This window comes from Nocardia caishijiensis NBRC 108228, assembly GCF_001612825.1.
In the GTDB taxonomy this organism is placed as follows: domain Bacteria; phylum Actinomycetota; class Actinomycetes; order Mycobacteriales; family Mycobacteriaceae; genus Nocardia; species Nocardia caishijiensis.
The window spans coordinates 1-56,396 of the sequence record NZ_BDBE01000034.1; the positions used below are offsets into that span (position 1 = coordinate 1).

Annotated in this window: 54 protein-coding genes (1 of these 54 running past the window's edge); 23 read left to right on the forward strand and 31 right to left on the reverse strand. The window is 68.7% G+C overall.

Annotated features, from left to right (window positions below; genetic code table 11):
* Positions 1 to 55: 55 nt before the first annotated feature.
* From NC7_RS30225 to NC7_RS18270, 9 genes are all read right to left on the reverse strand, one after another.
* Complete coding sequence (locus NC7_RS30225) at positions 56 to 1,081, reverse strand: putative RNA methyltransferase (RefSeq protein ID WP_067984739.1); 1,026 nt, start codon at positions 1,079 to 1,081, stop codon at positions 56 to 58.
* On the reverse strand, positions 1,078 to 1,245 hold the full coding sequence (locus tag NC7_RS28600) for a DUF3117 domain-containing protein (protein ID WP_011211259.1): 168 nt from the start codon (positions 1,243 to 1,245) through the stop codon (positions 1,078 to 1,080). Before NC7_RS28600 ends, NC7_RS30225 begins: the two co-directional genes overlap by 4 nt.
* 82 nt (positions 1,246 to 1,327) lie before the next feature.
* The gene (locus tag NC7_RS18240; protein WP_067984740.1) at positions 1,328 to 1,960 is read right to left on the reverse strand and encodes a DNA-3-methyladenine glycosylase I; all 633 of its coding nucleotides are present in this window, start codon (positions 1,958 to 1,960) and stop codon (positions 1,328 to 1,330) included.
* On the reverse strand, positions 1,957 to 2,277 hold the full coding sequence (locus NC7_RS18245) for a DivIVA domain-containing protein (protein ID WP_067984742.1): 321 nt from the start codon (positions 2,275 to 2,277) through the stop codon (positions 1,957 to 1,959). Before NC7_RS18245 ends, NC7_RS18240 begins: the two co-directional genes overlap by 4 nt.
* 67 nt (positions 2,278 to 2,344) lie before the next feature.
* Positions 2,345 to 3,481, reverse strand: coding sequence for an Mrp/NBP35 family ATP-binding protein (locus tag NC7_RS18250; protein ID WP_067984744.1), 1,137 nt, complete (start codon positions 3,479 to 3,481; stop codon positions 2,345 to 2,347).
* A gap of 51 nt (positions 3,482 to 3,532) precedes the next feature.
* A complete protein-coding gene (locus NC7_RS18255) occupies positions 3,533 to 4,393 on the reverse strand; it encodes a lytic transglycosylase domain-containing protein (RefSeq protein ID WP_067984746.1) in 861 nt (286 codons plus the stop codon).
* A gap of 66 nt (positions 4,394 to 4,459) precedes the next feature.
* Positions 4,460 to 5,842: a lytic murein transglycosylase gene (locus tag NC7_RS18260; RefSeq protein ID WP_067984747.1), complete on the reverse strand. Its 1,383-nt coding sequence runs from the start codon at positions 5,840 to 5,842 to the stop codon at positions 4,460 to 4,462.
* Positions 5,843 to 5,960: 118 nt separating this feature from the next.
* Entirely contained in the window at positions 5,961 to 6,524 is a 564-nt protein-coding gene (locus NC7_RS18265) for a DUF1003 domain-containing protein (RefSeq protein WP_067984748.1), read from the reverse strand.
* Positions 6,525 to 6,594: 70 nt separating this feature from the next.
* A complete protein-coding gene (locus NC7_RS18270) occupies positions 6,595 to 7,923 on the reverse strand; it encodes a magnesium transporter MgtE N-terminal domain-containing protein (protein WP_084458585.1) in 1,329 nt (442 codons plus the stop codon).
* 33 nt (positions 7,924 to 7,956) lie between these two features.
* Here NC7_RS18270 and NC7_RS18275 point away from each other — a divergent pair, with 33 nt between their 5' ends.
* The 3 genes from NC7_RS18275 to NC7_RS18285 are packed head-to-tail and all read left to right on the forward strand — an operon-like array spanning position 7,957 to position 10,006.
* Positions 7,957 to 8,913 (forward strand): HpcH/HpaI aldolase/citrate lyase family protein, encoded by a 957-nt coding sequence (locus tag NC7_RS18275; protein ID WP_067984749.1) that lies wholly within the window; start codon positions 7,957 to 7,959, stop codon positions 8,911 to 8,913.
* Positions 8,914 to 8,925: 12 nt separating this feature from the next.
* Positions 8,926 to 9,420: a YflT domain-containing protein gene (locus tag NC7_RS18280; RefSeq protein ID WP_067984750.1), complete on the forward strand. Its 495-nt coding sequence runs from the start codon at positions 8,926 to 8,928 to the stop codon at positions 9,418 to 9,420.
* Positions 9,421 to 9,424: 4 nt separating this feature from the next.
* A complete protein-coding gene (locus tag NC7_RS18285) occupies positions 9,425 to 10,006 on the forward strand; it encodes a suppressor of fused domain protein (RefSeq protein ID WP_174550242.1) in 582 nt (193 codons plus the stop codon).
* Here the strand turns inward: NC7_RS18285 and NC7_RS18290 are convergent.
* The gene (locus NC7_RS18290; protein WP_067984751.1) at positions 10,003 to 11,082 is read right to left on the reverse strand and encodes a magnesium and cobalt transport protein CorA; all 1,080 of its coding nucleotides are present in this window, start codon (positions 11,080 to 11,082) and stop codon (positions 10,003 to 10,005) included. The genes NC7_RS18285 and NC7_RS18290 overlap by 4 nt on opposite strands.
* 65 nt (positions 11,083 to 11,147) lie before the next feature.
* On the opposite strand from NC7_RS18290, the gene NC7_RS18295 reads away from it, so the two are divergent.
* The 4 genes from NC7_RS18295 (at position 11,148) to NC7_RS18310 (ending at position 15,501) form a co-directional block, all read left to right on the forward strand.
* Positions 11,148 to 12,002, forward strand: coding sequence for a PHP domain-containing protein (locus NC7_RS18295; RefSeq protein WP_067984752.1), 855 nt, complete (start codon positions 11,148 to 11,150; stop codon positions 12,000 to 12,002).
* A complete protein-coding gene (locus NC7_RS18300) occupies positions 11,999 to 12,265 on the forward strand; it encodes a hypothetical protein (RefSeq protein WP_067984754.1) in 267 nt (88 codons plus the stop codon). The genes NC7_RS18295 and NC7_RS18300 overlap by 4 nt, the downstream gene beginning before the upstream one ends.
* A gap of 51 nt (positions 12,266 to 12,316) precedes the next feature.
* Positions 12,317 to 13,852, forward strand: coding sequence for an FAD-dependent oxidoreductase (locus NC7_RS18305; RefSeq protein WP_067984756.1), 1,536 nt, complete (start codon positions 12,317 to 12,319; stop codon positions 13,850 to 13,852).
* Positions 13,853 to 14,280: 428 nt separating this feature from the next.
* Positions 14,281 to 15,501, forward strand: a complete 1,221-nt coding sequence (locus tag NC7_RS18310) for an NAD(P)-dependent malic enzyme (protein WP_067984758.1) — start codon at positions 14,281 to 14,283, stop codon at positions 15,499 to 15,501.
* Positions 15,502 to 15,561: 60 nt separating this feature from the next.
* Here the strand turns inward: NC7_RS18310 and NC7_RS18315 are convergent, their stop codons facing one another.
* Together NC7_RS18315 and NC7_RS18320 are read right to left on the reverse strand one after the other, a co-directional pair.
* A complete protein-coding gene (locus tag NC7_RS18315; RefSeq protein WP_067984760.1) occupies positions 15,562 to 17,811 on the reverse strand; it encodes an N-6 DNA methylase in 2,250 nt (749 codons plus the stop codon).
* On the reverse strand, positions 17,808 to 18,020 hold the full coding sequence (locus NC7_RS18320; protein ID WP_067984762.1) for a hypothetical protein: 213 nt from the start codon (positions 18,018 to 18,020) through the stop codon (positions 17,808 to 17,810). Before NC7_RS18320 ends, NC7_RS18315 begins: the two co-directional genes overlap by 4 nt.
* Positions 18,021 to 18,303: 283 nt before the next feature.
* Between NC7_RS18320 and NC7_RS18325 the strand changes: the two genes are divergently transcribed.
* On the forward strand, positions 18,304 to 18,513 hold the full coding sequence (locus NC7_RS18325; RefSeq protein ID WP_067984763.1) for a hypothetical protein: 210 nt from the start codon (positions 18,304 to 18,306) through the stop codon (positions 18,511 to 18,513).
* Between the two features lie 17 nt (positions 18,514 to 18,530).
* Here the strand turns inward: NC7_RS18325 and NC7_RS18330 are convergent, their stop codons facing one another.
* Positions 18,531 to 19,451, reverse strand: a complete 921-nt coding sequence (locus tag NC7_RS18330) for an ABC transporter substrate-binding protein (RefSeq protein ID WP_236573476.1) — start codon at positions 19,449 to 19,451, stop codon at positions 18,531 to 18,533.
* Between the two features lie 193 nt (positions 19,452 to 19,644).
* Between NC7_RS18330 and NC7_RS18335 the strand changes: the two genes are divergently transcribed.
* Both NC7_RS18335 and NC7_RS18340 read left to right on the forward strand, forming a co-directional pair.
* Positions 19,645 to 20,478 (forward strand): type 2 periplasmic-binding domain-containing protein, encoded by an 834-nt coding sequence (locus tag NC7_RS18335; protein WP_067984765.1) that lies wholly within the window; start codon positions 19,645 to 19,647, stop codon positions 20,476 to 20,478.
* A gap of 39 nt (positions 20,479 to 20,517) precedes the next feature.
* Positions 20,518 to 21,060 (forward strand): hypothetical protein, encoded by a 543-nt coding sequence (locus NC7_RS18340; protein WP_067984767.1) that lies wholly within the window; start codon positions 20,518 to 20,520, stop codon positions 21,058 to 21,060.
* A 38-nt stretch (positions 21,061 to 21,098) separates the two neighbouring features.
* Here NC7_RS18340 and NC7_RS18345 read toward each other — a convergent pair whose 3' ends face one another.
* Positions 21,099 to 21,785, reverse strand: coding sequence for a DUF4328 domain-containing protein (locus tag NC7_RS18345; protein WP_159372878.1), 687 nt, complete (start codon positions 21,783 to 21,785; stop codon positions 21,099 to 21,101).
* Between the two features lie 178 nt (positions 21,786 to 21,963).
* Here NC7_RS18345 and NC7_RS18350 point away from each other — a divergent pair, with 178 nt between their 5' ends.
* Positions 21,964 to 23,475, forward strand: a complete 1,512-nt coding sequence (locus NC7_RS18350; protein ID WP_067985096.1) for a DHA2 family efflux MFS transporter permease subunit — start codon at positions 21,964 to 21,966, stop codon at positions 23,473 to 23,475.
* Here the strand turns inward: NC7_RS18350 and NC7_RS18355 are convergent.
* Entirely contained in the window at positions 23,414 to 24,037 is a 624-nt protein-coding gene (locus NC7_RS18355; protein WP_067984771.1) for a Uma2 family endonuclease, read from the reverse strand. The two genes, NC7_RS18350 and NC7_RS18355, sit on opposite strands and share 62 nt — an antisense overlap.
* 171 nt (positions 24,038 to 24,208) lie before the next feature.
* Between NC7_RS18355 and NC7_RS18360 the strand changes: the two genes are divergently transcribed.
* Complete coding sequence (locus tag NC7_RS18360) at positions 24,209 to 24,919, forward strand: cutinase family protein (protein ID WP_067984773.1); 711 nt, start codon at positions 24,209 to 24,211, stop codon at positions 24,917 to 24,919.
* Between the two features lie 55 nt (positions 24,920 to 24,974).
* On the opposite strand, the gene NC7_RS18365 is transcribed toward NC7_RS18360, so the two are convergent.
* The 4 genes from NC7_RS18365 to NC7_RS18380 form a co-directional block, all read right to left on the reverse strand.
* Positions 24,975 to 26,768: an AMP-dependent synthetase/ligase gene (locus tag NC7_RS18365; protein ID WP_067984775.1), complete on the reverse strand. Its 1,794-nt coding sequence runs from the start codon at positions 26,766 to 26,768 to the stop codon at positions 24,975 to 24,977.
* A gap of 92 nt (positions 26,769 to 26,860) precedes the next feature.
* Complete coding sequence (locus NC7_RS18370) at positions 26,861 to 27,814, reverse strand: alpha/beta hydrolase (protein ID WP_067984777.1); 954 nt, start codon at positions 27,812 to 27,814, stop codon at positions 26,861 to 26,863.
* A gap of 26 nt (positions 27,815 to 27,840) precedes the next feature.
* On the reverse strand, positions 27,841 to 28,674 hold the full coding sequence (locus NC7_RS18375; protein ID WP_067984779.1) for an SDR family NAD(P)-dependent oxidoreductase: 834 nt from the start codon (positions 28,672 to 28,674) through the stop codon (positions 27,841 to 27,843).
* Positions 28,671 to 30,224, reverse strand: a complete 1,554-nt coding sequence (locus NC7_RS18380) for a flavin-containing monooxygenase (protein WP_067984780.1) — start codon at positions 30,222 to 30,224, stop codon at positions 28,671 to 28,673. The genes NC7_RS18375 and NC7_RS18380 overlap by 4 nt, the downstream gene beginning before the upstream one ends.
* A gap of 69 nt (positions 30,225 to 30,293) precedes the next feature.
* On the opposite strand from NC7_RS18380, the gene NC7_RS18385 reads away from it, so the two are divergent.
* Entirely contained in the window at positions 30,294 to 30,929 is a 636-nt protein-coding gene (locus NC7_RS18385; protein WP_067984781.1) for a TetR/AcrR family transcriptional regulator, read from the forward strand.
* A gap of 3 nt (positions 30,930 to 30,932) precedes the next feature.
* On the opposite strand, the gene NC7_RS18390 is transcribed toward NC7_RS18385, so the two are convergent.
* A complete protein-coding gene (locus NC7_RS18390) occupies positions 30,933 to 31,517 on the reverse strand; it encodes a helix-turn-helix domain-containing protein (RefSeq protein WP_067984782.1) in 585 nt (194 codons plus the stop codon).
* An 82-nt stretch (positions 31,518 to 31,599) separates the two neighbouring features.
* Here NC7_RS18390 and NC7_RS18395 point away from each other — a divergent pair, with 82 nt between their 5' ends.
* Entirely contained in the window at positions 31,600 to 32,625 is a 1,026-nt protein-coding gene (locus tag NC7_RS18395; RefSeq protein WP_067985097.1) for an NAD(P)/FAD-dependent oxidoreductase, read from the forward strand.
* Positions 32,626 to 32,931: 306 nt separating this feature from the next.
* Here the strand turns inward: NC7_RS18395 and NC7_RS18400 are convergent, their stop codons facing one another.
* Positions 32,932 to 33,501, reverse strand: coding sequence for a TetR/AcrR family transcriptional regulator (locus NC7_RS18400; protein ID WP_067984783.1), 570 nt, complete (start codon positions 33,499 to 33,501; stop codon positions 32,932 to 32,934).
* 79 nt (positions 33,502 to 33,580) lie between these two features.
* Here NC7_RS18400 and NC7_RS18405 point away from each other — a divergent pair, with 79 nt between their 5' ends.
* Entirely contained in the window at positions 33,581 to 34,192 is a 612-nt protein-coding gene (locus NC7_RS18405) for a hypothetical protein (RefSeq protein WP_067984784.1), read from the forward strand.
* On the opposite strand, the gene NC7_RS18410 is transcribed toward NC7_RS18405, so the two are convergent.
* Positions 34,193 to 34,564 carry an ADP-ribosylation/crystallin J1 gene (locus NC7_RS18410; RefSeq protein ID WP_067984786.1) on the reverse strand — a complete coding sequence of 124 codons (372 nt, stop codon included), beginning with the start codon at positions 34,562 to 34,564 and terminating at the stop codon, positions 34,193 to 34,195. It lies immediately after the preceding gene.
* A 60-nt stretch (positions 34,565 to 34,624) separates the two neighbouring features.
* Here NC7_RS18410 and NC7_RS18415 point away from each other — a divergent pair, with 60 nt between their 5' ends.
* Positions 34,625 to 34,972, forward strand: a complete 348-nt coding sequence (locus tag NC7_RS18415; protein WP_067984787.1) for a hypothetical protein — start codon at positions 34,625 to 34,627, stop codon at positions 34,970 to 34,972.
* A 14-nt stretch (positions 34,973 to 34,986) separates the two neighbouring features.
* Here NC7_RS18415 and NC7_RS18420 read toward each other — a convergent pair whose 3' ends face one another.
* Complete coding sequence (locus NC7_RS18420) at positions 34,987 to 36,123, reverse strand: hypothetical protein (RefSeq protein WP_067984788.1); 1,137 nt, start codon at positions 36,121 to 36,123, stop codon at positions 34,987 to 34,989.
* A gap of 302 nt (positions 36,124 to 36,425) precedes the next feature.
* Here NC7_RS18420 and NC7_RS18425 point away from each other — a divergent pair, with 302 nt between their 5' ends.
* Entirely contained in the window at positions 36,426 to 37,931 is a 1,506-nt protein-coding gene (locus NC7_RS18425; RefSeq protein WP_067984789.1) for a serine/threonine-protein kinase, read from the forward strand.
* Between the two features lie 62 nt (positions 37,932 to 37,993).
* Positions 37,994 to 38,563 (forward strand): hypothetical protein, encoded by a 570-nt coding sequence (locus NC7_RS18430; protein ID WP_157102067.1) that lies wholly within the window; start codon positions 37,994 to 37,996, stop codon positions 38,561 to 38,563.
* 63 nt (positions 38,564 to 38,626) lie between these two features.
* Here the strand turns inward: NC7_RS18430 and NC7_RS18435 are convergent, their stop codons facing one another.
* The 5 genes from NC7_RS18435 to NC7_RS18455 all read right to left on the reverse strand — a co-directional run bounded on the left by NC7_RS18435 (position 38,627) and on the right by NC7_RS18455 (position 48,780).
* Positions 38,627 to 42,409, reverse strand: coding sequence for a multifunctional oxoglutarate decarboxylase/oxoglutarate dehydrogenase thiamine pyrophosphate-binding subunit/dihydrolipoyllysine-residue succinyltransferase subunit (locus NC7_RS18435; protein ID WP_084458588.1), 3,783 nt, complete (start codon positions 42,407 to 42,409; stop codon positions 38,627 to 38,629).
* Positions 42,410 to 42,514: 105 nt separating this feature from the next.
* Positions 42,515 to 46,129: an ABC transporter ATP-binding protein gene (locus tag NC7_RS18440; protein WP_067985099.1), complete on the reverse strand. Its 3,615-nt coding sequence runs from the start codon at positions 46,127 to 46,129 to the stop codon at positions 42,515 to 42,517.
* A 17-nt stretch (positions 46,130 to 46,146) separates the two neighbouring features.
* Entirely contained in the window at positions 46,147 to 46,929 is a 783-nt protein-coding gene (locus NC7_RS18445) for an ABC-2 transporter permease (RefSeq protein WP_067984793.1), read from the reverse strand.
* Positions 46,930 to 47,101: 172 nt separating this feature from the next.
* A complete protein-coding gene (locus NC7_RS18450) occupies positions 47,102 to 48,064 on the reverse strand; it encodes an ATP-binding cassette domain-containing protein (protein WP_067984795.1) in 963 nt (320 codons plus the stop codon).
* Positions 48,061 to 48,780, reverse strand: a complete 720-nt coding sequence (locus NC7_RS18455) for a hypothetical protein (protein WP_236573477.1) — start codon at positions 48,778 to 48,780, stop codon at positions 48,061 to 48,063. The genes NC7_RS18450 and NC7_RS18455 overlap by 4 nt, the downstream gene beginning before the upstream one ends.
* A gap of 154 nt (positions 48,781 to 48,934) precedes the next feature.
* Between NC7_RS18455 and NC7_RS18460 the strand changes: the two genes are divergently transcribed.
* Positions 48,935 to 49,729: an enoyl-CoA hydratase/isomerase family protein gene (locus NC7_RS18460; protein ID WP_067984797.1), complete on the forward strand. Its 795-nt coding sequence runs from the start codon at positions 48,935 to 48,937 to the stop codon at positions 49,727 to 49,729.
* 78 nt (positions 49,730 to 49,807) lie between these two features.
* The gene (locus NC7_RS18465; protein WP_084458609.1) at positions 49,808 to 51,115 is read left to right on the forward strand and encodes a class I adenylate-forming enzyme family protein; all 1,308 of its coding nucleotides are present in this window, start codon (positions 49,808 to 49,810) and stop codon (positions 51,113 to 51,115) included.
* A 1-nt stretch (position 51,116) separates the two neighbouring features.
* Here NC7_RS18465 and NC7_RS18470 read toward each other — a convergent pair whose 3' ends face one another.
* A complete protein-coding gene (locus NC7_RS18470; protein ID WP_067984799.1) occupies positions 51,117 to 51,860 on the reverse strand; it encodes a tyrosine-protein phosphatase in 744 nt (247 codons plus the stop codon).
* A 396-nt stretch (positions 51,861 to 52,256) separates the two neighbouring features.
* Here NC7_RS18470 and NC7_RS18475 point away from each other — a divergent pair, with 396 nt between their 5' ends.
* Both NC7_RS18475 and NC7_RS18480 read left to right on the forward strand, forming a co-directional pair.
* The gene (locus NC7_RS18475; protein ID WP_236573478.1) at positions 52,257 to 52,736 is read left to right on the forward strand and encodes a TetR family transcriptional regulator; all 480 of its coding nucleotides are present in this window, start codon (positions 52,257 to 52,259) and stop codon (positions 52,734 to 52,736) included.
* Between the two features lie 41 nt (positions 52,737 to 52,777).
* Positions 52,778 to 53,956, forward strand: a complete 1,179-nt coding sequence (locus NC7_RS18480; protein WP_084458589.1) for an amino acid deaminase/aldolase — start codon at positions 52,778 to 52,780, stop codon at positions 53,954 to 53,956.
* Between the two features lie 63 nt (positions 53,957 to 54,019).
* On the opposite strand, the gene NC7_RS18485 is transcribed toward NC7_RS18480, so the two are convergent.
* The gene (locus tag NC7_RS18485; RefSeq protein ID WP_067984803.1) at positions 54,020 to 54,670 is read right to left on the reverse strand and encodes a phosphoribosyltransferase; all 651 of its coding nucleotides are present in this window, start codon (positions 54,668 to 54,670) and stop codon (positions 54,020 to 54,022) included.
* Positions 54,671 to 54,681: 11 nt separating this feature from the next.
* Positions 54,682 to 55,539 (reverse strand): carbon-nitrogen hydrolase family protein, encoded by an 858-nt coding sequence (locus NC7_RS18490; protein WP_067984806.1) that lies wholly within the window; start codon positions 55,537 to 55,539, stop codon positions 54,682 to 54,684.
* Between the two features lie 62 nt (positions 55,540 to 55,601).
* Between NC7_RS18490 and NC7_RS18495 the strand changes: the two genes are divergently transcribed.
* Positions 55,602 to 56,396: the beginning of a DEAD/DEAH box helicase gene (locus tag NC7_RS18495; RefSeq protein WP_067984808.1), read on the forward strand. 1,008 nt of this gene lie beyond the right edge of the window; the window shows 795 of its 1,803 coding nt (coding positions 1-795); the start codon lies at positions 55,602 to 55,604; the stop codon falls past the right edge of the window.

Here is a 56,396-nt window from a genome sequence, read left to right on the forward strand (position 1 = left end):
AAAAATACAGTCCAATACCTTTGTGGTGCACAAAACACCGAGGCGTTAGCCGCCCTCAGCCAACGGGTGCGTACGTCGCGACGGTGACCGAAGCGGTCACCTGGGTGAAGTCAGCGAGCGCGGCGATCCGCGGGTCGTCGGCCGGAGTGCCGTGGAATGCCGACGGACCCATCGCAACCACATTGGTCACGTCCGCGCGCGACAATTTCATGGGAAATTCGACCAGGGTGTGATCGGTGCGAGTGAAGGTCCCGGACAGGGCGTCCTCGAGCCGTCGGTCCTTGTCGGGGTCGACGCGGACCATACCCAGCGGCTCGATCAGCTCGCCCAGGTGGCGCGAGGTAGGCGTAACGACGACGAAGCGTCCGCCGGGACCGAGCACCCGCGCGACCTCGGCGGGATTGCGCGGGGCGAAGACCGACAGCACCCCGTTGAGGGCGCCGTCGCGGATCGGAAGACCGCGCCAGGCGTCGGCGAGGATCGAGGCGAGCCGGGGGTGCGCACGAGCCGCACGGCGGGCAGCAGGCTTGGCGACATCGAGGGCGATGCCGAGGGTGCGGGGGTGCGCGTCGAGTAGCTGGGCCAGGTAATACCCGGTACCCGCACCGATCTCCAACACAGCCCCGCCTGCGCGTCCGATCGCGTCTCGCGGTGTAGTCGAGCCCCCCGGCGACCCGGTGTTGACCGGCAAGCCGGGTTTGTCTGGCGATGCGGCGCTGTCCGGCGGTGTGGTGTCGTCCGGCGATGTGGCGCTGCCCGACGGCCGTACGCCACTAACCGGACCCGAGTAGGGCACATGTGACGTGTGTTCGGGCTCGGCAACGAAGCCGAAGGCTTGGGCGACCGCCGCCGCGATGGGGGCGAAGTGTCCCGCACCCTGGAACGCGGCGCGGGCATCGAGCATGGCGGCGGTGTCGCCGGTCATCTTGGTCGATGCGCCGGTCAGGAGGCCCACGTAACCCTGGCGGGCGATGTCGAAGCTGTGCCGGTTGCCGCACCGTAGTGCGGCGGCGTCGGGCTGCAGGGTGTCGCCGCACTCCGGGCAGGCCAGGAGTGCGGCGACCTCGGTCAGGGCTGTCAGCTGGTGACGCTCTTCAGTTCGTCACCGAGGGCCGCGGCCTCGTCCGGTGTGAGTTCGACGACCAAACGCCCGCCACCCTCGAGTGGAACCCGCATGACGATTCCACGACCTTCCTTGGTTGCCTCGAGGGGACCGTCCCCGGTACGGGGCTTCATGGCCGCCATCCTCTGCTCCCTCCAGATCTGCGCGGTGGAGTGCGCACTACTGTTCTCTGGTCCGCCGGGTGTTCGGCGGGCCACACCGGTCCTATTCTTCCCTATTGCCGACTCGGGCGGACACCTGAGTAGCAAATCTGACTCCGGAGTCGGTTCCTTTCGGTACGGCTTGCACCCAGCAAACGGCCAGGTGATCGTCCACCATGCCGGTTGCCTGCATCAGCGCGTATGCCGTGGTCGGGCCGACGAAAGCGAAGCCTCGGCGCTTCAATTCCTTTGCCAGAGCAATGGATTCGGGTGTGGTGGCGGGCACATCCGCGATGGTCGCGGGCCTCGGGCGTGGCTCGGGTGCGAACGACCACACCAGTTCGTCGAGCCCGATCGGCAGGTCGCGAGCAACCCGGGCGTTGGCGATGGCCGCGTCGATCTTGGCGCGATTGCGGACGATGCCCGGGTCGGTGAGCAGCCGGGCGCGGTCGGCGTCGTCGAATTCGGCGACGGCGGCGATCTCGAAGTTCGCGAACGCGGCGCGGAACGCCGGTCGTTTGCGGAGGATGGTGATCCAGGACAGCCCCGATTGGAACGCCTCGAGGCAGAGGCGTTCGAACATGGCGTCGTCACCGTGCAGGGGCTTGCCCCATTCGTGGTCGTGGTAGTCGCGGTAGAGCTGGGAGCCGGTGGACCAGTCGCAGCGGATCAGCCCGTCGTCGACGAGCTCGTTCACCGGTGTTCCTGCCCGGCGCTCACCTGCGCCTGCCACTGCCGCACCTGCGCCAGCTCGAACTCGAGCTCGTCGATGCGCTCGGCCAACCGCTGCAACGCCCAGTCGACCTCACCGGCCTTGTAGCCGCGCACCACCTGCTGAAACCGCAACGCCCGCACGTCCGCGCCGGTGAGCCCCTCGGCGGGCAGCACAGTGGCGGTGGTCCCCTGCGGCAACGGACCCAGCTCCTCCGACCGCCCGAACACCGCACTGGCGAGCAGGAACAACATCGCCGCGACCAACCCGACGATGAGTACGTACAGAAGCAGCGTCAGCATGATCCAAGCCTAGAGAAACACACCGACAAGTCCCGAATCAGTGATACGGGAGCTGTCGGTTCAGCTGTCACAGGTGGCGAGTGGTGTCGATGCCGAGCGACATGCCCGCCAGACCCCGCTTGCGCACCGCGAGCTTGTCGGCCACACCACGCAGCGCGACGGCGGCCGGGTTCTCCGGGTCCGCGAGCACGATCGGCGTGCCCGCGTCGCCGCCTTCGCGCAGAGCCTGTTCGATCGGGATCTGGCCGAGCAGCGGCACGGTCGAGCCGACGGCGCGGGTGAGGCGGTCGGCGACCACCTGGCCACCGCCGGACCCGTAGAGCTCCATGCGCGAGCCGTCGGGCAGGTCGAGCCACGACATGTTCTCCACGACGCCCGCGATCCGCTGACGCGTCTGCAGGGCGATGGCGCCCGCGCGCTCGGCCACCTCGGCGGCGGCGATCTGCGGGGTGGTGACGACGAGGATCTCGGCGCTCGGGATCAGCTGGGCGATGGAGATGGCCACATCGCCGGTGCCGGGCGGCAGGTCGAGCAGCAGCACGTCCAGATCGCCCCAGAACACATCGGCCAGGAACTGCTGCAGCGCGCGGTGCAGCATCGGACCGCGCCACACCACGGGCGTGTTGCCCTGGGTGAACTGCGCGATCGAGATCATCTTCACGTCGTGGGCGATGGGCGGCATGATCATCCGCTCCACCTGGGTCGGCTTGGCGTCGGTGCCGAGCATGCGCGGGATGGAGTGGCCGTAGATGTCGGCGTCGAGCACACCCACCGACAGGCCGCGCTCGGCGAGGGCCACGGCCAGGTTGGCGGTGACGCTGGACTTGCCGACGCCACCCTTGCCCGAGGCCACCGCGTACACGCGGGTGAGCGAACCGGGCTGGGCGAACGGGATCACCGGCTCGGCGGAGTCGCCACGCAGCGACTTGCGCAGTTCGGTGCGCTGTTCGTCGCTCATCACGTCGAGGTCGACGGTCACCGCACCGGCACCCGGCACGTCGGCGACGGCCTTGGTGACGCGCTGGACGATCTCGGTGCGCAGCGGGCAGCCGGAGGTGGTGAGGTACACCTCCACGTGCACGTCACCGCTGTCGGCGATGGCGATGCTCTTGACCATGCCGAGCTCGGTGATCGGCTTGCGGATCTCCGGATCGTCGACCTTCGCGAGCGCCGCCCGCACATCCGCTTCCGTAATCACTGCCATATGTCCGATATTAGGCTGCACCGGTTTCCCGGCCGGGTGTGGGGCGCGCGCTCAGTGGATGCGCGGGAGGTCCTGCGGCTTGGGGGCGAGGCCGCTGGAGTAGGAACCCGACCACGCCATCACATTGGCGACGTAGGCCATGGAGTTGTTGTAGCGCAGGATGGCCTTGGACTGCTGGGACAGGTCGCGCATGTTCAGGCCGCCGTCGCACAGGTACTTGCCTGCGGTGAGGGCGGCGTCGTAGAGGTTCTGCGGGTCGGCGATGCCGTCGGCATTGCCGTCGGCGGCGTAGCGCTCCCAGGTTTCGGGGAGGAACTGCATGGGGCCGATGGCGCGGTCGTAGCCGCCGATGCCGTCGAGGGCGCCGCCGTCGCTGTCGTGGATGACGTTGTTGCCCGACAGACTGCCGTCGAGGACGGGACCGTAGACGGCCTTGATCGGGTTGCCGTCGGCGTCGGCTTTGCCGAAGGCGTGCGTGGATTCGACCCGGCCGATACCGGCGAGCAGCGACCACGACATGCCGCAGTGCGGATTCTCCACGGCCAGTTGCTGTTCGGCGGCCTGGTAGGCGGCGACGGCGATGCCGGGGATGCCGAGGGGCCCGGCGGGCAGGTCCGAGGCGATCCGATCACCGGACAGCGCAACGGTTTTCACCTCGGGGGTGGCCGACCGCGACTGCTTGGCCTCGGCGTGGACGACCTCGGCGACCTCCGCCTGCGGTGCCGCGGCGAATTCGGGGCCGGTGTCGGCGTCGAGTTCGGGCAGATCGTGCTCCACGGCCGCCATTTCGGCGGTGGTCGTGTCGGTGGCGGCGGCGGTGACGGCCACGAGTCCGGCGGGAACCAGACCGGTGAGCGCGATGATCGAACTACGTCGAACCGTCGTTGCAGGCTGTTTACGATGACGACCCATGAGCCGAGATTACCGCACCCGAGACCTTTTTGTTACCCCTCCGTGATCTGAATTTCGGTTTGATTTCTAGGGCGCGGGCGGAGCGGGCGGCAGCGGGATGACGATGTTGAACGGCAACGTGATTCCGGGCTGCGGCGTCGGTGCCGGAGCGGCGGGCGGCGCGGGCTCCTCGGTGGGCGCGATACCGGGCTCCGGCGTCTTCTCGGGCGCGGGTGCGGGCGTCTCGACCGGTGCGGGGGCGGGCTGTTCGGCGGGCGCGCACGCCGCCTGCTGGTTCCGTTCGCCCGGTGCGACAGCGGGATCCCGCGGCGCCGAGTTCTGTTGTGCCGGGTCCGGTTGCGCCTCGGCGCCGAACGTCTGCGGTGCGGGCGCGACCGGGTTCGGCATCTGCGCGGGCAACGGCTCGTCCACGCACACCTCGGGCGCGACGGGCGCGGGGCAGAAGATGCCGCAGGGAATCGGCGGCAGGCCGGGCAGCGTGATCATCACCTGGGTGGGCGTGGTGACCTTCGGTGTGTCGGGCGGTAATTGGTTAGTCGTCGACGGCGGCGCCGCGGTGACGGGCGCGTCGGCGGCCAGCACGTTCGGCGCGACGGTCGGCGCGCTGCCCGGCGGAATGATGTCGGGCGAGATCGTCACCTGGCTCGGCGCGCCGCCGGTGCGGTAGGCCGCCGACCAGCTCAGGACGTTGGCCGCGTAGGACATCGAGTTGTTGTAGCGCAGCACCGCGCGCAGTTCCTGTGCGGAGTCGCGCAGGTCGAGCCCACCCGAGCAGAGGTACTTGGCCGCGCCGAGGGCGGCGTCGAAGACGTTGTGCGGGTCGGCGGCACCGTCGCCGTTGCCGTCGGCCGAGTAGTGAGCCCACGTGCTCGGCAGGAACTGCATGGGCCCGACGGCGCGCACGTAACCGCCGTCGGCTTCCTTGATGATCTCGTTGCCCGGCAGGGTGCCGTCGAGCGCGGGCCCGAAGATGGGGGTGGTCGTGGTGCCCGCGGCGTCGGTGCGCCCGCTGCTGGCATGACCCGATTCGATGCGGCCGATGCCCGCCAGCAGGTTCCAGGTGAGCCCGCAGCCGGGTTGCGCGGTCTGCATGGCCAGTTCGGCATTGCGATAGGCGGCGAGCACGATCTCGGGGATGCCGAGTGTGCCGCTGCCCGGTGGCAGTGAGATCGATTGCAGCGGAACAGTTCCCGCGAAGGGTGCGAGGGTGTTGGCGGAGGGGCTCAGCGCGCGCAGTTTGCGCGGTGCCTCCTGTGTCACCGGTAGCAGACCGACGATCTCTGAGGGATCGCTCTCGGCGGTGGCGTCGGCCGTGGTCTGGTTCGCGGCGAGCAGGGCCTCCGGCGCGGTCGGCGCGGTGCTCGGGTTCGACGAATGCGCGGCCGACCCGGACGCGACGAGTCCCGCGACGACAAGGGCCGACATGGTTATCGGAGCAGAGATTCGCATTGCGGCCACACCAACCCTTTACGTCGAAGCAGCGGCGCCGCAGAGTCCCCCCTCCGGCCCGCCCGGAACAACGTGATCCAGGTTACCCATCGGTCAGGTACTTGTTGAGCATTTCCGGTCACTCATCTGGAGCACCAGGCGAAACCGGGGCCGGAGACGGCGTTTGACCGGAGGTTTTCTTGCGGGAGCCTTTTCGCTTTGTGTCGGTTCTCGGCGCGCCGTCGAGCATTTCCTTGATCTCCTCCAACTCGCGCCGGAGGTAGTCACGGGTGGCGACGTCGCCGACGGCCAGGCGCAGCGCCGCCAGCTCACGGGCGAGGAATTCGGTGTCGGCCTTGGTCTGCGCGGCGCGGGTGCGGTCCTCCTCCAGGGAGACCTTGTCGCGGTTGTCCTGCCGGTTCTGGGCGAGCAGGATCAGCGGCGCCGCATAGGCCGCCTGGGTGGAGAAGGCCAGGTTGAGCAGGATGAACGGGTACGGGTCCCAGCGCAGCGCCACCACGAACACATTGAGCACGATCCAGACGATGACGATGATGGTCTGGATCGCCAGGTAGCGCCCGGTGCCGAGGAACCGGGCGACCTTCTCGCTGCTGCGCGCGAACGCCTCGGAGTCCCAGTCGAGCCGTAATCGCGACCCGACCGGGGTCTCCAGCCGCTGCCTGGCCGGGTTCTTCTCGCTCACGCTGATTCCTTTCCGCGTGCTCGGGCGCCCTGCGTGGTGACGCGAGCTGCCTCCCGCGGGCGCTGACCTCTCACGCGGTGTCCTTCCGACCGGTGACGCCGTCGGTGTCGAGCGGCCTCGGTTCGGTCTGTTCCAGCGGGGGTGTCTCCTCTTCGCGCCAGTCCTCGGGCAGCAGGTGGTCGAGGACGTCGTCGACGGTGACGGCCCCGAGCAGGTGGTTCTCGTCGTCGATCACCGGCCCGCACACCAGGTTGTAGGTGGCGAAGTAGCGGGTCACCGCCGACAGCGGCAGGTCGGGGGTGAGGGCGGCCAGGTCGGTGTCGACGATGCCGCCGACCAGGTGCGCGGGCGGTTCGCGCAGCAGTTGCTGGATGTGCACACAGCCCAGGTAGGAGCCGGTCGGGGTGGCCGTCGGCGGGCGAACGACGAAGGCCATCGACGCCAGCGCGGGGGTGAGATCGGGGTCGCGCACCCTGGCCAGCGCCTCGGCGACCGTCGTCGACGGGCTCAGCACCACCGGTTTCGGTGTCATCAGGCCGCCCGCCGTGTCGGGGGAGTGGGCGAGCAGCCTACGCACCGGTTCGGACTCCTCCGGGTCCATCAGGGCCAGCAGCGATTCGGCTTCGCTCTCGGGCAGCTCGCCCAGCAGGTCGGCGGCGTCGTCGGGGTCCATCGCCTCGAGCACGTCGGCGGCGCGGCGCACCTCGAGGTGGCCGAGCAGGTCGACCTGGTCGTCGTCGGGCAGCTCCTGCACCACGTCGGCGAGGCGTTCGTCATCGAGGGCGACGGCCACTTCCACGCGGCGTTTCTCGGGCAGTTCGCGCAGCCGGTTGGCCACGTCGGCGGCGCGCAGGCCCTCGAACTGGGCGAGCAGCGCGGTGACGTCCTGACCCGGCCTGCCGACGGCGGCCGGGGTCAGGCCGCTCACCGAGGACCAGTCGACCACGTGGACGGTTCGCCTGCGTCCGAGGCGCCGGTGCCCGCGCACCGCGACCCGGCCGACCACCCAGTCCCGGGTCCGGGTCTGCTCGATGCCGAGATCGGCGACGAATACGTCCACGTCCTCCAGATCGGGCAGATCCGGGTCGTGCACGTGCACCCGGGTGTCGACGACCTGGGCCAGGGCGAGCAATTCGCCCGCGCGCTGGGCGAATCGGCGCAGGCTCACAGTGCCGGTGTTGAGCGTCACCACGCCGGGCTCGATCGCGGTGACGCGCAGCATCGGAACGAAAATCCTTCGCCGCGTCGGCAATTCGACAACCAGACCGTGAACTCGCGGCGGCTGACGCCCGTACCGGACGGCCACGACCACATCACGGACCCGGCCGATAGACTCCCCGTCCGGACCAAGCACCGTCAGCCCCGCGAGCCGGGCGACGTACACCCTGGTGGTTGCCATGACCCTCAGGCTAGTAGTAAGGAGCGCACCCGGATGAAGCCCCGCCGTTCGGTGCTCGCCGTGCCAGGCAGTAGCCAGAAGATGATCCACAAGGCGATGGGTCTGCCCGTCGACGAGGTCTTCCTCGATCTGGAGGACGCGGTCGCCCCCGAGGCCAAGGTGTCGGCGCGCGCCAATATCGTGGCCGCGCTGAACGAACCGGGTTGGGGCGAGCAGTTGCGGGTGGTCCGGGTCAACGACTGGACGACCGAATGGACCTACGCCGATGTCATCACGGTGGTGGAGGGCGCGGGTCGCGAACTCGACGCGATCCTGCTGCCCAAGGTCACCGACGCGGGCCAGGTGCGCGCACTCGACCTGCTGCTGACCCAACTCGAGAAGGCGTGCGGGCTCGAGGTCGGCCGCATCGGCATCGAACCGCAGCTCGAAAACGCCATGGGGCTGCGCAATATCGACGAGATCGCCACCGCGAGCCCGCGCGTGCAGGCCCTGGTCTTCGGTCCCGCCGACTTCATGGCCAGCCTCAACATGCGCACCCTCGTCGTCGGCGAACAGCCGCCCGGTTACGACACCGGCGATGCCTACCACCACATCCTGATGACCATCCTGCTCACCGCCCGCGCCCACGGATTGCAGGCCATCGACGGCCCCTACCTGCAGGTTCGTGACGTGGACGGTTTCCGTCGGGCCGCCGGACGCACCGCCGCGCTCGGCTTCGACGGCAAATGGGTGCTGCACCCGGACCAGATCGACGCGGCCAACGAGATCTTCAGCCCGCGCCAGGAGGACTACGACCGCGCCGAATTGATTCTCGAGGCCTACGCCTTCCACACCTCGGCCGCCGGTGGTGCTCGTGGCGCGGTGATGCTCGGCAATGAGATGATCGACGAAGCCTCCGCCAAGATGGCGCAGGTCATCGCCGAGAAGGGCCGGGCCGCCGGAATGAGCAGGACCACCCGTTTCACTCCGCCACAACCGGGCCAGGAATAGCAGAATGGGACTATGACGAATCCCTTGGGCAACTCGAACCGCGGGCGGCAGGCGTTGCCGACGCCGCCGTCGGGCTGGCCGGTCGGGTCGTATCCGACCTACGCCGAGGCGCAGCGCGCGGTCGATCACCTGGCCGACAACCAGTTCCCGGTGCAGGACATGACCATCGTCGGTGTCGACCTGATGCAGGTGGAGCGGGTGCTCTACCGGCTCACCTGGGGCAAGGTCATCGGCGGTGGCGTGGTGTCGGGCGCGTGGCTCGGCCTGTTCCTCGGCCTGCTGCTGAGCCTGTTCACCACCACCGGTGGGGCGCTGGGTCCGCTGGTCGTCGGTCTGCTCGGCGGCATCGTCTTCGGTGTCATCACCACCTCCATCCCGTACGCGGCGACCAAGGGGCAGCGCGATTTCGCGTCGACCATGCAGTTGGTCGCCGGTCGCTACGACGTGCTGTGCGACCCCAAGACGGCCGAACGCGCCCGCGACATGCTGGCCCGATTGGCGCTGTGACGCAATGGATGTGGTGAATTCGGTGCGCACGGCGGTGCTCGGCCACTACGAGGTCGAGCGCGCCGGGGTCGACTCCGCGTCGGTGACGTTCCTCGGGCTCGAGCCGATCGAGATCCTGCGCATCCCCGGCGACGGGGTGGTGCACTACGCGACGCTCGGCGGTTCACGGCACCCGATGGGTGACCCGGCCGATCTGCTCGCCGACCCGGTCCGTGGCCCCCGCGCCGAACTCGTGCTCACCCTGCTGGCCGCTGCCGGACCGCAGGCGGGTCTGGTCCGCTCGCTCGGCGTGCTCGTCGCCACCCCGTCGGTGGAAGGTGTTGTGCTGCAAGCCGACGCGCTGCTCGACCTCGGTGAACCGTTGTGGCACAACGGGCCGTTCACCGCGGTGCTGCTCGGCGAGAGCGACGTGCCGGAGATCGCGCTGCCGGAACCGGCCGAACCGGTGCGCTACCTCAGCGTCACCCCGGTGACCGCCACCGAAGCAGCCTGGGTGCGGGTGCGCGGCGCGCAGGCATTGCGTGAGGCCTGGGCCGAGGCGGGCATCGATGTGCGTGATCCCGGTCGCGGCGCGGTGAATCTCTAGAGCCACTTGTTGCGGCGGAAACTGCGGAACAACAGCGCGCACAGCACCGCCATCACCACGAGCACCGCCGGATACGCCCACCGCTGGTGCAGTTCCCACATGTAGTCGAAGTTCATGCCGTACACGCCCGCGATCATGGTCGGCACCGCCGCCATGGCGGCGTAGGCCGAGATCTTGCGCATGTCGGTGTTCTGCTGAACGCTGATCTTGGCCAGAGCGGCGTTGACCAGGCTGCTCAGCGCCTCGTCGAAGTAGGCGATCTGCTCGGTGACGCTCACGTGGTGATCGGCGACATCGCGCATGTAGCGCCGGAATTCGGTCGGCACCGGCAGAGCCTGGTTGGTCACCAACCGTTCCAGCGGGATGCCGAGCGGCGTCACCGCCCGGCGCAACTCCACGACCTCGCGTTTGAGCTGATAGATCGATTCGATGCCCACCTTGGAGTCCGGCGTGAACACCGCCTCCTCCATCTCGTTGACGTCCTCCTCGATCGATTCGGTTGTGTCCACATACGAATCGACCACGTGATCGGCCACGGCGTGCAGCACCGACGGCGGACCCATCCGCAGCTGGTCGGGCTGGCCCTCGAGTTCGCGACGCACGCCCGCGAGACCGGTGTGTTCGCCGTGGCGCACGGTGATCGCGAAATGCGGTCCGGTGAAGACCATGATGTCGCCGGTCTCCACGATCTCGCTGACGGCGTGCATGTCGTGTTCCACATAGCTGACCGTGCGCATCACCAGGAACAACGTGTCGTCGTAGCGTTCGAGCTTGGGACGTTGCCTGCCGACCACGGCGTCCTCGACGGCCAGCGGGTGCAGCCCGAAGATCTGGGCGATGTCGTTCATCTGCGTCTCGTCGGGATCGTGCACGCCGACCCAGACGAAACCCGAGTCGGTTCCGCGCGCCTCCGCGAGCGCCTGCTGCGGGGTGAAGCGGCCCGGCAGCCGCTTGCCGTCGACGTAGACGCCGCAGTCGACGATGGCCCGGGCGGTCGGCACCGGAACCCGTGGCCGCGCGGTTGTCGCGGTGCGACCCGCCTTGTGGAAATTCGGCAGCGACGGGAAGGAGGGCACACCCGGATGTTACGGGCAGGTCGACGATCGCACGTCGGTCGACACCGCACTGTAAGACTGAGGGTGTGCGCATCGACCTGCATACCCATTCCACCGCCTCCGACGGCACCGACACCCCGGCCGAGTTGGTCCGCAACGCCGCCGCGGCGGGTTTGGACGTCGTCGCGATCACCGACCACGACACCACCGGCGGGTGGGCCGAGGCCGAGGCGGCGCGTCCGCCGGGTCTCACCCTGGTGCGCGGGATGGAGATGTCGTGTACGGGCATGGGGGAGGACGGGTTTCCCGTCCCGGTGCATCTGCTGGCCTATCTGTTCGATCCCACCGATCGCGGTTTCGCCGAGGAACGGGAGCGGTTGCGGGCCGAGCGCATCGCGCGGGTGCGGGCCATGGCCGAGCTGATGGTGGCCGACGGCCTGCCGATCGACCCGGAGGCGGTGCTGGCCGGGGCTGGTCCCGCGGCGGGTCGGCCGCATCTGGCGCGAGCCCTGGTCGCGGCGGGGGTGGTGGCCAGTGTCGACGCCGCGTTCGTCGACCTGCTCGCCCCGCACGGCCCCTACTACGCGGAGAAGGTCGACACTCCGTTGCCGCGCGCGGTGCGGCTGGTCGCCGACGCGGGCGGGGTGAGCGTGCTCGCCCACGTGCGGGCCCGCAAACGCGGCAGGCTCCTCGCGCTCGACGAGATCAGGAACCTGGCCGCCCTCGGACTCACCGGCCTCGAGATCGATCACCCCGATCACAGCGCTGCCGACCGAGGGGTGCTCACCGACCTGTCCGACGAACTCGGCCTGCTGCGCACCGGGTCGTCGGACTACCACGGCAGCAACAAGACCATCGAGATCGGCGCCTGCCACACCGATCCCGACCAGTTCGAGGCGCTGATCGGCAAGGCGAGCGGGGTTGCGGTGATCTCCTCGTGACGGCGGTCCGCACGCTGAGCGGGGTCGTCGCGGGTGGGGTCGTCGTGCTGCTGTGTGTGGTGATCGGCGCCGCGCTGATCGGTGCGCGCCGCGACTTTCCCGGGCCGGGCGGTGAATCGTTGACGTGGCATGTGCTGGCGGCCGTGGTCGTCGTCGGGGCGCAGATCGTCGCGGATCGGCGGCGGGGGGCGGCGGCTGTGACCGGGTCGGCCGTCGTGTTCGTGACGACCGGTGCCCTGCTGTGGACACAGTGGTGGGGATGACAGTTCGCTAATGGTTGCGGAAGGGTGAACTGTGCCCGAATATCTCTCAGTATGGGCAACCTGGAGACGGATGTTCTGATTCTCGGCGGCGGACCCGCCGGGCTCTGGGCCGCCGTTTCCTCGGCCGCGCACGGCGCGCGGGTGGTGCTGGTCGACAAGGGCCGCTGTGGTTCGAGCGGGCCGGGGGTGTACGGCGCGACCACGATCTGGGACATCCCGCCGGGTCAGGCGCGGGCCGAAGCCGTCGAGCGCGCGCTGGTGCGCGGCGGTGGGCTCGGTGATCCGGCGTGGCTGCACCGCGTCATCGACGAGGCGCACGAGCGACTGGCGAACTGGTCGGGCAGGCAGGTCGCCGATCCGCGACGGATCCGGTTCGAGGGCGCGAGCTATCTGCGCAGGTTGCGGCGCGGCGCGCTCGAGTCGGGTGTGCGCATTTTCGATCACCACCCCGCGCTGCACCTGCTCGTCGACCGCGCAGGTCGGGTCGTCGGTGCCTCGGGGGTGCGGCGCCACAACAACTTTCAGCGCTGGACGATCCGTGCGGGCGCCGTTGTCCTCGCCACCGGTGGGTGCGCGTTCGGGTCCGGTGGCGCGGGCACCGAGGTGAACACCGGCGACGGCCTGCTGATGGCCGCCGAGACCGGCGCCGAGCTGTCCGGCATGGAATTCTCCAGTGCTTACGGCCTCGCCCCGGTCCTCGCCCGTGTGCATCCCCATCGGAGCATCGCCAGTGGGCTCGCGGTGCGCTTCGCCACGTTCTACGACGAATCCGGCGCCGAGCTGTCGGGACGTACTGCGGCGGCGCTGAGCGCCATCGCCGACGGCAGGCGGGTCTTCGCCGCGCTCGACGACGTACCCGAGGCGGTCGGGCACTGGCTGCGCAGGCAGGGCGCGGTCGACGCAGCCGGGCGGGTGCCGGTGCGCGCGGTGCTCGACGGCACCGTGCGTGGGTCCGGCGGACTCGCCCTCGCCGGCGCCGACTGCGCGACCACCGTGCCCGGGCTCTTCGCCGCCGGTGGCGTCGCCGCGCGTGAGGTCGTCGCCGGGGCCGCCGGATGCTCGGACGGGCTGCGCGGGGCGTGGGCGCTCGCTTCGGGCAGCTGGGCGGGTGAGGGTGCTGCTCGCGCGGCCACCGCGGGCGGCGAGGTGGTCGTGCCGACGGCACCCGCCGCCGGACTCGGCCCCCGCGCCCACATCGACCCGCGTTCGGTGGTCGGACTCGTCCAGGAACACACCCTGCCGTTGCGCCGCAGTTTCCGGCGCAGCGCGGGCAGCCTCACCGACAGCATCGCCGAACTCGACGCGATGTGGCCCGGCGCCCGGTTCGAGCTCGGCGGCACCGGCGCCGAGCGACTACGTGCCCGCGAGGCCGCCGCCCTGCTCGCCGTCGCTCGCTGGGCCGGGCACAGCGCCCTCGTCCGTACCGAGAGCCGGGGCATCCACCGGCGCATCGACCACCCCGACGTGCTGGCTCAGTGGCGGGTCCGGGTGCGCTGTGGTGGGGTCGACGAGGTCTGGGTACGCCCGGAGCAGCGGCCCGATCCACGTGGTGGCGAGCTCACCGCGAGCACCACCGCCACGGTGTGACTGTTCACCGGGCACCCCTGCGGTGCTGCGAGTTTTCCCTAACTCCACGGCAATTCGACACGGCTACGCTCGACGGATGACGCCCAGCCCGTTGACACGCCGCACCGGTTTGGCAACCGGTCGGCCGGACTGGCAGAATGGTGCGAATTCCCTTCCCTTGCCACCGCCGGGTTCGGGGATTGTGGAGACCGTCCGCGTCGCGACGCACCGTCGTGGCCGAAGGTCGACCCGTTCGCTCGCCCGGACCACCCGTCCGGCTCCGCTCCGCGGTTCAGTGTCGCGCCCCGCATTCCGGTTCCCGTCGGAAACGCGGGCGGTCGCGCACCCGATGAGCGTCATGTAACCCGTATTCCAGATAAACCCGGCTTCCAGAAAAACCCGGCGGTAACCGTCCCCCGGTTGAGCCCGACTCGAGCAGGAGTGAAATCGTGTCACCTGTGACTGACGCACCGAATGCCACCGCGGCGCCCCAGGCCGATGACGCAGCCAGCCTCGCTGCTATCACCAACGAGGAGATCTTCGCCGGTCACCTCGGCGGCAAACTGTCGGTCGAGCTCAGCGCGCCGCTCGAGACCCAGCGCGACCTGTCGATCGCCTACACCCCCGGCGTCGCGCAGGTGAGCCGCGCGATCGCCGAGGACGCCGCCCTCACCAAGACCTACACGTGGACCGATCGCCTCGTCGTCGTCGTCAGCGACGGCACCGCCGTGCTCGGCCTCGGTGACATCGGCCCGCGCGCCTCGCTGCCCGTGATGGAGGGCAAGGCCGCGCTGTTCAAGAAGTTCGCCGGTCTCAACTCGATCCCGCTGGTGCTCGACACCACCGACCCCGACGAGATCGTCGAGACCCTGATCCGTCTGCGCCCCAGCTTCGGTGCGGTGAACCTGGAAGACATCTCGGCACCGCGCTGCTTCGAGATCGAGCGCCGCGTCATCGAGGCGCTGGACTGCCCCGTCATGCACGACGACCAGCACGGCACCGCCATCGTGGTGCTCGCCGCCCTCAAGGGTGCTGCCGCGCAGCAGGGTCGGGACATGTCGGCGCTGAAGGTCGTCGTCTCCGGTGCCGGTGCCGCGGGTGTGGCCTGCGCCGACATCCTGCTCGCCGCCGGTGTGCCCGACGTGGTCGTGCTCGACTCCAAGGGTATCGTCAGCGTCGGCCGTGACGGCCTCAACGGCGTGAAGGCCGACCTGGCCGCCCGCAGCAACCCCCGCGGCCTCACCGGTGGTGCCGCCGAGGCCCTGGCCGGAGCCGATGTGTTCCTCGGCCTGTCCGCGGGCACCATTCCCGAGGAGCTCATCGCCTCGATGGCACCGCGGTCGATCGTGTTCGCCATGTCGAACCCCGACCCGGAGATCCACCCCGAGGTGGCCGCCAAGTACGCCGCCATCGTGGCCACCGGCCGCAGCGACTTCCCGAACCAGATCAACAACGTCCTCGCCTTCCCCGGCGTCTTCAAGGGCGCGCTGGACGCGGGCGCTCGCCGCATCACCGAGGGCATGAAGGTGGCCGCCGCCGACGCGATCTTCAATGTCGTGGCAGGCGAACTCGCCGTCGACCGCATCATCCCGAGCCCGCTCGACCCCCGCGTGGCACCCGCCGTCGCCGAGGCCGTTGCCGAGGCCGCCCGTCGCGAGGGCGTCGCCTAGCACCGAACAACCGACAGCGCCCCGTTCCCCTTCGGAGCGGGGCGCTGTCGTGTCTCCGTCTCAGGGGATACCGGCGGTGACCGCGCCGGAGAGCAGACCGTCGGCGAGGTGCTCGCGTGCCTTTCGCGCCGCTGTGAGGGCGGCGTGCAACGTGGTGATCTGGTCGTCGATCGCCTGCATCGCCTCGGCGATCGCGCGCTGGTCGGCGATCGGTGGCACGACGACCGGAAGTTTCGCGAGCTGTTCGGCGCCGAGCGAGTGCACGACCGTACCGGCGGAGTGACTGCGCATCCATGCCATCACCTCCGCGCTGCCGAGAACGATGCGCAGGAACCGAGGGTCGAACTCGTCGGAGTCGTAGGGACGCAGGCGGATCAGGTTCGAACCGAGCAGGTAGCCCTGATGCTGCGCGTCGACGATGACCGGTCGGCCGAGCGACCCCGTGCGGACGATCAGCACGTCGTCGGCCATGACGGTGTACCGCTGCATGCGGCGTGCGATGTCGTCGCGGACACCGTCGGCGTCATCGTGCACGATGCCCGCCTCGGTCAGATGCTTGTTGCTGATGACCCGCACACCCGAGGGACAGCGGTTGGCCGCGGCGAGATTCTTCGGCGTCGGTCCCGATCGCAGATCGCACAGACGATCGAGTTGCTCGGTTTTCCAGTTCGCCGGTAGCGACGGCTGCAATCGCACCGCCGACAGCCGCTTTCCGACGGCGTGTGCGCGACCGACCGCCATCAGGACGTCGTGCTGCACCTGGCGCGCCCGCGCGAGCAGGTCCTTCGGCGCGGGCGTCGGAGTGGACCGCAGGTAGAGGGCGGGTTCGAGCGCGTCGTCGAACTGCTCGATTCGGTCACCCGTCACCGAGATGCCCTGCCAGGGCGTCTCCGCGCCGCCGACCCGTTCACTCGGGCCGTGGACGTAGCGCACGATGTCGTCGACGACCTCGCGTGGCAGGCGGTGTCGCCCGGTCGCGGTGCGTTCTCCGGCCTGTCGGGCGACGACGAAGCGCACGGGCGCGGTGGCCGGGCTACGGAGAACCCAGATCGCCGCGGGCAGGTCGGTGGGCCGGAAGAGCCTGTCCGGCAACGAGATCACAGCGTGTACGACACCTGCACGCACCATGGCCTTCCGGATCTCGCGGTCGGCCGTGTTGGTGGATTGACCGGCTTTGGCGGGCATCAGGACCGCCGCGAAACCGCCGGGCTCGAGCACCGACACGGCCAGCTGCAACCAGGCGTAATTGCCGTTGCGCTGCGGGGGAGTGCCATAGCTCCACCGCAGCTCCCCGGCGGCGTCGTCGAGCGTTTCGTTGAACGGCGGGTTGGTGACCACGGCGGTGGCGAACGGGTGATTCAGCCGGGACCAGGGAGAGGACCCGGTCGACACCGTGGTCGGGCGGCCGGTGGTCCCCAGGCTGAGACCGGCCAACCGGGCCAGTTGCGGGTCGGCCGCGCGCGCTTCGATCGAGACTTCGGCCTGACCGAGGAATTCCAGTGCGGCGTGCAGCAACTCGCCACCGCGAACGTTCGGGTCGTATAGCGTCACCGGACCACTGCTCACCGCCCCGACCGCGCAACCAGCCATCAACCGGCTGACCGCCGCCGGTGCCACGTACCGGGTCGGGCCGAGTTCGGCTTGCGCGTCGAACTGCTCGACCAGCACTCGGGCGGCCACCGGGCCGAGCGTGCGGGCGAGGTCGAGCGCGGCGCGCAGGTGCTGAGTCTGCGGCGGCCGCATCGTTCGGAGATCGGACGACAGATGCGCCGAGATGCCCCGGCGCTGGCCCGCCTTGTCGAGCTGATCGCAGACATTCGACCACAGCTGCGGCAACGGCCCGTCCGTGACCGCTGTCGACAGCGCCGTCGGGTCGGTGGTGTTCAGGAAGGTCAGGGCCAGCGCCGCCATCGGCAGGAAGCCAGGACCGGAACCCGAGCGCGGCCACTGGCGCAGTTGCGCGATCAAGGCGTTCGCGTTCGCGGGTTCCCCGGCCGAGCTGCTCGGGGCCGAGGTGACAGTCGACGGGCGGGTCCGGTGAGCGGCCGACCGGCGTAGTCGGTCGCCGTAGGTGGTGCCGACCGGTTCGTCCTCTAGCAGCTTGTGCTTCCCGATCTTGCGGCCGTCGAGCCAGGTCAGGAGTTCGTCGAGATCGTAGAACTGGGCCCCGCGTTCGTCGGTGCCGACCGGTTCGGGAAAGTCGGGGTGACGGTTGCTCCACACCTTGAACGTCGACTTGTCGACCAGCAGCATCTCGGCGAGTTCGGCCCGATTCACCAGCTGGGAAGCCGCTCGGTCGTTGTCGCTCACCGGCGAGTACCGCCGCGGCGCAGAATCGCACCGCCCGCCCGGATGCCGCTGCGCAGCTCGGGCAGCAGGGACTTCGCGCCTTCGCGGCGACGGGCGTCGGAGTGTAGGGCCGCGACCAGCGCGATGACGCAGTAGGTCAGCAGGGGCAGCACGTAGCAGAAGAAGAGAAGTGTGGCGATGGTCGTGCCGAAGGTCGACACCTGGGACATTGGGGGCTCCCTCTCTCGGGTGACTTGAACCCTACTGGCAGACCCCGTGCTTATCCAGTCCATGGCTTGACAGTCAGGAGCAGCTAAACCCTCTGACTAGATACTTCATCGTCTACCATAGACGCATGTCAACCCGGCTGACCTCGCGCGAAGCGTGGTCTCTCTACTCCCGTCAAGGATCTTCCTGAGGTAGCGCATAGGCAATGCGCTGATGACTCGGTTGGTCATCCCGCACGCGCATGAGCGGAGATACCCGTTTACGACCACGTGGGATCATGAGGGGATGAAAACGATCACCGTGCACCTACCCGACGAGATCGAAGCCCAGTTGATCGCCGCGGCCGAGGCCGACGGTATCGCGGTGAACGCGGTCGTCGTCCAGGCGGTACAGGATTGGATCCACGCGCACGCCCAGCGAGCTCGGGAACGGGCGAGGATGCGCGAGGTGGTGGCGGGCGATCCGCATCTGCGCGCGCTGCTCGGCGACGACTGACGCTCGGTCGCGCGGCGCTAGGCGATCGGTGTATCGAGGCCGCGGGCGGTGAGCCAGGCGAGCGCGGCGGCCTTCGGTTCGATCTTGGCGGTGCCAGAGACGGCGGTGTTGAGGGAAATCAGTTCCTCGGTGGTGAGTTCGGCCGAAACCGCGTCGAGGACGGCGACCGCCTTGTCGGTCTTCTTCGCGGAGTGGAACAGCGGGACGACATTCTGGGCGGCGAAATTGTTCGCGGGGTCGGTGAGGACCACGAGGTCGTTCTGGATGATCGCCGGTGAGGTGGTGTAGATATCGGCGGCGGTGACCCGGCCCTCGATCAGGGCCCGCACCGTCTCCGGTTCGTCGGCGATCGCGACGAAATTCCGCGTGCTGATATCGAGGCCGTAGTTCTTGCGTAATCCGGGTAGGCCCCCGGGCCGCTCGACGAATTCGGGTTTGGCGGCGAAGATCGTCTCCGCCGAATGCGGCGCGAGGTCGGCGATGGTGGTCAGGTTCCAGCGTTGCGCGGTCGCGCGGGTGACGACGACCGCGTCGGAACTCTGTCCCGGAGCGGGGGTGGCGATGGCGAGGTCGTCGCCGAGCGCGCTGGTCAGCGCGGTGTCCACCTCGGTGGGGGTGGTCGCGGTGGTGTCTTTGTTCAAGTAGCGCAGCAGGTTTCCGGTGTATTCGGGAACCAGGGAGACCACGCACCGGCGGACAGCTGGCAGATACGACTCGCGGTTGCCGAGGTCGAATTTCGTCGCCACCTTGAAACCATTGATCCGCAGCACCTCGGTGTAGATGGTCGCCACGGTCTCGGACTCGGGGAAATCGGCCGAGCCGACGATCAATTCGTCGCTGGCGCAATCGCCGCGGGCCATCTGCTGATCGGAGTCGGCGCACGATGCCACGACCATGGCGGCGGCCAGTGCCACCGCGGCGGCCAGAATCCGCGCCATCCGCGCCGCCATGCGGTGTGCCGGTCGACATTGTCGGTGTGCAGAGGTTCTCACTGGTGTCCTTCCGGCAAAGGCGGGCAGTGCGCTGTGCGTGCGGCGCGGACGCCGCAGGTACATTCTGGGTGTTCATATTGCCCCGCGTCGCGGCGAATTGCGGGGGTTGACGGCAAAGACGGAAAGTTGGTGTCGGCGGATGATCTCGGGCGCCCTGCGGCGAATTGCGGCCGCTTTGGTGACCGCCACCTGCGTTGTCGCCCTCGCGTCCTGCGCCGGTGACGAGCCCGGCCCGGTCGTGACGGTCGGCGCCGACGGTTCGGCGGAATCGATCGTGCTCGCCGAGATCTACGCCCAGGCCCTGGCGCGTGCGGGCACCGCCACCGCCGTGCGGACCGGACTGACCGCGCCGCTCGCCGACCTGGACGCCGGGCGTATCGCGGTACTGCCCGCCCGCAGCGGCGCCCTGCTCGACCGCTGGAATCCTGCGTCACCTGCCCGCAAGCCCGAGGAGGTGGTCGCGGCGGTCAACGCGGCACTGCCGCAGGGATTGTCGCTCTCGGACGCGGCGGACGGCACCGATCTGCGGGCGCGAGTGGTCGTCCCCGACGCGTCGCCGGTGCGCGCCGTCGCCGCGCTGCCGTGTGCCGAACTCACCGCGGGGTTCGCCGAATCACCCGGTTTCGCCCCGTCTGAGCCGTCGCCGATCGAGGGTTGTTCCTTCGCCACCTCGGTGCGGTTCGCCTCGGCGAAAGAACTACGACAAGGATTGCGGGACAATGTGATCCAGGTCGGTATGGTCAACGGCCCGGTCGACGGTCGCGTTCTGGCGGACGAGAACTACGCCCTGCGCGCGCAGAACCTGCTCGCCCTGTTCCGCTCCGGGATCTTCGACCGGCAGCGAGCCAAGAAGCTCAACTATGTGGCGGGCGAACTCACCACCGAGGGCCTGGTCGAACTGATCGACAAGGTCGAGTCCGGCACGGCGCCCGCCGACGCGGCCCGCGCCTGGCTGGACGCACACGGGCTCTAGCTCCGCGATTCCGTCCCGCCCCACCCGCATACTCGACGGATGGCAGTCAACGGTCGCGCGGGCACCCTGGAAGAGCAACTGACGAACATCCAGACCTGGGTCGCGGCCACCCTTGCCCCCGTGACCGGCGGCGATCTCGATCCCGTGGATGTCGATCACGCCTGGTGGGAACGCATCCCCACCGACCTCGCCGTCCTGTTCAACCACGTGGACCAGTTCCCCCACAATCTCCTCCCCAGCCACCACCTGCTCACCCTGTCCGCCGCCCACCGCATCTGGACCCTCTGGCTCGACATCGTCACCGACCAGCGCGCACGCTTCCCCGAACTCGCCGCCACCTACGACCCGGCCACCCTCAGCGCCGCCCCCGCCGGTTCCCCAGCGAACTGTTCCTCCCGGAGTTCATCCCCTTCGCCGACCTCGACGGCGCAACCCTCTTCCTCGACACCCGCCCCGGCCCCCACACCGGCTGCGTCAGCGAATTCAGCGCCACCGCCGCGACCGACGGCCCCCTTTTTCCCTCCCTCACCGCACTCTTCACCGCCCTCGCCGCCGGTCTCGAATCCGGCGCGGTGTTCATGAACCACCGCCCGAGCGTCACCGACGGACGACTGACCTGGCTATGAGCGGGCCGGGGTCCAATGGGATTGGGCGCGGCTGATCTTCAGGACGGTGGCCGACAGGAGGATGCCTGCGGCGAGGAAGAGGAGGGCGGCGACGGTTCGCAGGAGGCTGAAGGTGAAGAGGGAGTCGACCTCGGAGTCGCGCAGAGTCTGGATGGTGTCGTGGTCGTCGGAGATGCCGGAGGTCGTCAGGACGGTTCCGGCCCAGAAGGTCAGCCAGGCGGTGAGCCAGGCGATCCACCAGAGGGGCACGAGGGGAGTGCCGCGCTGCTGGGGATTCGATGCTTTGGCGATGTCGTGCAGGAACAGGGGCGGGAACCACAGCGAAACGACCGGGACCACCCAGCCCCAGAATGCCCACGGGGCGGAGAGGTGGTGGGAAACCGGGGAAACCGTTCGGGCATTGCGCTGTGTCCGCAGCATCCAGCCGACCAGAACGATGAAGACGACCAGCATGACGAGCAACGACAGCAGCCACAGGCCGACCTCGAGTGGCATCAGCACGTCGCGGGTCGCGTTGTACTCGGCGCTGCTCACGGTGCCCTCGTAGCGTCCGGAGACCGAGCGGTAACCGAGCCACCGGACGGTGACGCCGGCCCATTCGAGAACCAGCGCCACGGCGATCAGCGCGACCACGGCCGTCGCGAGCCCACGCACGGCACGAAAAGCTGTGGGATGACTCATGTTCCGTTCCCCCCCCATCGAGAAGTTCCCACGGTACCGCAGTCTCGACCAGCGGGAAGGGGTAATTCCGGGGGCAGGCGAATGCTCGTCGGCGTCCGTGTCGGTGCCCGGGCATAGGCTCGGCGGTGCGACGATCATGAACGGCCGGATCGTCACCAATCCCAGACAGGACGTACCGATGACCACCGAACGCAATCCATGGCTCGCGCTGTTCGCGCTGGTGGTCGGGTTCTTCATGATCCTGCTCGACATGACGATCGTCGCCGTCGCCAATCCGGCGATCATGAGCGCGTTCCACACCGATATCACCGATGTCATCTGGGTGACCAGCGCCTACCTGCTCACCTACGCGGTGCCGTTGCTGGTCACCGGACGGTTGGGGGACAGATTCGGGCCGAAGAACATCTACCTGATCGGGCTGGCGGTCTTCACCGGTGCGTCGCTGTGGTGCGGGCTGTCGGGCGGTATCGGAATGCTGATCGCGGCCCGCGCCGCCCAGGGCATCGGTGCCGCGCTGATGACGCCGCAGACGATGGCGGTGATCACCCGCACCTTCCCGCCGGACCGGCGCGGAGCGGCCATGGGCCTGTGGGGCGCGGTGGCCGGTCTGGCGACCCTGGTCGGGCCGATCCTCGGCGGTGTGCTGGTCGACGGGCTCGGCTGGGAATGGATCTTCTTCGTGAACCTGCCGGTGGGTGTCGTCGCGTTCGGTCTGGCGATGTGGCTGGTCCCCGCCCTGCCGACCAGCGACCACAAGTTCGACATCGTCGGCGTGCTGCTCAGCGGTATCGGCATGCTCGCCCTGGTGTTCGGTATCCAGGAAGGCAATTCGCAGGACTGGGCGCCGTGGATCTGGGCGTTGATCGCGTTCGGCGTGGTGATGCTCGTGTTGTTCGTCGTCAACCAGGCCCGCAACACCGGTGAACCGCTGGTGCCGTTGAGCTTGTTCGCCGACCGCAATTTCGCCCTGTCGAATCTGGCGATCGCCGCGATGGGCGCCGCCGTCACCTCCATGATGGTGCCCGCCTATTTCTATCTGCAGGGTGTGCGCGAGATGTCGCCGACCACGTCGGCACTGATGTTCGCGCCGATGGCGATCGTCACCGGTATCGCGGCGCCGTTCATCGGCAAATTCGCCGACCGATTACCGCCCCGCCTGATTCCGACAGCAGGCTTCTCACTGTTCGCCGCCTCCATCGTCGGTTTCGCCGTGCTGATGAAGCCGGATTCGTCGATCGTGGCGTTCCTGATCGTGGGCGGTCTCGCCGGTCTGGCCAATGCCTGCATCTGGGCTCCGCTCGCCTCGACCGCCACCCACAACCTGCCGGTCACCCAGGCCGGTGCGGGCGCCGGTGTCTACAACACCACCCGCCAGGTCGGTTCGGTCCTCGGCAGCGCTGCCATCGGCGCCCTCATCGCCGCCCGGCTCAGCGCCAACGGCCTCAGCGGCGACGCCCCCGTCGGCGAGGGCGCAAGTACCGGCCCCCTCCCGCCGCACGTCGTCGACGAATTCAGTACATCGCTGGCCCAGTCCATGTTGCTGCCCGCCGCGATCCTCCTCGTGGGCGTGCTCGCCTCGGCTCTGTTCGTGGGCCACGCGAAATCGGCGGCGAAACCGGAAGTCGCTGTCAGAGCACCAGGTCGCTCAACCGCTTCCAGTCGATCTGACAGCGGACCGGCGCCTCGATAACAGAATCACCGTCGGCAGGCCGCAATTCCAGGTGCGGGACGTACTGCCCCTGTACATGGTCGAGGACAAAGATCTTGATCATGCTGACGCTGTTGTCCGACACCCACACCAGCCAGTACCAGGGGATTCCGGCCAGAGCGTATTCGGTCTTCTTGTCGGCGCTGTCCACCATTTCGGTGCCGGGGGAGATCACCTCGATCGCGATCTTCACCAGTGACGCGGGCAGCGGGCGCAGATCGTTCGGTGCGCAGTCGAACAATGCGACATCAGGACGGCGGATGGTGACTCGGGGAAACTCCCACAGCACCACATCGAAGTCGGTGTCTACATCCAGGCACCCACCCCATTGGTTGACATGTGCGAGCGCGGCGGCTTCCACCATGTCGGCCAAGCGTCGCGCGGCCTTCTGATGAGCGCGATTCGGCGATTCCGCGCGCACGATGTCACCGTTGACCACCTCGACCTGACGGCAGTAGTCCTCGGACAGCTTGCGCCAGATGTCCAGGGTGACCGGCTCCGGCTGCAAGTTGTCGCTGGTCGCCCAGTCGAAGATGGCGGACACACGCGCTCCTAGGTTGTGCTGCTTTGTGCACGAACATCCACCATCTTGCCAGCAAGTTCAACAGGTGTTGCGGCTTCTCGAGGGCTCGGGGCCCGCGCGTTATCGATCGTCGGTCGGCGAGTCGGTGTGGAAAGGGGCTGGTCAGCGCCGCTGGTAGGTAGTCTGCGCGGCATGACAGCACGTTCTCTTCGTCGATTCGTGTCTGCAGTGTTCCTGGCAGCCGCGATTCCAGTGGTATCGCCCATCCAGTCCGCGTACGCGGCGCCGTGTTCCGATGTGGAAGTGGTGTTCGCGCGGGGGACCTCGGAGCCGGGTGGGGTGGTCGGGGTGACCGGGATTTCCTTTGTCGAGGCGCTACGGGCGAATGCCGGTGGGCGGTCGGTGGGGGTTTATGGGGTCGACTATCCGGCGAGTAGTGATTTCGCGGATCGGCTCGGCTTCGCGCAGTCCGTGGTGCGCGGGATCGACGACGCGCAGCGGCGGGTGGAGTTCGTCGCGGCGAATTGTCCTGGCACGCGGATCGTGCTCGGCGGGTATTCGCAGGGTGCGGCGCTGGCCGGGTTCGCGACGGGTGCCGGTGTGCCCGAGGGGGTTCCGCCGGAATACGAGCAGTACCTGCCCGAGCCGATGCGGGCCGAGGTGGCCGAGCACGTCGCCGCCGTCGTCCTTTTCGGCAAACCCTCCGAACGGTTCCTGCGCGACGCCGCCGCTCCCGCACTGTCGATCGGCGCGTCCTACCGGAACAAGACCATCGACCTGTGCGTCGACGGCGACAACATCTGCGACGGCTCCCCGCTCGCCTATCCCAATGCCCTGCACACCCTCTACAGCGTCAACGGAATGACCGTCACCGCGGCGCGATTCGCGGCACAACGGTTCTGAGAACAGCGAAAAGGCCGGTTGCGTAGCGCAACCGGCCTTTTCAGCTCAGCGTAGGTCAGCTGTAGATCTTGTCGACCTCACCGGCGTACTGCTTCATGACGACGGCGCGCTTGAGCGACATCTTCGGGGTGAGCTCACCCGTCTCCTGGGTCCAGTCGACCGGGAGGATACGGATCTTCTTGATGGCCTCGGCCTTGGAGACCTTCTTGTTGGTCTCGTCGACGGCGGCCTGGATCTCGGCGACCAGCGCCTCGTTCTCGATCAGCTTCTCGATCGCGGTATCGGCGGCGACGCCGTTGCGGTCCTTCCAGCCCGGCAGGGCCTCGGGATCGAGGGTGATCAGGGCACCGATGAACGGCTGACCGTCACCGACAACCATCACCTGGCTGATCAGCGGGTGCGCGCGCAGGGAGTCCTCGAGCACGGCGGGGGAGACGTTCTTGCCGCCCGCGGTGACCAGGATTTCCTTCTTGCGGCCCGTGATGGTGATGAAGCCGTCGGCGTCGATGGCACCGAGGTCACCGGTCTTGAACCAGCCGTCCTCGAACGCCTCGGCGGTGGCTTCCTCGTTCTTCCAGTACCCACCGAACACGACCGAGCCCTTGAGCAGCAGCTCGCCGTCCTCGGCGATCTTGGCGGCGTGGCCCTGGATCGGGCGACCGACCGAACCGACCCGGATGTGGGTCGGGGTGTTCACGCTGAACGCGGCGGTGGTCTCGGTCAGGCCGTAGCCCTCGTAGATGGTGACGCCGACGCCACGGAAGAAGTGGCCCAGGCGCGCGCCCAGGGGGCCACCACCGGACACGGCGGCCAGGCACTGCCCACCGAGGGCGGCGCGCAGCTTGCTGTAGACCAGCTTGTCGAAGACGAAGTGCTTGAGCTTGAGCAGCAGGTCGGGGCCGCCCTTCTCGAGCGCCTCGCTGTAGGCGATGGCGGTCTCGGCGGCAGCGTCGAAGATCTTGCCCTTGCCGCCGTCGTGCGCCTTCTGCTTGGCCGAGTTGTAGACCTTCTCGAACACGCGGGGCACCGAGAGGATGAAGTCCGGCTTGAACTCGCCGAACTGCTCGACCAGCGTCGTCCAGTCCGAGGAGTGGCGGATGGTCACCTTGGAATCGAAGGCGATCAGCGCGACCGCGCGGGCGAACACGTGCGCCAGCGGCAGGAACAGCAGGGTCTTCTGGCCCTCGGCGACGAACGCGCTGAGCTCGATGCCACCCGAGCGCGACTCGGCCCACAGGTTGGCGTGGGTGAGCTGCACGCCCTTGGGCTTGCCGGTGGTGCCCGAGGTGTAGATCAGGGTGGCGGGCGAGGCCGCGCCGACCTGCTTGCGGCGTTCGTGCACCACGGCGTCGTCGAGGTCCGCGCCACGCTCGAGGAGAGTGTCGACGGCGCCCTTGTCGATCTGCAGGGTCTCGGCCAGCGCGGGCAGCGAGGCGGCGTCGATCTCGTCGATGGTCGCCTTGTGCTTGTCGTTCTCGACGACCAGCAGCTTGGTCTCGGAATCCTGCAGGATCCACTTGGCCTGCTCGGCGGCCGAGCTGTCGTAGATCGCGACGGTGACGCCACCGGCGGCCCAGATCGCGAAGTCGAGCAGCGTCCACTCGTATCGCGTGGCCGCCATGATCGCGACCCGGTCGCCCAGTTCGACGCCGGAGGCGATCAGGCCCTTGGCGACGCCGGTGACGGCTTTCGCGAATTGCGCCGCCGTGACGTCATTCCAGCCGCCGCTGCCGTTCGGAACGTTGAACAACACCGCGTTCGGCGTCTCCTCGCCGAAGCGGAAGACGTTGTCGGAATTGTTCGCATCGTCCGGGATGGTGTAGGAAGCCGGAACTTCGAACTCTCGCATCAGTGCCCTTCCAGTGGGTTCTACTCGCCAGTAATCTACGACACGTTCGGCCAGGTTGCGATATCGCCGCCCGAAATGCCCTTCACCTGGCTTTATCGTAAGTCGTCAATCGATACGGGCTGGATCGCCTCCCGCAGGAAGTCCGCGAGTTCGCGCAGCGCCAGCGCGGCCTCGGCGACCAGCGCGGCCTGCAGTTGCGCGACGTGCCACAGGCCGCGCGTCTCGGTGAAACGGACGTGCACACCCGCTCCACGCAGGGCCGAGACGAGCGTGCGGCACTGGTCGTGCAGCAGTTCGCTCACATCGACCTGCACATAGGTGGGTGGCAGGCCGATCAGGTTGCCCGACAGCGGGGCGTAACCCGCTGTGGTGGCGTCGCCGTCGCCCAGGTAGTGGGCGGCGCACAGGCGCGACCACGCCCGGTTGATCACCAGGTCGCGGTCGCGGCTCGGCGGGTCGGTCGGGTCGACCCACGGCGCGATGAGCCCGAGCGCGGCCGGGGTCATCTTGTGGCGTTCGAGCAGACGCTGAGCGAGCGCGAGCGCGAGCCCACCGCCTGCCGAATCACCGGCGAGACAGATCTGATCCGGCCGGTAGCCGACGTTGTTCACCAGATCGAGGAAGGCGGCCTCGGCGTCGTCGAGACCGGCCGGGAACGGGTGCTCGGGCGCCAGCCGGTAGTCCAGCGAGTACACCGCGCAGCAACTCTCCAGCGCCAGCCGGGCGACCAGGGAGCGGTGGGTGGCCAGCGAACCGACCACGTAACCACCACCGTGCAGGTAGAGGATCGCGCCCGCCGCGCGCTCCGGCGGGACGGCCCGGGTACGCGAACCCGGGATCGCGATCTCGGCGATCACCCGCTCGGCGGGTCGCCCGCCCAGCTGCAACCCCTGCACGACGGCGCCGTCGGGCATGAACTGCAGCCGGGAGGACACGTCGAGCAGGGCGCGCTGCACGGCGACGGGCAGGCGCGCGTGCAGCGTCACCCGGAACACCGGATCGAGCACCGCGCGAACCACCGGCAACGGAATCTTGAACTCGCGCATGGCGTTTCCTGGATCTCGAGAGAGGGTCAGTGCGGCATGAAGCGGCCGTTGACAGCGGCCGAGATCCGGTTGTAGCCCGAAGCCAGGAAGCGCACGCTCACATCGAGCAGCTTGGCCTCCCAGCCGATCAGCACCCGTGCGTGACCCTTGCGCACACCCTCGGTGATGGTCTGGGCGGCCATCTCCGGGCTGTGGATCGCCAGGTACTTGTCGAACAGCGAGGCGGTGTTGGCGCCGTCGATGCCCTCGGCGTAGGTGGCGTTGCGGGCCACGGCGGTCTTGATGCCGCCGGGGTGCACGCAGGTGACCTGCACGGGCGTGTTCGAGATCTTCATCTCCTGGTACAGCGCCTCGGTGAAGCCACGCACCGCGAACTTGGCCGAGTTGTAGGCCGCCTGGCCGGGCACGGTGACCAGGCCGAACAGGCTCGACACGTTGACCACGTGGCCGTCACCGGACTCGATCAGCATCGGCAGGAACGCCTTGGTGCCGTTGACGACACCCCAGAAGTCCACGTCCATGATGCGTTCGATGTCTTTGAACTCGGTCTTCACCACGTCGCCGTGGTAGGCGATGCCCGCGTTGTTGTACACCTGGTGCACCACGCCGAAGTGCTGCTTCACCGAATCGGCGTAGACCAGGAATGCTTCGCGCTCGGCGACATTGAGCCGGTCGGACTTCACCTGCGCGCCGAGCGCCTCGCACAGCCGGACGGTCTCGGCCAGTCCCTCGGTGTCGATGTCGCTCAGTGCGAGCTTGGCGCCACGCTTGGCCAGGTTCTCGGCCAGCGCGCGCCCGATGCCGGACCCGGCACCGGTGATCACACAGACCTTGTTCGTGAAGTAAGCATCTTTGCTCACTGTGCTGCCACCACTTTCAGATCGGCGCCGGAGGCGTGCGAGGTTGTCGTATTGTAGGCGGATACGTCGAAATGCTTTGTGATCCTGCGGAATTCGAACGTGAAGTCCGGCCACAGGGTGGTGTTGTTGCCGTGCTTGTCCAGGTACCAGCTGGCGCAGCCGCCGGTATTCCAGACCGTCTTGGCGAGCTTGTCCTGCAGACCGGTGTTGTACTCGCGCTGAACATCCTCGCGCACCTCGACAGTTTGCAGACCGAGGGTGTCGATGGTGGCCAAGGCATCGCTGACGTAGTTGATCTGCGATTCGATCATGTACACCATCGAGGTGTGTCCCAGGCCGACGTTCGGGCCGACCAGGAAGAACATGTTCGGGAAGTTGGCGATCGACGACCCCTTGTAGGCCTGCTGGCCGACCTCGTCGAACACCTCCGACAGGGTGCGCCCGTCGCGGCCGACGATGTTGTTGTAGGTCGGCGAGTCGGTGACGTGGAAGCCGGTGGCCACGATCAGGGCGTCGATCTCGCGCTCGGTGCCGTCCTCGGTGACGATCGAGCCCGGCTTCACCTCGGCGATGCCGTCGGTGATCACGTCGACGTTGTCGCGGTCGAGGGCGGGGTAGTACTCGTTCGAGATCAGCATGCGCTTGCAGCCGATCCGGTAGTTCGGGGTGACCTTCTTACGCAGTTCTGGGTCACGGATCTCGAACTGCAGCTTGGCCCGCGACAGCGCCTCGAAGCCCTTCATCAGCACCGGGAACCTGGTCAGGCCGACCACCTGGGTCTCGCGCGCGGCGTAGATCGCGGCGCGGCTCAGGCGCTGCACGCCCGGAATGTGCTTGAACGCCAGGCGCTCGGGCAGCAGGTAGGGGCGGTCCATGCGCGGCAGCAGCCAGGGGGCGGTGCGCTGGTAGACGTCGAGCGAGGCGACCTTGCTCGCGATGGCGGGCACGATCTGGATCGCCGAGGCGCCGGTGCCGATGACCGCGACGCGCTTACCGGTGAGGTCGGCGTCGTGGTTCCACTGTGCGGAGTGGAAGATCTCGCCCTCGAACTCGTTGATGCCCTTGATGTCGGGCAGTGCGGGCTCGCAGAGGGCGCCGACCGCGCTGACCACGGTGTCGGCGGTGAATTCGCCCTGGGAGGAGCTGATCTCCCAGCGGCTGGTCTCGCTGTTCCAGCGCACGCGGCGCACATCGCAGTCGAAGACGTGCCGGTCGAGCACGTCGAAACGCTGCGCGACGCTCTTGATGTAGGCCTGGATCTCGCCCTGGCGGGAGAACGAACGCGTCCAGTCCGGGTTCAGTGCGAAGGAGTACGAGTACAGGTGCGAGGGCACGTCGCAGGCGGCGCCCGGGTAGGTGTTGTCCCGCCAGGTGCCACCGACCTCGCTGCCCCGCTCGAGCACGAGGAAGTCCTCGCGGCCCTGCTGGGACAGGCGGATGGCCAGGCCGAGGCCCGCGAACCCGCTGCCGATGATGACGGTCTTCACGTGGCGGGCGCGGTTGTCGACGGCTCGGGGTTCGACAACATTGTCTGTAACCTTGCGACTCATGTAATGCAGACTACGTCGCTATTGAGTCGGAGTCAACAGCTTGTTGAGCATCATTCAATAGTGGCTAGGATGGTCGGTGTGAGTACCAGAAGTTCGGGAGCGACCAAGCGTGTCCGGCTCGGGCCGGAGGAGCGGCGGCTACAGCTGATCCACCTCGGTGCCGAGATGCTGGCCGATCGGCCGCTCGAGGACATCTCGGTGGACGACATCGCCAAACAGGCGGGCATCTCGCGGGGTCTACTGTTCCATTACTTCGCCTCCAAGCAGGAGTTTCACGAGGCGATCGCGCGGCATGTGAGCACCGAGTTCTACGCCGCCGTGATGCCCGACCGCGAGTTGTCGCTGTTCGACATGCTGCGCGATTCGATCGAACGGTTCGTCGACTACGCCATCGGCCATTCCGCGGCCTACCACTCCGTCCTACGTGGTCCGGCCAGCCGCACCCCGGACATGACCGACTACGTCAACCAGACGCGGGGCGCCATCGCCGATCTCATCGTCGGCGAGCTGCCGCTGCCCCCAGACGACCCGGACCTGGCTCGCCTCACCCTCGCCATTCGCGGCTGGATCGCGTTCGTGGAGGAGACGATTCTGACCTGGATGGTCGAAAAGCCCATCAGCCGTGCGGCGTTGGTCGATCTGCTGGTCGAATCGCTACCAGCGCTCGCGCTCAGTCCCGCGTTGATCTCCGCGTTACGGGACTGAGCGTCAACCGTTTTCGCGCGGTTTGGCGCGGAAGTGGGCGCGTTCACCCTGCTTGCCGAACAGGCTGAGGAATTCGACCGGCTGGTCGTCGGCCGCGCCGAACCAGTGCGGGACATGGGTGTCGAATTCGGCTGCCTCACCGGGGGTGAGCACGATATCGTGGTCGCCGAGGATCAGGCGCAGTCGGCCGTTGAGCACGTAGAGCCACTCGTAGCCCTCGTGTGTTTGTGGGGTGTCCGGGCGGTCCCGGGCGCCCGGGGGGATGACGATCTTGTAGGCCTGGATACCACCGGCGCGTTTGGTGAGCGGGAGCATCGTCATGCCGTGCCTGGTCACCGGGCGCAGGTGGATGCGTGGGTCGCCGGTGAGTGGGGCGTCGACGAGTTCGTCGAGGGTGACGCCGTGTGCCTTCGCCAGGGGGAGCAGTAGCTCCAGGGTGGGTTTGCGGTCGCCCGATTCCAGGCGCGACAGGGTACTCACCGAGATGCCGGTCTCGGTGGACAGGTCGGCCAGGGTGGTCTGGCGCTGTTTGCGCAGTGCGCGCAGCCGGGGGCCGACCGAGTCGAGGGTCCGTTCGAGGTCGTCCATATCCATCAGTTTGCCATAGCGGCAAACATGCTTGCCATATTTTCGTCCGTTGGTGCACTGTGAATTCCCGAAGGAGGTCGACATGACAGAGCTGAACGAGTCCTACGACGTGGTGGTGATCGGCGGGGGTGCCGCCGGGCTGAACGGTGCGTTGATGCTGGTGCGGCAGCGGCGATCGGTGCTGGTGATCGATGCCGGTGCGCCGCGCAACGCGCCCGCCGACGGGGTGCACGGACTGCTGGGGCGGGAGGGGATGCCGCCGCTGGAGCTGGTCGCGCTCGGGCGCGAGGAGGTGCGCGGGTACGGCGGTCATGTGGTCACCGGCGAGGTGGTCGCCGTCGACCGTGTCGGCGACTCCGCAACCGGGGCGGGCCCGTCCTCCGAGGTGCCCGGAAACGATGACGCCTCCCGCGAATTCCGGGTGGAGTTGGCGGACGGCCGGGCCGTCTTCGCGCGGCGCATCCTCGTCACCACCGGGCTCGCCGACGAGTTGCCGCCGATCGCCGGGCTCCGCGAACGCTGGGGCCACGACGTGCTGCACTGCCCCTATTGCCACGGCTGGGAGGTGCGCGACCAGCGGGTCGCGATCCTGGCCACCGGGCCGATGGCCACCCATCAGGCATTGCTGTTCACCCAACTGACCGACGACATCGTGTTCCTGTCGCACACCGCCGCCCCCGGCGACGAAGACGCGGAAAAACTGGCCGCACAAGGCATTCGCGTGATCGACGGCGAGGTGGTCGAGGTGCTCACCGACGACGGGAAGCTAAGTGGCGTGCGCCTGGCCGACGGCACCGTGATCGACCGGGACGCCGTGGTGGTCGGCCCCCGCTTCAGCACCCGCGCCACCTTCCTCGCCGACCTCGGCCTCACCCCCGAACCCCACCCGAGCGGAATGGGCGACCACATCCCCGCCGACCCCACCGGCCGCACAGCGGTGCCCGGAGTGTGGATCGCAGGTAACGCCACCGACCCGATGGCGCAGGTGGGTGCGGCGGCTGCGGCCGGGGCCATGGCGGGTGCGCAGATCAACGCGGATCTGGTGATGACGGCTACCTCGGCCGCGGTGGATCGGCTCCGGGCCTCGGAGAGCGCCGCCGTTCGCTGAGCTGGTGCTCGGTTGCATCGGTGAGATGACGCCCCGGGCGCATGGCCCCGTGCCCGGGGCGGGGTGCGGTCGTCGATGCTGTCGCGAGGAGAGCCGACCCCGGTGCGTCGAACGGTGCGCCGGGGGTCGGCTGTCGATAAGCCGGGTCGCTGTGTTGCCGAAGCGGGTAACCGAGGGCGGTGGGAGCCTATTCGTAGATGTCTCGACGATGCCCGGCGGTGACGACGAGGATGACCAGCTTGCCGTCGTCGACTTCGTAGACCAGTGGGTCCTGTCACCGTGGCAAGTGTGGCGTCGGTTGGGTCGTCACGGCTGGTTGATGTGTGGCTGTCGGGAGCATGCTTCATCGATGGCGGTGGTGAGGACGGTTCGGGCGTCGGCGGCGGGGAGTTGGCCGAGGGTGACGTGGAGGGCGAGGCCGTCGAGGAGGGCGAGCAGGGTGTTGGCTGCTCCGGTCGGGTCCGGGTGGTGGGGGAGCATGCCTGCGATGTGGTCGCGGAAGGCCCGTCCGTTGGTGGCCAGGGTTTCGGCGACCGGGGGGCGGACGGAGGCGAAGGCGAGGTAGCCGATCAAGGTGCGGGTGTCGGCGGCTGATTCGGCGTCGGTGGGGAGCAGGGCGGTGAGGATCTGACGCAGGTCGGGGTCGGGGCCCGCGGCGGCGATGCGGGCTTGGATCCGGCCCGCGATCGTGGTCGTGGCGAACTCCATCATCGCGTCCTTGGTGGGGAAGTAGTGCTGCACCTGACCTGCGGAGACGCCTGCCTCGGCGGCGACGTGGCGCAGGCTGATCGACTCGAGTCCGTCGCGGGCGAGTAGGCGCATCACGGCGTCGCTGATCTCGGCCCGCCGCGAACTGTGATCCACCTGTTTCGGCATGCGGACATTCTTTCACGATGCACTTGTATTGCCATGCGGCGGCTCTTTACAATGCAGTTGTATTGCAAAGGGGGTCGCCATGCGCGCTGTCCTGCGGCTCATACGCCGCTTCTTCCGGTTCGAAGTCGATCTGTGGGTGAGCCTCGCCCGCGCGATCACCCGCAAACCAGACATCGCGGGCGGCACGCCGATCCGCTACGCGGGCGCCATGTCGGCCATCCTCTGGGCGTTCGTCCTGGTCAGCGCGGTGGAGATTCCCGCTGTGCACCTGATCATTCCGTGGGCACCGGTCCGTTTCGCCGCGCTGGCACTCGGCATCTGGGGACTGTTGTGGATGGTCGGCCTGCTGGCGGCTCACCACGTGTACCCGCACGTCCTCACCCCCACCCACCTACGCGTTCGCTACCTGCGCCGCACAGAACTCGCGATCCCGCTCTCCGCCGTGCGCGCTGTGCGCCCCGAGATGCGCGGCTACGACGAATCGAAGTTGTTGCACCGCACAGCAAATGGAACCGTCGCCCTCCCGGTCGGCAGTTCCACCAACATTCGCCTGGAACTGGCCTCGCCCCACACCTTCTCCACGCCGCAGGGCGACCTGACGTCGTCGACCATCGCCTTCTGGGCCGACGACCCACAAACCGCCATCGGCGCCATCAAGTCAGCGATCGTGAAGCGGCACTCCGAAGCCTGATCACCCCGGTATCGGCGCATTCTCGGGAAATCGCCGCACCACCTCGATCGTGCCGACGATATTGCGGTTGAAGTCCGCGAGATCCTCTGCCGGAATCCAGTATTCGAGGATCTCGCGGCCACCGGCCTGCTGGACCTCGTAGTCGTCGAGGAAGGCCGTGCGGACCTCGAAGCGTGTCACGTATCCGGCGCCGGAGGCCGGAACGTTCCAGTCCCGCGCGATCAGCACCGCGTATGCCTCGTTGAGGACCGGGTAGAAGATCGGCTGATCCGGCAGCCGGGGAGGCCAAGTGCGCCAGCCGGATTCGGCGACCAGCGCCAACTCGGCGGGCCCTGTCGGTCGCCACAGCGTCGTCGTCGGCGTACTCATCATCCCCCTGTCGTCGGAGCAAGCACTCTATCCCGGGGTCGGGCCCAGAACTACTCTGCTGTCATGGAGTTCGACAAGGGGGGATGGCGGCGGGCAGCCGACCTGGCCGCCGGGGTGGTCTTGCTCGCGGTGGTGTTCTTCCTCGGCATGACGGTGACGCTGATGATCGGGTTCATCGGCGCGCCTGGGGGACAGTCCAGCGAATGTGCGGGCCGGTGTCGCACCCACGTCGACATCGGCGCCTGGCTGATGACCATCACGACGTTCGTCGGTGCGTTCGTCGTCGTGACGCTGATGGTCCGGAGTTGGTGGCAGCGGCGGCTGGTGTCGGTGTGGCCGCTGCGGTGGATCCTGGTGATGATCGTGATGACGATCGTCAGTTTCGGGATCGCCATTTACGGCGCCGCGTGAGGTCCGACTTCACGCTATTTGTGGCCGCCGTGGCTGTGGCCGTCGCCGCAGGTGTCGGTGCGGCGACCGTCCGTGGCCGCCTGCCCGGCGCCGTGGCCTTCCAGCGCCGCGAACGGGCCGCATTCGTGCGCGGCGATCCACACGTGCACCATCGGATTGCCCGCGCCGGGGTTGATCGAGTTCGGTGGGCAGTTGCCGTTCTCGTCGGTCACGCCTGCGACCTGGGGGCCGTTGTCGCCTGCCTTCCAGCACAGGTTGTCGTGGACGTGCCACTGCATCAGCGAGCCCGCGTACTCGGTGAGGGCCGGGTCGTCGATCTTCTTGCCCTTGGCGATGTACATGGCCGACACCAGGGTCCGGTTCTGGCCGTCGACCCGGTAGACCAGTGACTCCGGTCGCGTGGGGTCGAGGAAGCTGTCGTCGCGGATGTAGCCGGTGTTGATCCAGTGCTCGTAGCCGGTGGCGGCATCGCCGATCGAGCGGAAGCCGAGCGCACCGATGGCGTTGATGTCGGCGAAGGCGGGCAGCTTGTCGAGGGTGTTGCGGATCAGGGCTGTCGCGCGCTGTTCCTGTTCGGCGGTGACGCCGGGGACACCGGAGACGTCGATCGGCGCGGCCGGGTCGAAGGCCCGGGGCCAGGTGTCACTGTGGTCCTCGCCCGCCGCGTGCGCGTGATCGCCGCTGTCACCGTGACTGTGCACGTGGCCGACGCCGTTGAGCATGGCCGCCAGCGCCAGCACACCGACCGCCGCGGCAGCGATTCCGGACCGCATCGGCGGCAGCGTCGCGCCGGGCCGCAGCAGGTCTACGGCCGCACCGAGGACGGCGAGCGCACCCAGCGCGGCGCAGACGGTATCGGCGACACCAGGCGCTTCCGCCGTCAGCCCGGCGACCCACCCGATGTCGGCGAAGCGCGTGAACGCCCACACCGCCACCGCGAACGCGTTCACCGCGGCGAGCGCGGTCACGATGATCTTGCGTTCACTCAGCAGCACCGCCAGCCCGACGGCACATTGCATCGCGGCGAGCACAACCATCAGTCGGGCCAGTGTGGCGTGTTCGGTATGCATTCCGGCGGCCAGGAAATGCACCGCTCCCGCCCCGACCGACGAGATCCCACCGAGCAGCAGAAATCCGTTACGTCCGCTCACCTGTTGCCTCCTGTCCGATAGTTCGCAGCGGACACTACTGCGCGACAGTGAGCGCGGGATGCCGCTTGCTCGAGAGAACTCTGTGACCCAGGTCTCGATCCAGCTGTCACATCGAGACCACGGAACAGCTTTCGGGTCAGGCCTGGATCACCCTCGACCAGTAGTGAAACGGCGGCAGGTCCGTCCCTGCTGTCGCGTGCCGGTGGCTTGCTCGGTCGGAGGGCTGCCCTTAGATTCATCCGTGATCGGGTGGGCTCATAGTTCCGCTCAAGCGTCGGCGGGCGAAGCGGAGGTGGGTCGGGGTGGCGGTGGAATCCGGGACGGTGTTCGCCGGATACGTGATCGAACGGCTGCTCGGCGCGGGCGGGATGGGGTCGGTGTATCTCGCGCAGCATCCTCGGCTGCGTCGGCGGGTCGCGCTGAAGGTGCTCGGCGACGGGATTTCCACCGATGCCAAGGCGCGCACCGCGTTCGACCGTGAGGCGACACTGGCCGCACGGCTCGAACACCCGAACATCGTTGCCGTGTACGACCGCAGCGGTCCCGAGGACCCGGTGCTGTGGTTGTCGATGAAATATGTCGACGGTGGCGACGCGATCGGCCTGCTGCACGCGAATCCCACCGGCCTGGCACCGGATCGCGCCCTGCGGCTGATCCAGGGTGCCGCCGCCGGACTGGATTTCGCGCACGCGCACGGGGTGCTGCACCGCGACGTGAAACCGGCGAACCTGCTGATCGAACGCGACGCGGCGGGCCGCGAAACCGCGCTGCTCACCGACTTCGGCATCGCCCGCGGCCTCGACGACACGGTGACGCTGTCGGCGATGGCAGCCACCTTCGCCTACGCCGCGCCCGAACGGTTCCACGGGCACATGGTGGATCATCGCGCCGACATCTACTCCCTCGGCTGCACGCTGTATCAGCTACTCACCGGCCGGACACCGTTTCCACGTGGTGACCAGGCGGCGGTGATCGCCGCGCATCTGGGCGCGGCACCGCCCCGGCCCACCGAGCTACGACCGGAGCTGCCGCGGGCCATCGACGCGGTCGTGGCGACCGCGATGGCGAAACGGCCGGAGGACCGATTCGCCCGCTGCGCCGACCTCGCCGCGGCGGCCAGCAGAGCGTTCGACACCGGGGCGCCGGTCCGCGCGCCGTCCCCGACCGATCCGGTCACCGCCGGTGTTCCCGTCGCCCTGCCAGGTCGGCGGCGGACCCGGTCCGCGCGAACGCTCCTGCCCTCGGTGCTCACCGCGGTGCTGACGACCGCCACGGTCGCGTTGCTCGTCGTCATGACGACCACCGACCTGATCCGGGGCCAGCCGACCCGGGTCTACACCACACAGAGTGTCGCGAACGCCTGTGACCTGCTCGACCTGTCCGCGCTCGAACAACTCGGTGGGGCGCCGCCCGATTCTTCCCTCCATTCCGAATCCGTTGACTCCGAGCCATATTCGTCCCACCACTGCTCGGTCTCCTACCGGGGTCTGGCAGCCACGGTGCTCGCCAAGGTCGTGAACGACGGACACGGCGCCGAGGCCTTCTTCCGCGACGACTCGGAGTTGGTTCGTCTGGGCGCGACCAACACGATCCGGGCGGACCACCGGCTCGAGCTCGCTGACGACTCCTACCTCTACGTGCGCCGACTGCCGTACATGTACGGCCCGACCTGCGAGCTCGGCCTCTTCGACGACAACGTGGTCGTCGCGGTGACGTTGAGCACGCCCGCGGAGTCGACGATGGACGATTCGGAGATGGTGACGGCCTGTGAGCATCAGGGCCGAATACTCTGGGAGCGCCTCGGATGACGCCACGACGACGGTTCTCGCTGCCATGGACGGCTGCGGCAGTGTCGGCCTGCTGCCTCGTCGTGGTCACCGTGATCGCCGCCGCGATGTGGCTGGGGCGCGAGGACGGGACGGCGGACACGCGGTGGACGCCGGGCACGCCGATCGACACCCCGACCTCGCGCAAGTACCGCGAGCCGGAGCAAGGCAATCACTGCGAGCTGATGGATCTGGCCGAACTCACACGTCACGGCAGCGCCGGGTGGCAGCAGGAGGATGAGGAGCCCATCGGGTCGACCGGCTACTGTTCCGGCGCTTTCGGTGACCTCTCTGTGTCGCTGAGCCTCGATGTCACGCGGGCAGGAGGCGACCGGCGGGCGGAGCACGACAGGTTCAAACATCTTGTCGGAGACCGTGTCTCGGATCCGAATACGAGCTTCGAATACCTGGCCGGGCTCGGCGAGGACGCCTTCGTCCAGGAGGAGGCCAACTGGGCCGGGCGTCCGGTGACAAAAGTGCGGATCGGCGTGCTCGACGAGAACCTACACGTGGACACCACACTGACGATCGATGGCAACCGGATCAGCCGCGCCGAGCTGCGACAGCTGACCGAACACCACGTTCGCGTGGTGATGCGCAACCTGTTGGCCTGACAACGGCGAACGCCGGGCGGATCGTGATGATCCACCCGGCGTTCGCCGTTGTGCGAGAAGAACTTACGCGGTCGGCTCGAAGGCCTCGGCGATGATCTCGGCCTGCTCGACGGCGTGGACCTTCGAGGAACCCGAGGACGGGGCCGACATGGCGCGGCGCGAGATGCGGCGCAGTTTGCCCAGGCGGTCGGGCAGGACCTCGGGGAGGTTGAGGCCGAAGAAGGGCCAGGCGCCCTGGTTGGCCGGTTCCTCCTGGACCCAGGCGATGTCGGTCGCGTTGGGGTACTTGGCCAGCGCCTCGTTGAGGCGGTACGTCGGGATCGGGTAGAGCTGTTCGACCCGGACGATGGCCACGTCTTCGCGCTTGTGCTTGGCCTTCTCGGCGGCGAGCTCGTAGTAGAGCTTGCCCGAGGTCAGCAGGATGCGCTTGACCTTGGCGGTGTCGCCGACGCCCGATTCGTAGGTCGGCTCGTCGAACACCGAACGGAACTTCGACTCGGTGAAGTCCTTGATGTCGGACACCACGGCCTTGTTGCGCAGCATCGACTTCGGGGTGAAGACGATCAGCGGACGACGGATGCCGTCGAGGGCGTGGCGGCGCAGCAGGTGGAAGTAGTTCGCCGGGGTGGACGGCACCGCGACGGTCATCGAACCCTCGGCGCACAGCTGCAGGAACCGCTCGATGCGGCCCGAGGTGTGGTCGGGACCCTGACCCTCGTGGCCGTGCGGCAGCAGCAGCACCACGTCGGAGAGCTGACCCCACTTGGCCTCACCGGAGGAGATGAACTCGTCGATGATCGACTGCGCGCCGTTGACGAAGTCACCGAACTGCGCCTCCCACAACACCAGTGCGTTGGGGTTGCCCAGCGAGTAGCCGTATTCGAAACCGACAGCGGCGAATTCGCTCAGCGCCGAGTCGTGCACCGCGAACCAGCCCGGGTTCTCCGAACCGATGTTGTGCAGCGGGGTGTACTCCTGGGCGTTGATCCGGTCGATGATGACCGAGTGGCGCTGGGTGAACGTGCCACGCCGCGAGTCCTGACCGGTCAGGCGCACATCGTGACCCTGGTCGATCAGCGAACCGAACGCGAGCAGCTCGGCGAAGGCCCAGTCGACCTTGCCCTCGTAGGCCATCTCGCGACGCTTCTCCAGCACCGGCTTCACACGTGGGTGCACGTTGAAACCGTCGGGGGTGTTGAGGAAGGCGTCACCGATGCGCTGCAGCACCGACTTGTCGACCGCGGTCTGCACCGTGGCGGGCACCTTCTGGTCGTCCTCGACGGACTCCGACGGCTCAGGAACGTACTTCTCCAGCTCGCGGACCTCGTTGAACACGCGCTCGAGCTGACCCTGGTAGTCGCGCAGCGCGTCCTCGGCCTCCTTCATGGAGATGTCGCCACGACCGATCAGCGATTCGGTGTAGGCCTTGCGCACCGACCGCTTGGTGTCGATGACGTCGTACATCTCCGGCTGGGTCATCGAGGGGTCGTCGCCCTCGTTGTGGCCGCGGCGGCGGTAGCAGACGAGGTCGATGACGACGTCCTTGCGGAACTTCTGCCGGAAGTCGACCGCCAGGCGCGCGACCCAGTCGCAGGCCTCCGGGTCGTCACCGTTGACGTGGAAGATCGGCGCGCCGATGAACTTCGCGATGTCGGTGGAGTATTCGGTGGAGCGGCTGTTCTCCGGCGCGGTGGTGAAGCCGATCTGGTTGTTCACCACGATGTGGATGGTGCCGCCCACGCGGTAACCGCGCAGACCCGACAGGTTCAGCGTCTCGGCGACCACGCCCTGACCGGCGAACGCGGCGTCACCGTGCAGCATCAGCGGCATCACCGAGAAGCCCTCGGGGCCGTCGCCCTTGTTCAGCAGGTCCTGCTTGGCGCGTACGAGGCCCTCGAGGACGGGGTCGACCGCCTCCAGGTGCGAGGGGTTCGCGGTGAGCGACACCTCGATCTCGTTGTCGCCGAACATCTGCAGGTACTGGCCGTGCGCACCGAGGTGGTACTTCACGTCACCCGAGCCGTGGGTGGCGGCCGGGTTCATGTTGCCCTCGAACTCGGTGAAGATCTTCGAGTACGGCTTGCCGACGATGTTGGCAAGCACATTGAGCCGACCACGGTGCGGCATACCGATGACGACCTCGTCGAGGCTGTGCTCGGCGCACTGGTCGATGGTGGCGTCCATCATCGGGATGACGGCTTCGGCGCCCTCGAGCGAGAACCGCTTCTGGCCGACGTATTTGGTCTGCAGGAAGGTCTCGAACGCCTCGGCGGCGTTGAGGCGGTTCAGGATGTACTTCTGCTGGGCGACCGTCGGCTTGACGTGCTTCTGCTCGACCCGCTCCTGGATCCACTTGAGCTGATCGGTCTCGAGGATATGGGTGTACTCGACACCGACGTGGCGGCAGTAGGCGTCGCGCAGGATCGACAGCACATCGCGCAGCTTCATCCGCTCCTGGCCGTGGAAGCCCGCGACGTTGAAGGTGCGATCCAGGTCCCACAGGGTGAGGCCGTGCTCGGTGACGTCGAGGTCGGGGTGGCTGCGGAACTTGTCCTTGACCAGGCGCAGCGGGTCGGTGTCGGCCATCAGGTGACCGCGGTTGCGGTAGGCCGCGATCAGCTCGAGCACCCGGGCGCTCTTGTCGACGCCGCGCTCGCTGATGTCCTTGCGCCAGCGCACCGGCTCGTACGGCACGCCGAGGCCGTGGAAGATCTCGTCGTAGAACTCGTCGGAGATCAGCAGATTGTGGATGGTGCGCAGGAAGTCGCCGGACTCGGCGCCCTGGATGATGCGGTGATCGTAGGTGGAGGTCAGCGTCATCAGCTTGCCGACGCCGATCTCGGCCAGCCGCTCGTCGCTCATGCCCTGGAACTCGGCCGGGTACTCCATGGCGCCCGCACCGATGATCGCGCCCTGGCCCGGCATGAGGCGCGGCACCGAGTGCACGGTGCCGATGGTGCCCGGGTTGGTCAGCGAGATGGTGACACCGGAGAAGTCCTCGGCGCCGAGCTTGCCCTCGCGGGCGCGGCGGACGATGTCTTCGTAGGCGGCGTGGAACTGGCCGAAGCTCATCTCCTCGGTGCCCTTGATGGCAGCGACGACCAGCGTGCGGTTGCCGTCCTTGCCCGCGAGGTCGATGGCCAGGCCGAGGTTGGTGTGGGCGGGGGTGACCGCGTTCGGCTTGCCGTCGACCTCGGCGAAGTGCCGGTTCAGGTTCGGGAACGCCTTGACCGCCTGCACGATCGCGTAGCCGAGCAGGTGGGTGAAGGAGATCTTGCCGCCGCGGGTGCGCGCCAGGTGGTTGTTGATCACGAGGCGGTTGTCGATCATCAGCTTGGCCGGGATCGCGCGCACCGACGTGGCGGTGGGGATGGTCAGCGAGGCCGACATGTTCTTGGCGATGGCCGCGGCGGGACCACGCAGCACCTTCGACTCGCCGCTGCCGGTGCTCGGCTTGGCGGGCGCGGTGGCGGGGGCGTTGGACACCGGGGCGGGCGTGGTCTGCGGCGCGCGCACGTTCTCCCGCTTCGGGGTCGGAGCCGGAGCTTTCGCCGGGGCAGGGGCCGGGGCGGGCGCGGGAGTCGGCTTGGGCGCGGTCGCGACGGCGGTCTTGGGGGCCTGCGGCGCGGCCTTCGGTGCCTGCTGCGGCGCGGCCTGCGCGGTGGCGGCGGCAGCCTGCTCGTTACCGGAGTCGGTCGCCTCCGGGGTGTAGTCCGCGAGGAACTCGTGCCAACTCGCGTCGACCGAGGACGGGTCCTGTTTGAACTTCTGATACATCTCGTCGACTAGCCACTGGTTCTGTCCGAACTGGGAAGTTGAGCTGCTCACAGCTGGTGTTCGCCTCATTTCGTTCTTCGCGCTGCGACGTTTGTGACGTGCCCGGCAGGGGTATCAGCGGATGGCTGCCGATGCGCCCTCACCGAGCATATGCCCCGTGGCATGTCGGCGTAGCTAGTGGCCCGAGACTATTCGCTCCGCCCGCGCGCCCGCCGACCAGAGTCGCGCGTAACTCCCGCCGAGGGCGAGCAGTTCCCGGTGGCTACCGAATTCGACGATACGTCCCTGCTCGACCACGCCGATGAGGTCGGCGCGGGCCGCGGTGGCCAGCCGGTGGGCGACCACGACGGTGGTCCGGCCTCGGGCCAGCGAACGACTCGCTACCAGCACCGATGCCTCGGTCTCCGGGTCGAGGGTCGAGGTGGCCTCGTCGAGCAGCAGCAGGTCGGGGTCGACCAGTTCGGCGCGGGCGAGGGCGACGAGTTGACGTTGGCCCGCCGATAACCCGCGCCCTCTTTCACCGACCGGTTGGTTCATTTTTCGGGGTAATCCCGCGATCATTTCCGCCGCACCGACGGCGCTCGCTGCCTGTGCGATGTCCACCGATGTGGCGAAAGGTTGTCCGAATGCAATGTTGCTCGCGACGTCACCGCTGAACAAGTGAGCTTCCTGGGGCACAATTCCCAATCGCGAGCGGTACTCGGTGAGCACAAATTTACGTAAATCGACGCCGTCGACCCGAATCTCGCCTGCCGAAGGCTCACCGGGCAGGTCGTAGAGCCGGGCGAGCAGTTTCACGATCGTCGATTTGCCCGCGCCCGTCGGGCCGACGAGGGCGAGGGTCCGCCCGGCCGGAAGCGTGAAGGACACGCCGTCCAACGCCGGGAAGTTCGCTCCCGGATAGCGGAAGTGGACGTCGTCGAAAACGACCTCGCCGCGCAACCGGTCGATGCGCACCGCGTCGGGCGGGTCGGCCGCGATCGACGACGGCGTGCGCAGCAGATCGCCGATACGACGCAGCCCGACCCTGGCCTGCTGGTAGCCGTCGAACACCTGGGACAGCTCTTGGATCGGGCTGAACAACAGACCGAGATAGAGAACGAAGGCGACGAGCGTGCCGGTGCTCGTCCGCCCGTCGGCCACCGCGTTCGCGCCGAGGTACACGACGACGGCCAGCGCGAGGTCGGCCCAGGCCAGGCCGAAGGAGAAGTAGCAGGCGATCGCGCGCTGGGCGCGGATGCGGGCCTCGCGGTAGCGGTTCGAGTACTCGCCGAAACGGCGCGCGGCCACCGGCTCGTTGCGCGCGGCCTGCACCGCACGCAGGCCCGCGATGTTCTCCTGGAAGTCGGCGTTCACGGCGGAGACCCGTTCCCGCGAGACGGTGTAGGCGGTGGTGGAGACCCGCCGGAACAGCAGGGTCGCCAGGAGCATGGGCGGCACGGTGGCGAGCACGACGAGGGCGAGTCCCGCGTCGATGACGACCAGGCCGACGGCCACGCCGACCAGGGTGATGACCGCGACCAGACCGGTGGCGACACCGGTCTGTAGGAACGTCGACAGTGCGTCGACGTCGGTGGTCATCCTCGTCATGATCCGGCCGGACAGTTCGCGTTCGTAGAAGTCGAGGCCGAGTCGCTGCAACTGGGCGTAGCTGCGCACCCGCAGGCCGAACAGCACCCGTTCACCGGTGCGGGCGGTGAGCACGGTGACGGCGGCGCCGACGGCGAGGCTCGCCAGGACGAGCCCGATCCCGACCACCGCCGTCACCGCGAGCGCCGAACTCTGTCCACCGGTGACCCCGGTGTCGATGGCGTAGCGGACCAGAGGCGGGAAGGCGATGCCGATCACGGCGTCGGCGATCAACAGCAATACGACCAGCGTCACCAGGCCACGGACCGGGCTCAACAGGGCACGCAGACCGAAATCGGGTTGCGGGGCGCGTAGGTCGCCGGGCAGGTCGGGTTGTTCGGTCGCCGGGGGAAGGGCATCGACCGCCGCGCGCAGTTCCGGGGTCTCGCTGAGGTCGGCTGCGGCCATTGCGCGCGGCCGGTCAGCGATCGTCGGCCGCTTGTCCGTGCGGACCGTCGGCACGACCGACCCGGTGGGTGCGGGGAGACGGATGACCCGGTCGGCCTGGGCCAGGGTCGACTCGCGGTGGGCCAGGATCAGGGTGGTTCGCCCGCCCGGGTCGGGCAGGCGGCGGAAGATCTCCGCCTCGGTGACGGCGTCGACGGCGGAGGTGGCGTCGTCGAGGACGAGCACGCGCGGCCGGGTGAGCAGGGCGCGGGCCAGCGCGATGCGCTGACGTTGCCCGCCCGAAAGAGTGAGACCGCGTTCGCCGATGACGGTGTCGTACCCGTCGGGCAGTTCGGCGATGAACTCGTCGGCCACGGCCGCGGTGGCCGCGGCTCGGATCTCGGCATCGGTGGCCTCCGGGCGGCCGAGCGCGATATTGGCGGCGATGGTGTCGGAGAACAGGAACGGGTCGTCGAAGACCACGCCGAGCGCACCGCGCAGATCTTCGGCGCGCAGATCGGTCAGGTCGACCCGGGTGCCGTCGGTGCCGGTGAGGCGGATGGTTCCCGAGTCGGGTGCGTAGAAGCGGGGCAGCAGCAGCGACAGCGTCGACTTGCCCGACCCGGCGGGGCCGATGATCGCGACGGTCTCACCCGGCCGAACCGTGAGGTCGAGGTCCGACAGCACCGGCTCGCCCCGGGTGAAACCGAAACCGACACGCTCGAATTCGATGCCGAGCGGGCCGGGTGGCAGCTCGGCGGGTTCGGCGGGGTCGACGAGGACCGGAGCCGCGTCGATCACCTGGAACACGCGGTCGGCGGCGGACTTGGTGAGCTGACTCATGATGACCGTCGAGGTGATCGTGCGCGCCGACGTGGTCATCGTGGCGAGGTAGGCGGTGAAGGCGAGGAAGGTGCCGATCCCGATCGCGCCGTGCGCGGCGAGTACGCCGCCGACGATGATGACCGCCACCAGCCCCGCCTGCGGCAGTGCCGACACCACGGGCGCGAAGCGGGCATTGATCCGCGCGGCGCGCAACCGTTCGGCGTAGAGGGTGCGGCCGTGCTCCTCTAGCCGGTCGACCATTCGGGCCTCCTGCCCGAACCCCTTCACCACGCGCACGCCGGTGACCGTCTGTTCCACGTGTTCGGCCAGCTCGGCGGCCCGCTGCTGCGCCGACCAGGTCGCCGCGTACAGCCGCGGCCGCAGCCGCAGCACCACCACCGCCATCAGCGGCGCGACGAGCAGCGCGGCCAGGGCCAGCGGCGGGCTCAGCCACACCATGACCACCGCGGACAGCACGAACTGCAGTACCGCGAGACCCGACCACGGCACCATCGACAGCAGGCCCTGTACCAGCTGCAGATCGGTGATCGACCGCGACACCACCTGCCCGGTGCGGATCGCGTCCTGGCCCGCGCCGTCGAGTCGCTGCAACGCCGCGAGCAACGAGACCCGCAGGCTGTGTTGCACCTCCAACGACAGTCGACCGGCCCACAACCGACGCGCGAAGCTGACGGCGAACCGGCACACCGCGAGGACGACGAGCAGGGCGGCGGCGCGGCCGATGACCGAGGTGTCGCCCGCTTCGGCGGCGTCGACGGCGCGTTTGGTCGCCAGCGGTGCCGCGATCGAGACGGCCGCGCCCGCCAGCACCGCCGCACCGATGACGGCGAGCAGGCGCGGATGCTCCAGGCACAGCCGCCACAGCCTGCGGATCCAGCCGGGCCGGTCGACCTCGGCCCGCTGCGTCACCACAGCAGACGGCGTCATCGCGGCGGGCTCGGGCACTACAGGTCGCGGTTGCGCAGGTCCCACCACCCGGCGGCGCCGACGGCGATGGTCCACAGGAGCAGGACGACCAGGGCGGCCGGGGTCGGCGCGAAGATCTCGGCGTCGTCGAACGACCCGGCGCTCACCCCGGCCACGGTCGACGACACCGGCAGCACGGCCGTGAGCCCACCGGCCCCGAAACCCTTGGCCACCAACCAGATCAGCGGCTCGAGCACGAAGGCCCAGCCGAGTACCAGCCACACCGCCGCACCGGTGGTGCGCAGCAGCAGTCCGATGCCCGCACCGAGCACCGCCCAGCACAGCGCGACGAGCAGCCCGGCGCCGAGCACTTCCAGCAGCGGCCAGCCGAACTCGAACTTGCCACGCCCGGCGGCCACGAGTACGAGCATCGACGCCACTTCGGCGAGGACCGCGACTACCAGCGAAATCCCCGCCACCGCCGCGTATTTCGCGATGACCAGCCGGTCGCGATCCGGGGCGAACACGGCGGTGAGGGCCATGGTCTTGCGCTTGTACTCGCCACCGGTCGCGCCGATACCGAGCAGCGCCGCGACCACGAACACCGCGACGAGTGCCAGGAACAGGCCGATGGTCGCGGCGCCGGTCACGGGCTGCCCGGTCGGGTCGTAGCGGCCCGACATCAGTGCGGTGATCAGGGTCGCGACCAGCGCCACCGCGAACGGCCCGGCGAGTAACAACCGATTGGGCCGCAGCGTGAACACCTTGCGTGTCTCGGCGTCGACTCCGGGGAGCAGATCCTCGGGCAGCACGGTGGTCATCGGGTCATCCCCTCCGAAGTCGGGGCCGAGGCGGAATCGAAAGTCCGCACCGGCTCGGGCGTCACGCGGAACCGCTTCTCACCCTGGGCATCCTGGGCCGGGTCGCCACAGGTCGATCGCGTGGTCGACGGTGCGGCGCGCCGCGGTGGCTCTCGGTCTTCGCGCGTCGAGATCATCGCGACATCCCGAACGACGGTGGGGCCGGGGCGAAAGCGGGGCTCGCCGGGGCCGGTATCCGGTGCTGATGCCTGCGCGGTTTGGTGAGCGAGGCCAGCACCCGGTCGGGATGGATGGGGTCGGCGACGATGCTGCCGATCCGCACCTCGGCCGCCTCGGCGATCGAACGAATGGTCGCCTCGTCGGCCTCGGCGACGGCCAGGCGGCCGTCGGGACGCATCACCGCGTCGGTGAAGCCACGCGTCGCCAGGGCTGTGGCCAGGGCGATCGAAGGGGAGGAGGCGATGACGAGCCGGTCGGGGTGGCCGCGTCGCAGTTTGGCCGGGGTGCCCTGCCAGACCACGGCACCCTCGCTCAGCACCACCAGATGATCGGCCGCCGACACCACGTCGGCCAGGCTGCCCGCGCTCACCAGCACGGTGCCGCCTCGGCCGACATGGCCGCGCAGCATCTGCTGCAACCAGCCGCGTTCCAAGCCGTCGGCGTCGGCGAACAGATCGTCGAGGACGAGCAGCGGGGGATCGGCGAGCAGTGCCGTCGCCAGGGCGAGCCGGGTCTGCTGGCCCGGATTCAGCTGGGCCACCACGGTATCGGCGAGGGGGCCAAGGCCCGTCGTCGTCAGCACGGCCTCGACTTGCCGCCCGCCGACCCCGGCGACCGGGGCGTAACACGACAGTTGATCGCGCACGGTGCGCGCCGGATGCAGTCCGCGCGGCAGCAGCACCGCGCCGACGGCGGACGGCCCGCGCCCCACCGTCACCTCCACCCGGCCGGTGCTCGGCCGCTGTAGACCGAGCACCATCCGCAGCAGCGCCGTCTTGCCCGCGCCCGTCGGCCCGACCAGCGCGGTCACCGCGCCGGTCGGCACCGTGAAGTCGACGCCGTCGACGGCGCTGACCTGGTCGAACACCTTTCCGACGCCGCGCACCAGCACGGCATCGCCCCCGGCCTTCCTCACTGCTTACGCGCCGGGTCGGTACCGAGCGCGGGCAGCGGATCGGCGTCGATGACGTTGTGCAGCGGGGTGGGCCACAGCGCGGGCGCGGGACCGAAAGCCTTGTGCGAGTTCTCGATCGTCGCCTTGCCGAGCGCGCGATTGCCCGCACCGCCGATCGCGGCGCCGATACCGGCGGGCAGCACCTTGCCCGCCATCAGCGCGGCCCGCTTGGTGATGAAGCGTTTGATGAACTGCTGCAGCAGTTTGCTGTTGATCGCGCCCATGCCGGGCACCCGGCCCGCCAGCGTGCTCGCCCAGTTCTGCGACTGCGTGCGCAGACCCTTCTGCACGATGGCGATGCCCGCGTCGCCGAGGACGACGGCGAGTACCAGCGCGCGCCGCGCCTCCTGGTCCTCGGGTTCGATGCCTTGCACAGCGGCCCTGGCCAGCGTGAACAGCGCCGAGGCCTCCATGAAGAACGCCGTCTCCGCCCCCACCGCGCCGAGCGCGGCCAGCGTGCCGATGCCGGGCACCGCCGCGGTCGCGCCCACCGCGGCACCACTGCCGGTCACCGCGAGCAGGTACTGCTTCTCCAGCCGTTCGACGATCTGGGCCGGGCTCTCCCCGGGATGACGTTCCCGCAGGTACCGCACATAGCGCCGCACGGCAGGCGCCTGCAGCTTGGAACCGGTGTCGAGAACATCGACTACGGCCTTCTCGATCGCACTCTTGAACACGGCGTCGTCCTCCTCTTCGACCGACGAGTCGAACTGTAGGGCACCTGGGTCCCCGACAGCCCATCATGCCAACGACTACCGACACCGCTGTGGTTCCGCGATGTGGGCGGGCTCTCCACCCCCGCGCCCCGCGCTCGGGTTCTACGCTGACCGGATGAGTGAAACGAACCCGACCCGACTCACGCGCGAGTTCACCGACGCCGGTGCCGAGATCGCCACGATCACCATCGATCATCCGCCGCTCAACCTCTTCGACCGGCCGCTGATCGACGCGCTGATCGCCGATGTCGCCGCGCTCACCGCGCGGCCGCCGCGCGCCGTGCTGGTGCGGGCCGAGGGCAAGGTGGTCTCCGGTGGCGTCGACGTGCACGTCTTCGAGGGGCGCAGCGCCGAGGAGGGCGCCCAGCTGTGGCGCGACCTGTTCGAGCAACTCATCCATCCGCTCGAGGCGCTGCCGTGCCCGGTGGTGTTCGCCGCGCACGGGCTCACCCTCACCGCCGCCTTCGAGATGTCGCTGGCCTGCGACATCATCCTCGCCGCGCCGAAGGCGAAGTTCGGGCTGGTGGAGACGGTGGTCGGGCTGACGCCGTCGATGGGTGGCCCGCAGCGACTGGCCGAACGGGCCGGGTCGGGCCGGGCCCGCGAGTTCGTGATGACCGGCGACCTCTACGACGCCGCGACCATGGCCGACTGGGGTGTGGTCAATGCCGTCCACGACGACGTCGACACCGCCGCCCGCGCCCTGGCGGCCCGCCTCGCCGACGGGCCGACCCGCGCGCACGCCGCGACCAAGCAGGTCATCGAGGCGTGGCGTTCCGGCGGTGTGGCACACGCGGATTCGGTGACCCCGGAGGTGTCGGGCGCCCTGTTCGACACCGCCGACCTGCGCGGCGCCGTGCGCAGTTTCCTCGATGTCGGCCCAGGTAAGGCGACCTACAAGGGCGAGTGAACGCCGAGCGCCTGACAGCACTGTGATCCACGTCATATAGTCGGAGATGCGACGCCGAGCGAGTACGTGGAGGTCTTGATGGGTGAGCCGGAATCGGACACGACCGCACGCTCGGCGGGTGGCGCGCCGGGGCGCGGCGCCGCGGCGGCGTCGATCACGAGCGGACCCGATTTCCGGGCGTTCCGGTCGTCGCCGGTCGGCACCGGCGTGCTCGGCTGCGGACAACTGCGGCGCGGTCCCGACGGGGTGTTGCGTTACGGCGATCTGCACCCCGCGCTCACCGAACTGCTCGACCTGCGCGTGCATTCCTTCACCAACCGCGAAGCCGTGGTCGAGGTCGGCGGTCCCCGCCTGACCTACCGCGAACTGTGGCACAGTGCCGCGCGCATCGCGGGCGGTCTACAGGGGCACGGCGTCGGCTACGGCGACCGGGTCGCGGTGCACATGCCGACGGGCGCGCGCTGGGTCCAGGCGTTCCTTGGTGCCCTGCTGTCCGGCGCGGTGCCCGTCCTGATCCCCGAGGGGCTCGGCGCCGATCTGGCCGCCCGCGTGATCGCCGACAGTCGCGCCGACTTCGTGCTCGGACCCGAGGGTCCACTGCCCGACAGCACCGCCTACATCGATGACGGTGCGGCACTCGATGATCCGGCGCTGCTCTGCTACACCGGCGCCCCCGCGCGCGGTCCGGTGCCCGCCGGGGTGGAGCTCACCAACGAGAACCTCCTGTCGGCGGTGTCGTCGATGGTCGGCGCGCTCGGCCTGTCCGCCGACGGTGTGCGCAACCTGGTGCTGTTGCCGCTGGCCCATGCCAGCGGGTGCGTCGACCAGCTGTTGCCGACCTTCGCCGTCGGCGGCACCGTCGTTCTCGCGCCGGGTGCCCGCTGTCTGGCCGACGTGCTGGTCAGCGAGCGGATCGACACCGTCTCGGCCACCCCACGTATCTTCGCCGACCTGCTGCCCGCTTTCGCCGAGCGCCGCTCGGGCGCCGCCGTCCGACGGGTGAGCAAGGCCTGCCACCGCTCCGAACGTGCCGCCGCCCCGGCGTCGGCCCCGCTCACCGGCGCGTTGCGCGCGTTGTTCCCCGACGCGCGCCAGTGGTCGGTGTGGGGCGCCACCGAGACCAGCGGCATCGGTCTGCTCGTCGACGACACCGACCGCACCGAATCGGCCCTCGGATTCGCCTTCGGCGGAACGGAATTGGCACTGTCGGGCCCGCAGGCCCGGCAGGGGCGCGGCGAGCTGCTCTGTCGCGGCCCGAATGTCAGCAGGCGCTACTGGAACAACCCCGACGCCACCGCCGCCCGGTTCAGCGGAACCTGGTTCCACACGGGCGATTTCGTGCGGATCGACACCGACGGCCTGGTCCACGCCGAGCCGTTGGGCTGAGTCACACCAGCGCGGCGCGCAGTGCTTCGCGCAGGTCGCCGGTGAGGCCGATCTCGGTGAGGTAGCCCTCGGTGTCGCCGTGGTGTTCGCGCACGGTGGCGTCGGCGGTGCGCAGGTACTCCTCGCGCACGCCGAGGATGTCGACCGAGAGGGCCTCGCCCCCGCCGATCTTGGGTTCGAGCAGTACCCGTAGCGGCTCCACGGCGGCATTGCTGGCCAGGAAGTCGGTGTAGATGTCGTCCTCGTGCACGCCGACCGCGCGCAGCACGGTCGCCACCGCCCAGCCGGTGCGGTCCTTGCCCGCCGCGCAGTGCACCAGCACCGCGCCGTCGCCGTCGACGATCGAGGCGGCCAGCCGGGTGATCGCCTCGCCCGCCTCGGGGAGCAGGGGGAACTGCCGGTACACCTCGACCATGTGCGCGTACGCGCTGACCGTGGCGGCCTCGTGTGGCGGTGCCTCCTCCATGCGCGAGTCGAACGGGGTGACGTGCAGGCGGACGCCCCCGGGCAGGGTGTCGTGGCCGATGTGGTCGATCTCGGCCGGGCCGCGCAGATCGTGCACATCGGTGACCCGCAGTTCGCCGAGGGTGGCCAGCCCCTGCTCGTCGAGGCCGCTGAGCTGGGCCGAACGCAGGAGCACGCCGGGGCGGACGGTGCCGCCGTCGACGGTGCGCAGCCCGCCCACATCGCGGAAATTGAAGGTGCCACTGAGGGCGAACTGGTCGGCGCGGGGCGAGAGAGTCACCCGTCCAGATTATCGGCGGTCCGCGTCGGTGTGGACGGAGTCGGCCGATCGGTCACGCGGAGTGTGACGTGCGTTTCCCCGCGCGACACGTGTGCGCTCACCCACAGGAACGTGAGGTCGGCTACCGCGACTTGTACCATCGACCAGTAAGCCGATTACAGCGGGGGCATGTATTCGAACACCCAAACAAAATCCAGCCGTATGGTCGGTTTTTTATCAAGGTCGCATTCGGGTAACAAAACAATCTTTCAGTCTGAAAAGGATGGCTGAACCAGTTCGTGAATCCAGAAAACCTTCTAAGATCGTGCTTGCGGGATTGGACCAACCTCGATGAGGGACCTTCCCGACCAGCTCGCATCGCCGCGGGCAGCGAAATTTGTTGCCGAGGAGTTGTCGTTGAGCGCCAGTCGTGAACTAACCGATACATCTTTGCGACCCGTCGTTCGCCGGGCCGTGGAAGCCGCCGCCGCGAGTTCGGATACCGCGGGCCTGCGGGCACTGCGTATCTGTCTGCATGCGGGGCTCAGTGCGTATTGGCCGGTGGTGAAAGCCGCCCCGGCGAGCAGTATCAGATCGTATGAGACCGCGCTGCGGACCCTGCGAGAGCGGTGGATCGAGCCCGGTGACAATGTCGGCGATCCGTCGGCGATCGTGATGTTCCGTCAGATGGATGCCGAGGCGGCGGAGTTCCTCGAGCTGTGTGCGCAACTGTCCGGCGCCCAGTGGCTCGAGCCGGTGGACTCGATCGCGAGCTACCTCGTCTCGGTGTTCCACGGCGCGGTGCTGCGCTGGCTCGCCGACGGCAACGACGAGACCATCCTCGTCGTCACCGACGATCTCGTCGGTTGCCTCACCCTCAAGGCCGTCGAAGCCTGAGATTACTGGACGAGTGACCAGATAGGTGGTTCAGTAGACGGGTGACCGAGACAACAGCGCTGCACCACCTGCACGACGCCACCGCTGACCTCGACCCGCCGCTGGCGGCGCTCGATCTGTCCCGGCTCGACGCCAATGCCGCCGACCTGCGCCGCCGCGCGAACGGCGTCGCCATCCGCGTGGCGAGCAAATCGGTGCGCTGCCGTGCGGTGCTCGAGCGGGTGCTCGGCACCGGCCTCACCTCGGCCGACGGCTTCGCGGGCATCATGGCCTACTCCCTGCGGGAAGCCATCTGGCTGGCCCGCCTCGGCGCCCGCGACATCCTGCTCGGCTACCCGACCCTCGACCGGGCCGCGCTGGCCGAGCTCGCGGGCGCGCCGACGCTGCTGTCCTCGATCACGCTGATGATCGACGACGTCGCCCAGCTCGACCTGACCCGCGCCGCGCTCGGCACCGATACCGTCCATCCCCGCGTCTGCCTCGACGTCGACGCCGCCCTGCGCATCGGCCCGCTGCACCTGGGCGCACGTCGTTCCCCGATTCGCACGCCCGACCAGGCCGCCGTGCTGGCGACGCAGGCGCGAGCGCGCGGCTTCGAGGTGGTCGGCGTGATGACCTACGAGGCGCAGATCGCGGGCCTGCCCGACAGCAATCCGGCCGTGCGCGTGGTCAAGCGCCTCTCCGCCGCCGAGATCGGCCGCCGCCGCACCCAGGTGCTCGACGCGGTCCGCATGGTCACCGGGCCACTCGAGATCGTCAACAGCGGCGGCACCGGTTCGATCGAGGTCTCGATCAGCGATCCCGACGTCACCGAGGTGACCGCCGGTTCGGGTCTCTACGTGCCGACCCTGTTCGACCACTATCGCTCCTTCACCCCGCGTCCCGCCCTGTTCTTCGCCACGCCGGTGCTGCGCAAACCCACCCCGAGCATCGCCACCGTCTTCGCGGGCGGCTACATCGCCTCCGGCCCCGCCGGTCCGAGCCGGGTGCCGCTGCCGGTCTGGCCCGCCGGGTTGAAGCTGCTCGGCGCCGAGGGCGCTGGCGAGGTGCAGACCCCGTTGGCGGGTGGGTCCGAACTCGAGATCGGCGACCGCGTCTGGTTCCGGCACGCGAAGGCGGGCGAGCTGTGCGAACGCTTCGCCGAGATCCACCTGGTCGACGAATCGGGCACCCGCACAACAGTTCCCACCTATCGGGGCGAAGGGCAGTGCTTCGGCTGATCGCTCGCGGGGTCGGATCGGCGACCCAACATCGCGCCGGTGGCCGGATCGACGCCGCCGCGCTCAATCGCCACGACGTGGTCTACGAGCAGAGCTGAAGAGCAGGTCGGTGACCTCGTCGTCGGTGAGCTGGTGGAAGTCGTGGTAGGCGCCGCCGACGCCGCCGAGGTCGGGCGGAGCCCAGAGGCAGACCAGCTCGTCGCACTCGGGCTGGACGCGGGGGAGCGCCTCGGGGGCGGAAACCGGCATCGCCACGATCAACCGGGCGGGTTCCTGTGCGCGCGCGACGCGGCAGGCGGCCGCCACCGTGGCGCCGGTGGCCATGCCGTCGTCCACGATCACCACCGTCCGATCCCGCATCGACACGGGGTCGCCGTCGCGCAGCAGGGCCCGCCGACGGGCCAGTTCGGCGCGTTCGGCGCGTTCGACTTCGGCGAACGCCGTCTCGCTCACCCGGCCGCGGGCAACCACGTCGTCGTTGAGCACCAACACGTCGTTCTCGCCGAGCGCGCCCATCGCCAGTTCCGGATGCCTCGGCAACCCGAGTTTGCGCACCAGCAGGACATCGAGTTCCCCATCGATCGCCTCGGCGACGGCCGCCGCCACCGGTACCCCGCCACGCGGCAACCCGAGCACCAGCGGGCGCGTGCCCCGCAGATTGTCCAGGGCCGTGCCGAGAGCGCGGCCCGCCGCAGCGCGATCCGGGTACACCATCGCTTCGAACGCTACTCCGCGTCGGCCTCCGCCGACACTGTGAAGCGGCGCAACGACAGGCTCGGATTGGCGGTGCGCACCCTGGCCAGGTGGGCCGGGTCGATCGACGCGGTGAGCACGCCCGGCTCGTCGCCGAGCTCGGCGAGCACGGTGCCCGCCGGGTCGACGATCATCGACGCACCGGCACCGAGCGGCGCGCACTGATCGGCCGCCGCCACATAGACGGTGTTCTCGATGGCCCGCGCCCGCAGCAGCGTGGTCCACTGATCGACCTTCGCGGGGCCGGGAATCCACTGCGCGGGCAGCAGCAGCACATGCGCCCCCGCCGCGGCGACACGCCGACATCCCTCGGGAAAACGCAGATCGAAGCAGGTCTGCATGCCGAAGATCACACCGTCGACGGTGAAGGTGGCGGGCTCGAGCAGTGGACCGGCCGCCACGACGTCGGATTCCAGGTGCCCGAAAGCGTCGTAGAGATGCACCTTGCGGTAGAGCGCGAGGCGCGCGCCGTCGGGTCCGTGCGCGACGAGGGTATTGCTGATGCGGTCCGCGCCCGGTGTCGGCAATTCGACGACACCGGCCACCAGGTGCACCCCGAATTCGGCGGCGAGCGCGGCGAGTCCGGTGGTGAACGGCCCGTCGAGCGGCTCGGCGGCGGCGACGACCCGATCGTCGAGACGGGTCACGGCAAACATCGAGTATTCGGGTGCGACCACGACCCGCGCACCGGCTTCGGCAGCGGTGCGCACGTATTCACGGAGGGCGGCCAGATTGGCCGACGTGTCGGTCTGCGGGGCGAATTGGACGACCGCGATCGGCACCGTCGTCGCGGCGTGTTCCTGATGCGATGACCCGTTGTGCAGCTGCATGGGTCACACCGTATTCACCCGGTGGCCCGATCAGCTACCGCCAGGCAGTAAACTCGTGGTCAATGAACACAAATGAGGTCGACAGCGTTCCTGCCGACGACGACAGGCACGACAACGGCCCGACCTTCGCCGATCTCGGGATCGATGACCGCGTCCTCGCGGCCATCGCCGATGTGGGCTACGAGTCGCCGTCGCCGATCCAGGCGGCCACGATTCCCCCACTGCTCTCCGGCGCTGACGTCGTCGGCCTGGCCCAGACGGGCACCGGCAAAACCGCCGCATTCGCGATCCCGATCCTGATGAATCTGGACACCGCGCAGAAGAAGCCGAGCGCGCTGGTGCTCGCGCCGACCCGCGAACTCGCGATCCAGGTCGCCGAGGCGTTCGGCAAGTACTCCTCGCACATCCCCGGTCTCCACGTGCTGCCGATCTACGGCGGCCAGAGCTACGGCGTGCAGCTGTCGGGTCTGCGCCGCGGCGCGCACGTGGTCGTCGGTACGCCCGGCCGCGTCATCGACCACCTGGAGAAGGGCACGCTCGATCTGACCGAGCTGCGCTACCTGGTGCTCGACGAGGCCGACGAGATGCTCAAGATGGGCTTCCAGGAGGACGTGGAGCGCATCCTGCGCGACACTCCGCGCGACAAGCAGGTCGCCCTGTTCTCGGCCACCATGCCCGGTGCGATCCGCAAGATCTCCAAGCAGTACCTCGACGACCCGGTCGAGATCACGGTCAAGTCGAAGACCACGACCAACACCAACATCACCCAGCGCTATGTGCAGGTGTCGCATCAGCGCAAGCTCGATGCGCTCACTCGGGTCCTCGAGGTCGAGGACTTCGAGGCGATGATCATCTTC

Excerpts from the sequence above, each read along its gene's own strand:
- NC7_RS28600 (WP_011211259.1), bottom strand. The coding sequence starts at position 1,245 with ATGGCGGCCATGAAGCCCCGTACCGGGGACGGTCCCCTCGAGGCAACC.
- NC7_RS18245 (WP_067984742.1), bottom strand. The coding sequence starts at position 2,277 with ATGCTGACGCTGCTTCTGTACGTACTCATCGTCGGGTTGGTCGCGGCG.
- NC7_RS18250 (WP_067984744.1), bottom strand. The coding sequence starts at position 3,481 with ATGGCAGTGATTACGGAAGCGGATGTGCGGGCGGCGCTCGCGAAGGTC.
- NC7_RS18255 (WP_067984746.1), bottom strand. The coding sequence starts at position 4,393 with ATGGGTCGTCATCGTAAACAGCCTGCAACGACGGTTCGACGTAGTTCG.
- NC7_RS18260 (WP_067984747.1), bottom strand. The coding sequence starts at position 5,842 with ATGCGAATCTCTGCTCCGATAACCATGTCGGCCCTTGTCGTCGCGGGA.
- NC7_RS18270 (WP_084458585.1), bottom strand. The coding sequence starts at position 7,923 with ATGGCAACCACCAGGGTGTACGTCGCCCGGCTCGCGGGGCTGACGGTG.
- NC7_RS18275 (WP_067984749.1), top strand. The coding sequence starts at position 7,957 with ATGAAGCCCCGCCGTTCGGTGCTCGCCGTGCCAGGCAGTAGCCAGAAG.
- NC7_RS18280 (WP_067984750.1), top strand. The coding sequence starts at position 8,926 with ATGACGAATCCCTTGGGCAACTCGAACCGCGGGCGGCAGGCGTTGCCG.
- NC7_RS18285 (WP_174550242.1), top strand. The coding sequence starts at position 9,425 with ATGGATGTGGTGAATTCGGTGCGCACGGCGGTGCTCGGCCACTACGAG.
- NC7_RS18305 (WP_067984756.1), top strand. The coding sequence starts at position 12,317 with ATGGGCAACCTGGAGACGGATGTTCTGATTCTCGGCGGCGGACCCGCC.
- NC7_RS18320 (WP_067984762.1), bottom strand. The coding sequence starts at position 18,020 with ATGTCCCAGGTGTCGACCTTCGGCACGACCATCGCCACACTTCTCTTC.
- NC7_RS18325 (WP_067984763.1), top strand. The coding sequence starts at position 18,304 with ATGAAAACGATCACCGTGCACCTACCCGACGAGATCGAAGCCCAGTTG.
- NC7_RS18330 (WP_236573476.1), bottom strand. The coding sequence starts at position 19,451 with ATGGCGCGGATTCTGGCCGCCGCGGTGGCACTGGCCGCCGCCATGGTC.
- NC7_RS18335 (WP_067984765.1), top strand. The coding sequence starts at position 19,645 with ATGATCTCGGGCGCCCTGCGGCGAATTGCGGCCGCTTTGGTGACCGCC.
- NC7_RS18340 (WP_067984767.1), top strand. The coding sequence starts at position 20,518 with ATGGCAGTCAACGGTCGCGCGGGCACCCTGGAAGAGCAACTGACGAAC.
- NC7_RS18345 (WP_159372878.1), bottom strand. The coding sequence starts at position 21,785 with ATGAGTCATCCCACAGCTTTTCGTGCCGTGCGTGGGCTCGCGACGGCC.
- NC7_RS18350 (WP_067985096.1), top strand. The coding sequence starts at position 21,964 with ATGACCACCGAACGCAATCCATGGCTCGCGCTGTTCGCGCTGGTGGTC.
- NC7_RS18360 (WP_067984773.1), top strand. The coding sequence starts at position 24,209 with ATGACAGCACGTTCTCTTCGTCGATTCGTGTCTGCAGTGTTCCTGGCA.
- NC7_RS18365 (WP_067984775.1), bottom strand. The coding sequence starts at position 26,768 with ATGCGAGAGTTCGAAGTTCCGGCTTCCTACACCATCCCGGACGATGCG.
- NC7_RS18370 (WP_067984777.1), bottom strand. The coding sequence starts at position 27,814 with ATGCGCGAGTTCAAGATTCCGTTGCCGGTGGTTCGCGCGGTGCTCGAT.
- NC7_RS18380 (WP_067984780.1), bottom strand. The coding sequence starts at position 30,224 with ATGAGTCGCAAGGTTACAGACAATGTTGTCGAACCCCGAGCCGTCGAC.
- NC7_RS18385 (WP_067984781.1), top strand. The coding sequence starts at position 30,294 with ATGGTCGGTGTGAGTACCAGAAGTTCGGGAGCGACCAAGCGTGTCCGG.
- NC7_RS18390 (WP_067984782.1), bottom strand. The coding sequence starts at position 31,517 with ATGGACGACCTCGAACGGACCCTCGACTCGGTCGGCCCCCGGCTGCGC.
- NC7_RS18395 (WP_067985097.1), top strand. The coding sequence starts at position 31,600 with ATGACAGAGCTGAACGAGTCCTACGACGTGGTGGTGATCGGCGGGGGT.
- NC7_RS18400 (WP_067984783.1), bottom strand. The coding sequence starts at position 33,501 with ATGCCGAAACAGGTGGATCACAGTTCGCGGCGGGCCGAGATCAGCGAC.
- NC7_RS18405 (WP_067984784.1), top strand. The coding sequence starts at position 33,581 with ATGCGCGCTGTCCTGCGGCTCATACGCCGCTTCTTCCGGTTCGAAGTC.
- NC7_RS18410 (WP_067984786.1), bottom strand. The coding sequence starts at position 34,564 with ATGATGAGTACGCCGACGACGACGCTGTGGCGACCGACAGGGCCCGCC.
- NC7_RS18415 (WP_067984787.1), top strand. The coding sequence starts at position 34,625 with ATGGAGTTCGACAAGGGGGGATGGCGGCGGGCAGCCGACCTGGCCGCC.
- NC7_RS18435 (WP_084458588.1), bottom strand. The coding sequence starts at position 42,409 with ATGAGGCGAACACCAGCTGTGAGCAGCTCAACTTCCCAGTTCGGACAG.
- NC7_RS18440 (WP_067985099.1), bottom strand. The coding sequence starts at position 46,129 with ATGACGCCGTCTGCTGTGGTGACGCAGCGGGCCGAGGTCGACCGGCCC.
- NC7_RS18445 (WP_067984793.1), bottom strand. The coding sequence starts at position 46,929 with ATGACCACCGTGCTGCCCGAGGATCTGCTCCCCGGAGTCGACGCCGAG.
- NC7_RS18460 (WP_067984797.1), top strand. The coding sequence starts at position 48,935 with ATGAGTGAAACGAACCCGACCCGACTCACGCGCGAGTTCACCGACGCC.
- NC7_RS18465 (WP_084458609.1), top strand. The coding sequence starts at position 49,808 with ATGGGTGAGCCGGAATCGGACACGACCGCACGCTCGGCGGGTGGCGCG.
- NC7_RS18485 (WP_067984803.1), bottom strand. The coding sequence starts at position 54,670 with ATGGTGTACCCGGATCGCGCTGCGGCGGGCCGCGCTCTCGGCACGGCC.
- NC7_RS18490 (WP_067984806.1), bottom strand. The coding sequence starts at position 55,539 with ATGCAGCTGCACAACGGGTCATCGCATCAGGAACACGCCGCGACGACG.